Here is a 52,871-nt window from a genome sequence, read left to right as displayed (position 1 = left end):
AATCTCTCCTGGGACGCTAAAAAAACCTTGTTATCTTTTGATAACAAGGTTTTTTGTTTGTTTAAAAATTGATGTATGTGCAAGAGGTGTAAAAAATATAAAGTAACATATGATAATTATTATATAAAATAGATTAAAGTGCATTAAGAAAAGAGCGCTATTTATGCGCCCTATTTCTCTTGTTTAATTTAAAGAATCAATAGGCTTATGATGAAACTTAAATCCATATCTATATTATCCCAATTGTTCACTTAGAATGTTATAAAACTTTTTACCATTCTAGTACGATTAAGTAGCCGTTATCGGAACTTATCCCCGACAGTGTGTTACAATTAATAGAAGCGGAAAACGAGAATCTCCAATTGACTGGACGTGTGATTGGTTGGACAGTTTAAGAAGGTTGTATAAAAAAGGGAGATGGCGCAAAGATGGCTAGATCAAATGAGAATGATTTAACAGAGAAATTGGCAGAAGGTCACCGGAAATATGGTGATGGCAACTTTACAGTACAGAACATCGGTGATGAAACTAACCCAGATTGGACTGTCGTAAAAAATGTGAGGAAGGGATCGGCAGGCATTCGTGAAGGAGAAGATATATTAAGACTGCGATCAAAATATATAAAATAGTACGGGAATGGGCGGAGTGGGAGTTCAAATCTCTCCTGGGACGCTAAGAAACCCTTGTTATCTTTTGATAACAAGGGTTTCTTGTTTAGTTATTAATAAACTTCTCAAATACAAAACCATAATCTTTCACGTTATATTGTTTCTTCGTATCAACGAGCCAGTTAAAGGCGATCTCGTTCATTTCTTTAAATTGTTCTGCTAAATTTACTTGTGCGTTTGAAATACGGCTGAAAGCGTTAGATGCCATATCTAGACTTTTATGTGCATACTGTAATGTAATATCGTTGTCGTATGAAATTTCTTCTATTTTAAGTAAAGCCTTATATAAATCTTTTAATTCTTCAATATGTTTTTTATGAACATCAATTGAATAATGCTCATCCCCCATCTGGAACTTAATTTCTACGTCTAAATCAATCGTTCCTGCAGTTTCAAGTGCTACGTTTTTAATTTGATACTTACTATAACTAAAGCGGCGTAGTGTACGTTTTTTACTTGTTGCACTTGTACCATCTAGGTGGATTAATCCTTTGTTTGTGAAACAATATTCATCTGATTTTGATTTGATTAAAAAATAAATTTTCTCCCCATCTTCATGCATCACGTAATCATCAGCATCAACTTTATCGTAATCTTTCGGTGTAATGACAGAACCTACATCGCTTAGCCCTAATACATCTGCAGCCATTTTTTTAAACATACATAATCCCCCTTTTAAATTAAATTCTTAATTGTATAAAAATATATTAACACGATTTCAATAAAGTGTTTTCTTATAATTAAAAACATTTGAAGGTAAGTTAAGAAAAGTAACAAATAATTATTTCAACCCTAAGTTATTTAGTAAATCTATCAGTTTAAGAGTGGATTCTCCGAAAAATAACCAGGAGAAAAAGTTAATTTTGCAAGTAATTATAGAGAAATTCCGTGAAAACCTCTCAAGTAATATGAGGTTTTTTTCTATCCATTTTGAAATCTTACAATTCTGTAAGGTAACTGTAAGGAAGTTCGATGGTAACAAATTGCTAATCCTCTATAATAAAGGTAACAACGATAAAACGAGGAGGAAGAAATGATGAAAGGATTAATTGTAACGGGTTTAACAGTTGCTTTTGGATTTGTAGCGTATGAGAAATTAACGTATGTAGTTGATGTTGTAAAACATTTAATCGCTTAGTAAAAAAACTGCCATGAGAGGGAAAGGGAATGAGTGAATGAATGGAATGGTTATTTGGAATTATAGGTACTTGTAGTGTAGTGTTATTGTTCTTTGTCCCGAGTGGTATACTTAGTTCGACAACGAGTTTGTTCTTCTTAAGTTTGTTTGCTTGTACGATGCTTATTATTATGTTTTTAATGAAGCGAAGTAAACCAATCTTCTATTTTAGCATGATTGTTATGGCAATTATTGTTCTCCAAATTATTACCCTTGTTATATACCCCACTATTATAAAAGCTTTCCATTAATGATGAATCCTCTGCTTTAATTGCTGAGGATTTTTATTTGTACATTTTTAATTTTTAGTAAGGATTTGTTTATATCGAAATGTAAAAATTAAATATTTCCATATTTCAAACAAAGGGTTTTGGGATGTTGTGTTCTTATTACTCATTTGATATATTTACTTTAAAGATAATTAAAATCTAGAAAAAGAGGCGGACGTATGGATAAAAAAGAAAATACGGTCGTATTGTTTCCACAACTATCAGAGCGATATATTGATGAAGGTTTTTTAGCACTGAAAGAGCGGAAATTCGAAGATGCATTGCGCTGCTTTGAAATATTACGTCAGTATAATGCAGAAACGGAACAAACGGAACTCGCTTCTGTTATTTGTTTGTTAGAATTAAAACATATGGAAGAAGCGAAAGACAAATGTGAACAGTTACTTGAAACAGGAGCTGTATTATTTGGTGATATTCTTGAAACATATGTGACGATTTTAGTTCAAACAAATGATTATGAAGGTGTCATTGAAATCGTTGAAAAGGTTTTGCAAACGAAAGATGTAATGCCTGAGCAAAAGGAAAAATTAGCACAGCTCGCTTTATTTGCAGAAGGTATGTTAAGTGAAGTAGATACGTCACTAGTCGATTCGAATTTTGAATTGGATGAGTTTACTAATGAAATGTTTGGAGAAAACTTTGGACAAAAGCTAAGAGCGATTCAGCAACTTTCGTTAAAAGACTTGGATCTTGCATTACCTATTTTAAAGAAATTTTTAATAGACGAAAAACAGCACCCTTATTTGAAAACTTCTATTTTATATAAAATGATAGAAAATCAAATAGAAGAAGAGATAGAGGTAGAAAAGTTTGGGAATACGATTAAGGTGATTCCAGCATTTACAGGTCATAATGAGGAGCAATCCGATAACATTATACATACATTATCAAGCCGATTAGAGCAAAATTATCCCGATATATTTGATGCGATGGTTACATATTGGAAAGAATTGCGAATTAGCGTTTTCCCATTCGCTCTATTAATGGATAAAGTGGAGATTTGGGCTGCTGTTTTAGAGAGAATTGGAAGAAAGCGTTTCGGATTGACTATTGATGAAGAAGAGCTTATGACAGCGTATAATATTGAATTAGAAGAGTTTCATATTGCCTATCAATGGTTATTACGTGTTGAAAGAGAAGGATATTTGCCCGTATAATTATGAAAAAGAATCGTTCGGTTCTTGAAACGAGCATATTCTATGTTATAATGTAAGGGTTGCAAAAGGCAGAAATCTGCCTGTTTGTAAGAGAAGAGAAGTGTAAATCTCTTACTTAATATGTTTCATATTATTCTCGAACAAAATATACCGTAGTTGTCTTTTAGACAATTAGTAGATTGGAACATTATATCTGAAAGCTTTTGCTAGAGGATTATTTGTACTTTTGTTATTTCAAAAAAGAGATAATGAAGATTTTAATCTATAGAGGTATGTGCATACATTATTATAGTTGGAGGGAAAGAATAAATGGCTGCAAAATGGGAAAAATTAGAAGGTAACGTAGGCGTTTTAACAATCGAAGTTGATGCTAAAGAAGTAAACAACTCTATCGACGCTGCGTTCAAAAAAGTAGTACAAACAATTAACGTACCAGGTTTCCGTAAAGGGAAAATGCCTCGTCCGTTATTCGAACAACGCTTTGGTATCGAATCTTTATACCAAGATGCTTTAGATATCATCTTACCAAAAGCATACGGTGAAGCGATCGATGAAGCTGGTATCTTCCCAGTTGATCATCCTGAAATCAACATCGAGAAGTTCGAAAAAAATGCTAACCTTATCTTCACTGCAAAAGTTACAGTGAAGCCTGAAGTTAAATTAGGCGAGTACAAAGGTTTAGCAGTAGAAAAAGTTGAAACAACTGTAACTGACGAAGATGTAGAGAACGAATTAAAATCTTTACAAGAGCGTCAAGCTGAACTAGTTGTTAAAGAAGAAGGAACTGTTGAAAACGGTGATACAGCTGTAATCGACTTCGAAGGTTTCGTTGATGGCGAAGCATTTGAAGGCGGAAAAGGCGAAAACTATTCTCTTGCAATCGGTTCTGGTACTTTCATCCCTGGTTTCGAAGAGCAAGTAATTGGTCTTAAATCTGGTGATTCTAAAGAAGTTGAAGTATCATTCCCAGAAGAGTACCACGCTGCTGAATTAGCTGGTAAACCAGCTACATTCAAAGTAACAATTCACGAAATCAAAACAAAAGAACTTCCTGAGTTAAACGACGAGTTCGCTAAAGAAGCTGACGAAGAAGTTGCAACTCTTGATGAATTAAAAACAAAACTTCGTACAAACTTAGAAGAAGGCAAAAAGCACGAAGCTGAGCACAAAGTACGTGACGAAGTAGTAGAATTAGCTGCTGCTAACGCTGAAATCGAGATTCCAGAAGCTATGATCGACACTGAGTTAGATCGTATGGTTCGTGAATTCGAGCAACGTTTAAGCCAACAAGGTATGAACCTTGAGCTTTACTACCAATTCACAGGTACTGACGCTGACAAGTTAAAAGAGCAAATGAAAGAAGACGCTCAAAAACGCGTAAGAATCAATCTTGTTCTTGAAGCTATCATTGAAGCTGAAAACATCGAAGTTACTGAAGAAGAAGTAACTGCAGAAGTTGAAAAAATGGCTGAAATGTACGGTATGCCAGTAGACGCTATCAAGCAAGCTCTTGGAAGCGTAGACGCTTTATCTGAAGACCTTAAAGTGCGTAAAGCTGTAGACTTCTTAGTAGACAACGCTGCATAATAAAATAACAAGGCGCGATTTTAATCGTGCCTTGTTTTATAAATATAGAAATATATTTATAAAACTTTTCGATGAAGAAGGAAAACTTCCTTTACAAGTCGAATATACATATTTCAAAAGTTTTAAAATTTTTTTATTTGTACATAACTAGTCATATTATTTGTATTTCTCGCCACGTAGTGACATAATATGTATTTACATACGATACATTTATCGTGTACATACGAAGGCAAGAGGTTAGCACTTTGTAAGGGGTGTGAAAATATGTTTAAATTTAATGATGAAAAAGGTCAATTAAAATGTTCTTTCTGTGGTAAAACACAAACGCAGGTTCGAAAGTTAGTTGCAGGTCCAGGTGTTTACATTTGTGACGAGTGTATCGAACTTTGTACTGAAATTGTACAAGAGGAGCTTGCGAAGGACGAAGAAGTAGAATTCAAAGATGTACCGAAACCGGTAGAAATTCGTGAAATCTTAGATGAGTATGTCATCGGACAAGATAACGCGAAAAAAGCACTAGCGGTAGCGGTATATAACCATTACAAACGCATTAATTCTAACAGTAAAATTGATGATGTAGAATTAGCGAAGAGTAATATTTCACTTATTGGGCCAACTGGTAGTGGTAAAACATTATTGGCACAAACATTAGCGCGTATTTTAAATGTTCCATTTGCAATCGCGGACGCAACATCTTTAACAGAAGCTGGATATGTAGGGGAAGATGTAGAAAACATCTTACTAAAATTAATCCAAGCAGCTGATTATGATGTAGAGAAAGCGGAAAAAGGAATCATTTATATTGATGAGATTGATAAAGTGGCACGTAAGTCCGAAAATCCATCAATTACACGTGATGTATCTGGTGAAGGTGTACAGCAGGCACTTCTGAAAATTTTAGAAGGTACTGTAGCGAGCGTTCCACCTCAAGGTGGTCGTAAGCATCCGCATCAAGAGTTCATTCAAATTGATACAACGAACATCCTATTCATTTGTGGTGGAGCGTTTGATGGCATTGAGCCAATTATAAAACGTCGCCTTGGTGAGAAAGTAATTGGATTTGGTGCTGAGAAGAAAAATGCTGATGTAAATGAGAAGCATGTTTTATCTCACGTTTTACCAGAGGATCTTTTAAGATTCGGTTTAATTCCGGAGTTTATCGGTCGTCTTCCAGTTATTGCGAACCTAGAGCCGCTTGATGAAGATGCTCTTGTAGATATTTTAACGAAACCGAAAAATGCACTTGTTAAGCAATTCCAAAAATTATTGGAGCTTGACGATGTTGAGTTAGAGTTTGAAGAAGGTGCACTAGTTGAGATTGCGAAAAAAGCAATTGAACGTAAAACAGGTGCTCGTGGACTTCGTTCTATTATTGAAGGCTTAATGCTTGATGTAATGTTCGAACTTCCATCTCGCAAAGATATCGAGAAGTGTATTCTGACGAAAGAAACAGTAGCTGATAATGAACCGCCGAAATTGGTGTTACAAGACGGTACTGTACTTGATACAAAAACATCTGCATAGTGCGAAGAAGAAACAGCAATTTTTATAATTGCTGTTTTTCTTTATGTTTAGCTATGTTCCTCCGCGGAAATACTAAATGATAAAACATTGCGGGAGGAAATAAATTATGAGCTGGACAAATATATTTTTACTTGTTCAACTTGTTTTTGGTGTAATTGTCGGATTGTATTTTTGGCATTTACTTCGAAATCAGCGAACACAAAAAGTTTCAATTGATCGAGAATCGAAAAAAGAATTAGAACAGCTTCGTAAAATGCGTGAGATTTCTTTAACAGAGCCGCTTGCGGAGAAGGTACGTCCTACATCCTTTTTAGATATTGTAGGGCAAGAGGACGGGATTAAGTCGTTGAAAGCGGCTCTTTGTGGTCCGAATCCGCAACATGTAATTATATATGGTCCGCCAGGTGTCGGGAAGACAGCGGCAGCACGCCTTGTATTGGAAGAAGCGAAACGCAATCCGAAATCTCCATTTCGTACGAATGCAACATTTATCGAACTTGATGCGACGACAGCAAGATTTGATGAACGTGGTATTGCAGACCCATTAATTGGTTCAGTCCATGATCCGATTTATCAAGGGGCAGGTGCAATGGGGCAAGCGGGTATCCCACAGCCGAAAAAAGGGGCTGTAACAGATGCGCATGGTGGTATTTTGTTCATTGATGAGATTGGTGAATTACATCCAATTCAAATGAACAAAATGTTAAAGGTGTTAGAAGATCGGAAAGTATTTTTGGAAAGTGCGTACTATAGTGAAGAAAATTCGATGATTCCAACGTATATACATGATATTTTTCAAAAAGGTTTGCCAGCCGATTTTCGCTTAGTTGGGGCGACGACACGTTCGCCAGAGGAGATTCCTCCTGCTATTCGGTCACGCTGTTTAGAAGTGTTTTTCCGTGAGTTAGATACAGAAGAGATTCAAAAAGTAGCGAAGAATGCAGCTGATAAAGTGGAAATGCAAATAGGTAAAAATGGTGTTGAAATGATCGGGATGTATGCAAGAAATGGACGAGAAGCAATTAACCTTGTACAAATTTCTGCTGGTATGGCAATAAATGAAGAACGTTCTTTCATTAAAGATGAAGATATAGAGTGGGTTGTTCACTCTAGCCAACTTACACCGAAATATGAAAAACGTATTTATCCTATTCCGAGAATCGGTCTTGTAAATGGACTTGCTGTATACGGACCAAATACAGGCGCGTTATTAGAAATTGAAGTAACGGCAATCAAGGCGAAAGATAAAGGGTCGGTAAATGTTACCGGGATTGTGGAAGAGGAAAGTATTGGTAGTCAAACGAAATCCATCCGCCGTAAAAGTATGGCGAAAGGTTCTGTAGATAATGTATTAACAGTACTTCGTTCTCTAGATGTGTTGCCAGAAGGGTACGATATACATATTAATTTTCCAGGTGGTATCCCAATTGATGGGCCTTCGGCAGGTATTGCTATGGCAACAGGTGTATATTCAGCAGTGCATCGTACGTATGTGAGTAATGAAGTAGCGATGACCGGTGAGATAAGTATACACGGGGAAGTGAAACCTATTGGTGGTGTGTACGCAAAAATAAAAGCTGCGAAAAAAGCAGGTGCTAAGAAAGTCATCATTCCTGCTGAAAACATGCAACCGTTTTTGTATACAATAAAAGGAATTGAAATCATTCCTGTTCGTAAGTTAAAAGAAGTATTTGAGCTAACATTTATGCAGGAAAATATGCATCGAGACCTTGATATACATACTACTGTAGACGAAACAGATGCACAATCAATGTGAGAATGAACGATAATAAAATTTGCCAGACTTCGTTTAAGTTTGTATGCTTAAGCGGAGTCTTTTTTCCTTTTTAAAAGGGAGAAAAAACGAGGGATTTACAATTGCGGAAAATCTCTGCAATTGCATCTAGATGTATTGTAATATAAAATAGTTGAACAGGAGTTTAATTTATTATGGAGGTGCTATGTCTAGTATGAATACGAATGAAAGAATCGTACCCCTCCTACCATTAAGAGGCGTTCTCGTATATCCAACGATGGTTCTGCATCTTGATGTAGGACGTGATAAATCGATACAAGCACTAGAGCAGGCGGCAATGGATGAAAATATCATCTTTTTAGCGATGCAAAAAGAAATGAATATCGATGATCCGAAAGAAGATGACATATATAGTGTAGGTACAGTGGCGAAAGTGAAGCAAATGTTAAAATTGCCGAACGGTACGCTTCGTGTCCTTGTAGAGGGTTTACATAGAGCTGAAGTAGTAGAGTTTATCGAAGAAGAGAATGTAGTGCAGGTTTCTATCAAAACGGTAACTGAAGAAGTGGAAGATGATCTAGAAGAGAAAGCTCTTATGCGTACATTACTGGAGCATTTCGAACAATATATTAAAGTTTCGAAAAAAGTTTCAAATGAAACATTTGCAACGGTAGCTGATGTGGAAGAGCCAGGAAGATTAGCTGATTTAATTGCTTCTCACTTGCCGATTAAAACGAAGCAGAAACAAGAAATCTTAGAGATTGTATCTGTGAAGGAACGATTACATACACTTATTTCAATTATTCAAGATGAACAAGAGTTACTTAGTTTAGAAAAGAAAATTGGACAAAAAGTGAAACGTTCAATGGAGCGCACGCAAAAAGAATATTTCTTACGTGAGCAAATGAAGGCGATTCAAACTGAACTTGGTGATAAAGAAGGTAAGGGCGGGGAAGTTGAAGAACTTCGTGAGAAAATTGAACAATCAGGAATGCCTGAAGAAACAATGAAGGCTGCACTGAAAGAATTAGACCGTTATGAAAAGTTACCAGCAAGTTCTGCGGAGAGCGGTGTTATTCGTAATTATATGGATTGGTTATTAGCACTTCCGTGGACAGAAGCGACAGAAGATATGATTGATCTTGCTCATTCTGAAGAGATTTTGAACAAAGATCATTACGGGCTTGAGAAGGTAAAAGAGCGCGTACTTGAATATTTAGCTGTGCAGAAGTTAACGAATTCATTAAAAGGACCTATCCTTTGCTTAGTAGGACCTCCTGGGGTCGGGAAAACATCGTTAGCGCGTTCGATTGCAACATCATTAAATCGTAATTTTGTCCGTGTATCCCTTGGTGGTGTACGTGATGAATCTGAAATCCGTGGTCACCGTCGTACGTATGTTGGAGCGATGCCAGGACGCATTATTCAAGGTATGAAAAAGGCGAAAACAGTTAATCCAGTCTTTTTATTAGATGAGATTGATAAAATGTCTAACGACTTCCGTGGAGATCCATCAGCGGCATTACTTGAAGTGTTAGACCCAGAACAAAACCATAACTTCAGTGATCATTACATTGAAGAACCGTATGATCTATCGAAAGTTATGTTTGTAGCAACTGCGAATACACTTTCAAGTGTTCCAGGTCCGCTGCTTGACCGTATGGAAATTATTTCGATTGCTGGCTATACAGAACTTGAAAAAGTTCACATTGCCCGTGAACATTTATTGCCGAAACAATTAAAAGAGCATGGCTTACGAAAGGGTAATTTACAAGTACGTGATGAAGCACTTCTTGAAATTATTCGTTATTATACACGTGAGGCCGGTGTTCGTACGCTAGAGCGTCAAATTGCAAAAGTTTGTCGTAAAGCAGCAAAAATTATCGTTACAGCAGAACGCAAGCGTATTGTAGTAACAGAGAAAAACATTGTTGATTTACTTGGTAAGCACATATTCCGTTATGGGCAAGCTGAAAAAACAGACCAAGTTGGTATGGCAACAGGGTTAGCGTATACAGCAGCAGGCGGTGATACACTTGCGATTGAAGTGTCTGTAGCGCCAGGTAAAGGGAAATTAATTTTAACAGGGAAACTTGGGGATGTTATGAAAGAATCCGCACAAGCAGCGTTTAGCTATATTCGTTCTCGTGCAGAAGAACTTCAGATTGATCCGAATTTCCATGAGAAAAATGATATTCATATTCATGTTCCAGAAGGAGCAGTTCCAAAAGATGGACCGTCAGCAGGTATTACGATGGCAACGGCACTTATTTCTGCACTAACAGGTATTCCTGTAAGTAAAGAAGTGGGGATGACAGGTGAAATTACACTTCGTGGTCGTGTATTACCAATTGGTGGTTTAAAAGAAAAAACATTAAGTGCTCACCGCGCAGGCTTAACAAAAATTATTTTGCCAGCAGAAAACGAGAAAGATTTAGATGATATTCCAGAAAGCGTAAAAGAAAACCTTACGTTTGTGCTTGCATCTCATTTAGATGAAGTATTGGAGCACGCATTAGTAGGAGTGAAACAATGAAAGTAACAAAAGCAGATATTGTAATTAGTGCTGTTAAACCAGAACAATATCCAGACAGTGATTTACCAGAAATTGCATTAGCAGGTCGTTCAAATGTCGGGAAGTCTTCCTTTATTAATAAAATTTTAAATCGTAAAAAGTTAGTACGTATTTCTTCTAAACCAGGGAAAACGCAAACGTTGAACTTTTTCTTGATCAATGAGATGATGCATTTTGTTGACGTTCCAGGTTATGGATATGCGAAAGTATCTAAAACAGAGCGCGCAGCATGGGGCAAGATGATTGAGACTTACTTTACAACACGTGAGCAATTAGACGCAGCTGTATTAGTAGTTGATTTACGTCACCAACCAACAAATGATGACGTGATGATGTATGATTTCTTAAAGCATTATGAAATCCCAACAATTATTATTGCGACGAAAGCTGATAAAATTCCGAAAGGGAAATGGCAAAAGCATTTAAAAGTTGTAAAAGAAACGCTTGCTGTTGAAATTGGCGATGAAATCGTTCTATTCTCTTCTGAAACAGGACTTGGAAAAGAAGAAGCGTGGAAGGCAATTCATAGAATGACAAAAACAAAAAACGCGTGACGAATGTCGCGCGTTTTTTTTATTTACTAAATTTTTTTATCGTACGTTTAATGTAACCTCAATATTACCTCTTGTTGCTTTCGAATAAGGACATACACCGTGAGCGGCTTCTACAAGTTCTTGTGCTTCGTCATGAGAGACGCCAGCAACATGTACATCAAGTACAGCAGATAGGCCGAAACCACCATCTGTATCTTTTCCGATAGAAACGTGAGCAGTTACTTCTGTACTTTCTACTTTCACACGTTTTGTACGAATGACAAGTTGTAATGCACTATCAAAACAAGCGGCATAACCAGCAGCAAATAGTTGTTCTGGATTCGTTGCCTCTCCGCCTGCACCACCTAGTGCTTTCGGCATTTTTACATCAAGATTTAATATGCCATCATCTGAAATTACTTTTCCGTTTCTTCCACCTGTAGCAGTTACTGAAGCAGTATATAATTTATCCATGTTTATTCCCCTTTTCTATCATTAATTGTTTTCATTGTTTCAATTAGTTTATTTAATTGAATTAATAAAGAACGATATTCTTGTTCTGTAATTCCTAAATTTGTTGCCATTGTTGTCGGCAATGAACAAGCCTTTTCTTTTAAATCTTTACCTTGTTCTGTTAATTTAATACAAACTTTGCGCTCATCTTCTTTGGAACGAACGCGTTTTACAAGTTTTAATGATTCCATTCGTTTTAACATAGGTGTTAACGTACCGGAATCTAAAAATAGACGTTCTCCAATTTCTTTTACTGTTAGTCCATCTTGCTCCCATAGTACGAGTAAAGTAATGTACTGGGGATACGTAATACCCATATCTTCTAAATATGGTCGATAAAAGCGGGTAACTTCTTTAGAACAGGCGTAAATAGAAAAACAAAGTTGGTTATCTAGATGTAAAGAATTCTCTGTCATACATAACTCCTTTCTAATTAAGTTGTGCACAATTTAATTTTATAAAATCAATATAACGAAAAAGAAATACAATGTCAAATACATTGTATTGAGAAAGTTTGTGCTACAATTTGGAACAATCATACATATTTTTCTTCATGATGAAAGAAGATAGGAAAGATGATGTTATAATTCATATGGAATAGTTTCCATCACTTGATTATGAGGGCTTTTTTTGGTAACGTACAAATAGAGTTATTAATTTATAATCATTATAAAGTAGAAAGTCTTTATTAGTTTTACTGAATCTCCTTTATTACATACGGAGAATAAATAAAAAATAATCGGTTGTTCACACGATTGTCAGATTCATAAGAGGAAAGTTGTATTATGATAGTAGATAAAGTGATAAAACGGGTGAAGGGGGACATGCTGCGTGCATATTCTTGTTGTTAGTGTAAATTATCGAACAGCCCCTGTAGAATTTCGTGAGAAACTCACATTTCAGGCAGCAGAGCTAGAGCAAGCAATGACTACATTACAAAATCAAAAGAGCGTGTTAGAGAATGTCATTGTATCAACTTGTAATCGCACTGAGATTTACGCTGTTGTCGATCAATTACACACGGGACGGTATTATATTAAGAAGTTTTTAGCTGATTGGTTTCAGCTTGAAATAGAAGAAGTCGCACCATATTTAACCATTTTTGAACAAGACGGTGCAATAGATCATTTATTCCGCGTGACGTGCGGTTTAGATTCTATGGTAGTTGGAGAAACACAGATTTTAGGCCAAATAAAAGATAGCTTTTTAGAAGCGCAACAAGTAAAAGCGACAGGCACAATTTTTAATGAGTTGTTTAAGCAGGTGGTTACGTTAGCGAAACGTGCGCACTCAGAAACGACGATTGGTGAAAGTGCGATGTCTGTTAGCTATGCTGCTGTTGAGCTCGGAAAGAAAATATTTGGTGAGTTAACAGATTGTCATGTGCTTATTCTTGGTGCTGGTAAGATGGGTGAGCTGGCACTGCAAAACTTATATGGAAGCGGTGCTCGAAAAGTAACCGTCATGAATAGGACGTTTACGAAAGCGGAAGTAATGGCTGAGAAATATATGGGACATGCAAAGCCTTTAAGTGAATTGCAATGTGCATTATTAGAAGCAGATATTTTAATTAGTTCAACTGGTGCATCTGAATATGTCATTACGAAAGAGATGATGACAAAGGTAGAGAAAATGCGCTCTGGTCGTCCGTTATTTATGGTGGATATTGCAGTGCCACGTGATATTGATCCAGCGATTGATGAACTAGAAGGTTCTTTCTTATATGACATTGATGATTTGCAAGGAGTAGTGGAAGCAAATCGTGCTGAGCGTTTGAAAGAAGCAGAGAAAATTCAATTTATGATTGAAGAGGAAATTGTTTTATTTAAAACGTGGTTAAGTACACTTGGTGTTGTTCCGTTAATAGCAGCTCTTCGTGATAAGGCACTTGCTATCCAAAGTGAAACGATGGAAAGCTTGGAACGAAAAATACCGAATCTTAGTGATCGTGAGAGAAAAGTAATTAGTAAGCATACGAAAAGTATTATTAATCAATTATTAAAAGACCCAATTTTAGTAGCGAAAGAAATTGCTGCTGAAGAGGGAGCAGACGAAAAATTAGCGTTATTTGCAAAGATTTTCGACTTAGAAATGGAAGATGTAGAGAGTTGTGCGGAAGAAGTAGAACATAAAAGAGCGTGGACACCATCCGTTCCATCTTTATAATTTGGAAGGATGATCGGATGAGTTTTTTAAATAACAGTATTATTTATCATATTGCAATTATTTTATATGCTTGTAGCATTAGTTTATATTTTATAGATTATTTCCAAAGTAACCGAAAGGCGAACCGATTAGCTTTTTGGTTACTTTCGATTGTATGGGTTCTGCAGTCTATCTTTATGTTACTTAGGGCTACAGATTCAGAAACGAACCCTATATTAACTTTATTATCAGGGATTTATTTTTATGTTTGGCTATTGATTACGATGTCGTTAGTCATTAATCGATTTATGAGAATTGACTTTCTAGTCTTTTTTACAAATGTTGTCGCATTTGGCGTAAGCGCTTTTTCTATTTTTACACCGCTCGGAAAGATGTCGCCGGTACTGGCAGAGCAATTAGTTTCAGAACTTGTATATGTACATGTCGGTATGGCTATTATTTCTTATGCAACTTTTACTGTATCGTTCATTTTTTCTATTATGTATTTATTGCAATATCGCCTATTAAAAAAGAAAAAATGGAATGCGAGATTAAGAAGGTTAGGGAATTTACCGAAGCTAGAATCGATGTCTTACGGATTAAATTTATTTTCTGTTCCATTTTTCTTATTAGCTATTTTATTAGGATGCATATGGGGATATACGAAATTGGACAATTTCCATTGGTATGATACGAAAGTGATTGGGTCTTTTGTCGTTCTATTTGTATATTGTGCTGGCCTATATTTACGAGTGGCAGATGTGTTGCAAGGGAAGAAAATCGTGCAGTGGAACATCGGAGCATTTCTCGTAATGCTAATCAATATTTTTCTATTAAGCAGTTTATCCAACTTCCACTTTTGGTATTTATAATGAGGAGAGAGAATTATGCGCAAAATTATTGTAGGGTCACGAAAGAGTAAATTAGCATTAACGCAAACAAACTGGTTTATTGATCAGTTAAAAGCACTAGGTTTACCATATGAATTTGAAGTGAAAGAAATCGTCACAAAAGGTGATGTTATTTTAGATGTTACTCTTTCAAAAGTAGGCGGAAAAGGCTTGTTTGTTAAAGAGATTGAACATGCGTTACTTACGAAAGAAATTGATATGGCTGTACATAGTATGAAAGATATGCCGGCCGTACTTCCAGAAGGATTAATGATTGGTTGTACACCGAAGCGTGTTGACCCTCGTGATGCTTTTATCTCAAAAAGCGGAGCAGCGTTTAAAGAGTTAGCAGAAGGCGCTATTTTAGGTACGAGTAGTTTAAGACGCAGTGCACAATTATTAGCTGCGAGACCAGATTTACAAGTGAAGTGGATTCGAGGAAATATCGATACACGTTTACGTAAATTACAAGAAGAGGATTACGATGCAATCATTTTAGCAACAGCTGGATTACAAAGAATGGGCTGGGATAATGAAGTTATTACAGAACATTTAGATGAGACGTTATGTGTACCTGCTGTAGGACAAGGTGCATTAGCGATTGAATGCCGTGAGGATGATAAGGATTTACTACAGTTGTTAGCGCATATGAATGATGCAGTAACAGAAAGAACAGTGGCGGCAGAACGAGTATTTCTTCATAAACTTGAAGGTGGCTGCCAAGTTCCGATCGCTGGATATGCAACTCTTACAGAAAATGATGCAATCGAATTAACAGCTCTTGTCGGTTCTATGGACGGTTCTATTTTATTGAAAGAGATAGTAGTAGGAACTAATCCAGAGGAAGTAGGATTAGAGGCTGCGGACCGTTTAATTAAACAAGGCGCCAAAGAACTCATTCTTGCTGCAAATAAGGGGCAACAATAAATATGAACGCTCTCGCTGGCAAAACGGTATTAATTACACGTGCCCAGCATCAAGCGAAACAAATGAGTGTAGCGGTGAAAGAAAAGAGCGGAATTCCATTGGAAATTCCGCTTTTGCGTATGGAAGGTATGTCTCATAGGCAAATTCAACATATAGCAGGGCACCTGCATTCGTATGACTGGGTTATTTTTACGAGTAAAAATGGAGTAGCTTTTTTTCTAGATAGTTTGAGAAAGAAGCTACCCGCAAAGACTAAAATTGCTGCAGTAGGCGTGAAAACAAGGTTAGAGTTAGAAAAGCGGGGCTATCAAGTGGACTTCGTTCCAACTGCATTTGTTGCAGAAGTATTTGCAGAAGAGTTTGTAAAAAGACTAAGTGGAAACGAGTGCATTTTATTTCCGAAAGGGAATTTAGCAAGAGATGTAATTCCAGTTGCACTTCGCGAAATTGGTGTTTCTCTAGATGAGCTAATCGTATATGGTACGAAAGAGAATGTAGGGAAAAGGCAAGAGCTTATAGTAGCGTTAGAAGTAGGGAAAGTAGACATTATTACATTTACAAGCCCTTCAACTGTTACTAGTTTTGTTCGTTTACTTGAGGGTACAAACTGGAGAGAATGGACAAAAAACTGTACAATTGCTTGTATAGGGCCTATTACGGAAAAAGAGGCGATCCTTTATTTTCCACATGTTATTATGCCGAAAGAGTACACTGTAGAAGCATTACTACAATGCATTTGTGAATCTATAAAATAAAAGAATGGGGATAGAAATCTATGAACTCTTTACAATTTAATCGTCATCGTCGCTTAAGACAAAGCGGTAATATGCGTGCGCTTGTGCGTGAAACGTTTTTACATACGGAAGATTTTATTTACCCTATTTTTGTATTAGAAGGAGAAAATGTTCGTAATGAAGTGCCTTCTATGCCAGGCGTATATCAAATATCTTTAGATTTATTGCAAGCTGAAATGCAAGAGGTTGTTGATTTAGGTATTCGTTCTGTTATTGTATTTGGTTTACCTGCTGAAAAAGATGAAGTTGGATCATCAGCATATTGTGATCATGGAATTGTGCAACGTGCAATTAAGCAAATTAAAGGTGAATTCCCTGAGCTAGTAGTAGTTGCAGATACATGTTTATGTCAATTCACAAGCCATGGTCATTGCGGTGTAATTGAAGATGGTATTATTTTAAATGACGAGTCTCTTGCAGTTCTTGCGAAAACAGCTGTAAGCCAAGCGAAAGCAGGAGCGGACATTATTGCGCCATCAAACATGATGGACGGATTCGTAACAGCAATTCGCCATGCATTAGATGAAAATGGTTTTGGACACGTACCAGTAATGTCGTACGCTGTGAAATATTCATCAGCATTTTACGGACCATTCCGTGATGCGGCGCACGGTGCTCCGCAATTTGGTGATCGTAAAACATATCAAATGGATCCAGCGAACCGTATGGAAGCATTCCGTGAAGCAGAATCAGATGTAATGGAAGGGGCAGATTTCTTAATTGTAAAGCCAGCTCTTTCTTACTTAGATATCGTTCGTGATGTGAAAAATAACTTTAATTTACCAGTCGTTGCTTATAACGTAAGTGGTGAATATTCGATGATTAAAGCAGCAGCGCAAAATGGTTGGATTAATGAAAAAGAAGTTGTACTTGAAAAATTAATTAGCATGAAACGTGCAGGAGCAGATTTAATTATTACGTATCATGCTAAAGATGCAGCAAGATGGTTACAAGAAGGAGGCGCTAAATAATGAAAAAGTTTGATAAGTCGATTGCGGCGTTTGAAGAGGCGCAAGATTTAATGCCTGGTGGCGTAAATAGCCCCGTTCGTGCTTTTAAGTCTGTTGGTATGAATCCGTTGTTTATGGAGAGCGGAAAAGGCTCTAAAGTATATGATATCGATGGAAATGAATACATCGATTACGTATTATCATGGGGTCCTTTAATTCATGGTCATGCGAATGATCGTGTTGTTGAAGCTTTAAAATCTGTTGCTGAAAGAGGAACAAGCTTCGGTGCCCCAACGGAAATTGAGAATAAATTAGCGAAACTTGTTATTGAGCGCGTACCATCAATTGAGATTGTACGTATGGTTAACTCTGGAACAGAAGCGACAATGAGTGCGCTACGTTTAGCTCGTGGTTATACAGGACGTAATAAAATTTTGAAATTCATCGGTTGTTACCACGGTCATGGTGATTCGTTATTAATTAAAGCGGGTTCTGGTGTGGCGACGCTAGGTTTACCAGATAGCCCAGGTGTACCAGAAGGTGTAGCGAAAAATACGATTACCGTAGCGTATAACGATTTAGAAAGTGTGAAATACGCTTTCGAACAATTTGGTGATGATATTGCTTGTATAATTGTAGAACCAGTAGCAGGAAATATGGGTGTTGTTCCTCCGCAACCAGGATTTTTAGAAGGTCTTCGTGAAGTAACAGAGCAAAATGGTGCATTGCTTATTTTTGATGAAGTCATGACAGGATTCCGAGTTGCTTATAATTGCGGACAAGGTTATTACGGTGTAACACCTGATTTAACTTGTTTAGGTAAAGTAATCGGTGGTGGCTTACCAGTAGGAGCATACGGTGGTAAAGCAGAAATTATGCGCCAAGTTGCACCGAGCGGACCGATTTACCAAGCAGGTACTTTATCAGGTAACCCACTTGCAATGGCAGCAGGTTATGAAACGTTAGTACAGTTAACGCCAGAATCATATGTAGAATTTGAGCGTAAAGCTGAAATGTTAGAAGCTGGCTTACGTAAAGCGGCTGAAAAACATGGCATTCCGCATCATATTAACCGTGCGGGTTCTATGATTGGTATCTTCTTTACAGATGAACAAGTTATTAATTACGATGCAGCAAAATCTTCAAACTTAGAATTCTTTGCGGCTTACTATCGTGAAATGGTAGAACAAGGTGTATTCTTGCCACCATCTCAATTCGAAGGTCTATTCTTATCGACAGCACATAGTGATGCAGATATTGAAGCGACGATTGCAGCAGCTGAAATTGCAATATCAAAATTAAAAGCTTAATTGTTGAAAGAAAATCGCTCTCCATAAGGGGAGCGATTTTTTTTATTCATAAAGTCAGCTTTCCATACATAAATCTGTAATGACATATAGTTTGGGAGGGGGAAAAGAAGTGGCAACAGATCATTCATTACGTTTTTCATTAAAAGAATCTGTTTGGTTCCAAAAAGGACAGGAAGTCGAAGAACTTTTGTCAATTTCGTTAGATCCAGACGTTGAGATAGAAGAGCTTGATCATGAAGTTATCGTGAGAGGGCAATTAGATTTAACGGGAGAGTATGTTGCGCGGCAAGATGATTCGGCTTATTCATTAAGAGATTTATCGCCAGCGAAGTCGATTGATTATGTAGAAACAAGGGAAGATGGGGTTAATGAACTTGTTCATTCCTTTCCGCTTGAAATATCAATTCCGAGAAACCGTGTGAAAGTAATTGAAGAACTATATGTATCTATTGAGGAATTTGATTATGAATTAAAGGAAAATGGTTGCTTACAATTATTAGCGGATATATCTATCACTGGTTTATGTGATGAAGAAAGGATCGAGGATGAAGAGGAAGAAACAGCGTATGCTGAGTTAGAGGCTGATTCCGCACAAGAAGATGAAAATAGACCCGCCATGCACGTAGAAGAACCAGTCTATAAGGAATCAGATGAGTGGGAAGATTACGCATTTGAACCGTTTCAACTAGAGGAAAGAAAAGAGCAGGAAGTAGAGGAAGAGGAAATAGAAGAACATGAATTTGTGGAGCGTGAAGAGGAGAAAGAATCAACGCCACAATTTGAATTGTTCGGAAGAAAAGATTTCAAGAAAGAAAAAGCGAAAAAACAAGAAGAGCAAGAAGAAGAAACGTATTCACAGCGAGATGAAAATGCACTTTATTTAACGAAAATATTTACGAAAGAACCGGAAGAAGAATTTACAAAGTTAAGAATGTATTTCGTGCAAGAAGGGGATACAATCGAATCTGTTGCAGACCGTTATGAAACGTCTGTACAAAACTTATATCGTGTCAATCAAACAGAAGATATATATTTAACTGCGGGACAAATTATTTATATTCCTGTTTCAAGGGCAAAAGCGAAATAAGTGAGTGTTTTCACTCACTTATTTTCCTAAAGGCAATGTTTTGAATAGAAAGGGTTATTCGTATGGATATTGAATTACGAAATCGCTATGAACCCATTGTAAGGCAATATAGATTGGATACACAGCATATGGAAGAGCACGGAAGTGTAACGAAAATTTACACGAATCAAGGTCCGTATGCGCTCAAGAAAATAGAAGACGGGAAGTTAGAGAGGAATAACTTTTTGCACCATATTCAATATTTGAAGGAGAACGGTTTTTCAAATTATGTACCTATATACCATGCGACGGATGGAAATTATATTTTAAGTGACGGGACGTATAATTATTATTTAATGCCTTGGTTAGAACGTGCGGAAGGCAACGGCGAGGATAATGATCAATACCATAAAATGTTTCAAACTCTCGGGACGTTACATCAAAAAACGGTGAAAGAAGAAACGTATACAGAAGAAGATTTAGAAAAACATTATACAAATATATCCGATCGCTGGGAGAATGATGGTGAGATGTTAGAAGAGTTTCTCGTAGAATCTGAAGCGAAGTGGTATATGTCTCCGTTTGAATTGCAATATTGTACGTACTATCATCATGTAATGAGGGCGCGTGAGTTTGCAATGAAGCAATTAACTGAGTGGAACGATGCGATGAAAGAAAAAGAAAAAACACGTATTACTTTTGTACATGGTAACGTATCGCTTAATCATTTCTTATTTGATTATGAACGGAATGGCTATTTTATTAGTTTAGAAAAATCTAAGTTTGCCACACCGGTGCAAGATATAGTAGGGTTTTATTCTCGGTCTTTAAATACGTATCCAATTGCGCGAAGTGATCGGTTTGAATGGTATCAAATGTACCAAAAAAATTTCCCTTTTACGAAAGAAGAGCAACTACTCATGTTTGCATATATGACGTATCCATCGCAATTTATTCGGCAAATCCAGTCTTATAAGAAAAGAAGAGAGAGTCGCAATGAGGAAAATGAACTGCTCGGAGTAAAGAGCTTACAACAATCGCATTGGCTCGTTAGCAATATAGAATATTTCCTTTCGCAATTACAAGCTGCTCAGCAAGGGAGCGGATAAAGTGATGGGGTCTTACTGCCCGCAAATAGCGGGAGAAAGAAGATAAGTAGAGGATGCTACTTATCTTCTTTTTTTGCCCAAAAAGCCGTAGTATTAAATTTATCTTGACGAATAGGGTTTCGTTTTTTACACTATTGTATATAATAATTAACAATCATATAAATGCCTTGAAGGGGAAGAGTATAACAAGAAACGTCTTCAGAGAGGAGAATCATTAGCTGGGAGATTCTCTAGATAGTTATGTTAGAAGGTAGCCCTGGAGCATCTTTTCTGAACGGAATAGTTCTCATTAGGAAAAGACGGATTTGTCCGTTATCAAATTAAGAGTATAAGCAAATTCCTGAATTTGTTTGTAAATAAAGGTGGTACCGCGATGTCCCTCGTCCTTTTTGGATGAGGGGCATTTTTTATTTTAAGGAGGGAAAATAATGTCAAACACGGAAAAGAATTTACCAACTAAATATGATCATATGTCCGTTGAAGAAGGCCTTTATCAATGGTGGCTTGAAGGCAAATATTTCGAAGCAACAGGAGATGAGAAGAAACAACCATACACAATTGTAATTCCACCTCCGAACGTAACTGGTAAGTTACACTTAGGTCATGCTTGGGATACAACTCTTCAAGATATTTTAACTCGTACGAAGCGTATGCAAGGTTACGATGTATTATGGCTTCCAGGAATGGACCATGCGGGTATCGCAACACAAGCAAAAGTAGAAGGGAAACTTCGTGAAGAAGGTATTTCACGTTACGATCTTGGCCGTGAGAAATTCCTTGAAAAAGCTTGGGAATGGAAAGAGGAATACGCGTCTCACATTCGTCAACAATGGGGGAAAGTTGGTTTAGGATTAGACTATTCTCGTGAACGTTTCACATTAGACGAAGGTTTATCTGATGCGGTTAATAAAGTATTCGTTCAATTATACGAAAAAGGCTTAATTTACCGCGGTGAATATATTATCAACTGGGACCCAGCAACACGCACAGCTCTTTCTGATATTGAAGTAATTCATAAAGAAGTTCAAGGTGCATTCTACCATATGAACTATCCGTTAACAGATGGTTCTGGTCATATTCGTCTTGCTACTACTCGTCCAGAAACGATGCTTGGTGATACAGCAGTAGCAGTTCATCCAGAAGACGATCGTTACAAACATTTAATCGGGAAAACAGTTACACTTCCAATCGTAGGCCGTGAGATTCCGATTATTGCTGATGAGTACGTAGAAAAAGATTTCGGAACAGGCGTTGTAAAAATTACACCAGCTCATGACCCGAATGACTTTGAAGTAGGTAACCGTCATGACTTACCACGTATCTTAGTAATGAACGAAGATGGATCAATGAACGAAAAAGCTGGTAAGTATAACGGTATGGATCGTTTCGAATGCCGTAAAGCGTTAGTGAAGGACTTACAAGAAGCGGGCGTATTAGTAGAAATCGAGCCTCATATGCATTCAGTAGGTCATAGTGAGCGTAGTGGTGCAGTTGTTGAGCCTTACTTATCAACACAATGGTTCGTAAAAATGGCTCCACTTGCTGAGAAGGCAGTAGAGCTTCAACAAAAAGAAGAAGAGAAAGTAACGTTCGTACCAGAACGTTTTGAAAACACATACTTACGCTGGATGGAAAACATTCACGACTGGTGTATTTCTCGTCAATTATGGTGGGGACACCGTATTCCAGCTTGGTATCATAAAGAAACTGGTGAAGTATACGTAGGTACAGATGCACCAGCAGATATTGAAAACTGGAATCAAGATAACGACGTACTTGATACATGGTTCAGTTCAGCGTTATGGCCGTTCTCAACACTTGGCTGGCCGGATGAAGATTCAGCAGACTTTAAACGTTATTATTCAACAGATGCATTAGTAACGGGGTATGACATCATCTTCTTCTGGGTATCTCGTATGATTTTCCAAGGTTTAGAGTTTACAGGCGAGCGTCCATTTAAAGATGTATTAATTCACGGTTTAGTTCGTGATGAGCAAGGACGTAAAATGAGTAAATCTCTTGGTAACGGTATTGATCCAATGGATGTTATCGAGAAGTACGGTGCAGATGCAATGCGCTATTTCTTATCAACAGGAAGCGCACCAGGTCAAGATTTACGTTTCAGTATGGAAAAAGTAGAGTCTACTTGGAACTTCATTAATAAAATTTGGAACGCATCACGTTTCGTATTAATGAACATGGATGATATGAAGTATGAAGAAATCGATTTAACTGGTGAAAAATCAGTTGCGGATAAGTGGATTTTAACTCGCTTAAACGAAACAATCGAAAGCGTAACGCGTAACATGGATAAATATGAGTTCGGTGAAGCTGGTCGTTCATTATACAACTTCATTTGGGACGATTTCTGTGACTGGTACATTGAAATGGCGAAACTTCCACTATACGGTGAAGATGAAGCAGCTAAGAAAACAACTCGTTCTATTTTAGCTTACGTATTAGACCAAACAATGCGTCTATTACACCCATTCATGCCATTCGTAACAGAGAAGATTTGGCAGCATTTACCGCATGAAGGCGAATCTATTACAGTAGCAGCATGGCCAACAGTTCGTGAAGATTTACAAGATACAGAAGCTGCGGCAGAAATGCACCTTCTAGTTGATATCATTCGCTCTGTTCGTAACATCCGTGCAGAAGTTAATACGCCAATGAGCAAAAAAGTTCAAATGCAAATTAAAGCAAAAGATGAGGCTGTACTTGCTCAACTTACGAAAAACAGCTCTTACATTGAGCGTTTCTGTAACCCAAGCGAATTAATAATTCAAACGGATTTACAAGCACCAGAAAAAGCAATGACTGCAATCGTATCAGGTGCAGAGTTATTCTTACCGTTAGCTGATCTTATCAATCTTGATGAAGAGAGAGCACGTCTTGAGAAAGAATTTGAGAAGTTCGACAAAGAAGTAGAACGTGTACAGAAGAAACTTTCAAACCAAGGTTTCGTAGCGAAAGCTCCTGCAGCAGTTATTGATGGAGAGCGTGCGAAAGAGCAAGACTACCTAGAAAAACGTGAAGCAGTTCGCCAACGTCTAGCAGATCTTGAAAAGTAAAATATTTTTTAGAGGCTCACTATATTGGTGAGTCTCTTTTCTTTGCGTATAATAGGGGTATGAAGGTTGTCTTTTGAAAGGGGAAAGCATACGTGATACATACATACGAAGAAGCGATAGGGTGGATTCATAGCCGATTGAAGTTTGGTATTAAACCGGGATTAGAAAGAATGAAATGGATGCTAGAAGAGCTCGGAAATCCAGAGCGTCACATAAAATGTGTTCATCTTGCTGGTACAAATGGAAAAGGTTCAACGTTAACATATATGCGCTACATGTTAGAAGATGCAAAATATAAGGTAGGAACATTTACCTCTCCATATATTGAAACATTTAACGAACGTATTAGTGTGAACGGGACACCAATTGCAGATGAAGAGATTACTGAACTTGTAAAGATGGTAAAGCCAGTCGTTGAAAAACTAGATGGGACGGATTTAGGGGAAGCGACTGAGTTTGAAATTATTACTGTTATGGCAATTTGTTATTTCGGTAAAGTTAATTTCTGTGATGTTGTTTTATTTGAAACAGGGCTTGGAGGGCGCTTTGATTCTACGAATGTTATTCATCCTGTTCTCACGATTATTACAAATATCGGCCACGATCATATGCATATTTTAGGGAATACACTAGGAGAAATTGCATATGAAAAGGCGGGGATTATTAAGTCTGGTGTTCCGGTTATTACTGGTGTACAAGATGAGGAAGCATTGCAAGTCATTCAAAAAGTTGCAAAGGAAAATCATGCAAACTTATACGAGATGGGCAAGCATTTTACAGCGTTACATAAACAGTCTGGCGAAGATGGAGAACGGTTCGATTTCACTTGTCCTTTCGCCACTTTTGAAGATGTGCGAATCTCAATGAAAGGTGTTCACCAAGTAGGAAACGCAGCACTTGCACTTATGGCAGTCATGTATGTCAAAACATACTTATCATTTTTAATTGAGGAAGTAGAAATAAGAACTGGATTACAGGAAGCGTATTGGATTGGTCGATTTGAAAAACTGCAAAGCAATCCAGATATTATTATAGATGGTGCCCATAACCCAGAAGGTATCGAAAGTCTTGTGAAAACAGTAGAATCACATTACAAAGATAAAAATGTAATAGTTTTATTTACTGCCCTAGGTGATAAACAATTGCATAATATGGTAGATCAATTAGAAACCATTGCCGATGAAATTATTTTTACAACATTCGCCTTTGATCGTGCTATTTCTGCTGACAAGCTTGCATCGTATTCAAAGAAAGAGTCAAAACTAGTTTTTGAAAATTGGAAAGAGGCAATTGATACGAAGGTTGAAATGATTGGAGAAAATGATGTTTTTATCATAACAGGTTCTCTTTATTTCATTTCGGAAGTTCGAAAATATATTCGCGAGAAAAACTAGATAGTCTTTGCTATCTAGTTTTTTTGTTCTACAAATGAAGTCAAATGCATACATATAAGATAAATATATAGGGTTATTTGGCGAATTCCTCTGACAAATATCTCGTTTTTTTGTGAAATGAATATGATATGATGCGGACAACGATAAGAGGTGAGGTGTGAGTGTATGGACAAGCAATCACGAACGATCTCAGTGAAAGTGAATGGAACAGAAGCGAAGTATGAGGAGAAGAAGAAAGATGAATTTGAATGGATGGTAGTAGAAAGTGAAAGACCGAAAAACGTTGTTCCGTTTCAAAAAGCGAAATTGGTGTCTAAGGAAAAAAAACGAAAGAAGTGGAGCAATACGTTAATTGCAATCGTTGCCACTGCGATTGTTATTGGTACGGCTTTTGGGATGGGAATGCTACAGTTACTTAAAGGACAAGGTGCGACAGGGGGAAGCGAAGTAACAGCTTCGAAGCAGATGCGAAATGAAGAATCAAAGGTGGGCGGAACGGCAGAACAAACACCGGCACCAAAAGAGGAAAAACAAAAAGCACAGACAGGAACGTCATTAGATCCAATGAAATTATTTTTTGTGCAAGGAGGGATTTATTCTTCCGAAGAAAAGGGACAGGCCGCTCTTGAAGAGTGGAAAGGTAATGGAGGCGTTGCAGCTTTAAAATCGAGCGGTGATAAGTATGCATTAGTTGTTGGTATTGCTAGCGATGAACAAGGCATAAATCAATTAATGACGCAGTATAAAAATGATAATGTCTCCGTATTGAAAAAGAACTGGGATATAACAGATAAAGCGTTACTTAAAGATGATAAAGAAGTTGGGGCATTTTTAACAAAAGTACAGCCATTATATACTCATTTAGCAAAATATGCTTCCAGCGTACAAGCTAGTGGAAAAAGTAATGCGAAAGATATAGGGGCGATTGAAAAAGAGTGGAAAGCGATTGAAAAAGAAGGGAAAAGTATGAAGCAAGAAGAAGCGAAGAAATTGTATATGTATACGTCAGTAGCTGTGCAAACAGTGAAGGACGGAAAAGATGATAAGGAATCTTTGGCGAAACTAAATCAAGTTATTATTGATGGTATGCTTTCGTATGAAAAAATTGTTTCACAAAAGGCGAAATAATAGGATAATGAAATGATGAGGGAAGAAGTGTAGGTACTTCTTTCTTTTCTTTTGAATTTATAGTAAAGTGCTTTCTCTATGGCAGAAATATAATTGTATGTTAGTAAAGAGGTATTATTTTATATAGAGAAGATAATATTTCTTTCATTTGTGGACAAACTATTCCTTTGATACGATTGTTGTAAATGAGTCTGCTTCATGTGAGAAAGGAAGGAGAAAATATGAAAAAAATTATTTTAGCTTCAGGGTCACCTCGCAGGAAGGAATTACTTGAGTTAGCTGGTGTGCCATTTGAAATTATTGTAAGTGAAGTAGAAGAAAAGATTGGTGCGTATTCCTCACCTTCTGATATTGTTATGTCACTTGCTTTGCAAAAAGCATCTGCGGTAGCAGAAACGAATAGTGATCACATTGTGTTAGGTGCAGACACAATTGTTACATATGAGTCGCGTATACTTGGAAAGCCTTCTAATGAGGCTGAGGCGAAAGAAATGTTGCAATTATTATCAGGGAAAACACATGAGGTGTATACGGGTGTTGCAATTATAGCGAAAGACAAAACAGTCACTTTTTACGAGCGTACAGAAGTTACGTTTTGGGAATTAACAGAAGAAGAAATTGACGCATATGTTGCATCGAAAGAGCCTCTTGATAAAGCAGGAAGTTATGGGATTCAAGGTAAAGGGTCTATTTTTGTTCAACATATTCAAGGGGACTACTATAGTGTAGTCGGGTTACCAATTTCCCGTCTTGTTCGGGAATTAAAACAATTCAATATTGATGTAACCCATGCGTAAAATTGCATGGGATTTTCTTTGAGAGAACAAATAAAAGGGGTGGAGAAATGAACGGTATTCGTGATGTTGTCAAAGAAGAACAGCCACGGGAGCGTTTATTGTTAGAAGGAGCTGGAAGTTTATCGAATCGGGAGCTTCTTGCAGTGTTACTCAGAACAGGTTCTAAAGAAGAAACAGTTTTAAAGTTATCAGATAAAATTTTACATCACTTTGACGGTTTACGTATGTTGAAAGATGCAACGTTAGAAGAGCTTGTCAGTATACATGGTGTTGGGGTTGCGAAGGCAACCCAGCTTATAGCTGCTTTTGAACTCGGTAGAAGAATGGTGCGTTTAGAATATCAAAATAGATATAGCATTCGAAGCCCAGAAGATTGCGCGAGATATATGATGGAAGAAATGCGTTTCCTGCAGCAGGAGCATTTTGTATGTTTATATTTAAATACAAAAAATCAAGTTATACATAGGCAAACAATTTTCATTGGAAGCTTAAACACATCAATTGTACATCCAAGGGAAGTATTTAAAGAAGCGTTCCGCCGTGCAGCAGCCTCTATCATATGTCTTCATAACCATCCCTCAGGAGACCCCACGCCGAGCCGAGAAGATATTGAAGTAACAAAACGCTTAGTAGAATGCGGCCGAATTATCGGAATTGAAGTGCTTGACCATATTATAATAGGCGACCATAAATTCGTGAGTTTAAAGGAAAAAGGTCATATTTAAGACTATGCTTTTTACTTATTTTGTTTTATAATGTGATTTATGAGTTTTTTGTAGAAATTTATCTACAAAAAGGATAAAGATATAAAAAACGTACTGTTTTTATAATATAAATTAAGAAAAAATGAGTCCGTGAAAACAAGAAAGGAAGATAAATAATATGTTTGGATTTGGTGGATTTACTCGCGATCTTGGAATAGATTTAGGAACTGCGAACACGCTTGTATATGTAAAAGGAAAAGGTGTAGTTTTACGTGAACCTTCAGTAGTAGCGTTACAAACTGATACGAAACAAATCGTTGCTGTAGGTAGCGATGCAAAACAAATGATTGGTCGTACACCAGGAAACGTTGTGGCACTTCGCCCGATGAAAGACGGTGTAATTGCTGATTACGAAACGACAGCAACAATGATGAAATATTACATTCAACAAGCTCAAAAATCAAATGGATTTTTCTCACGTAAACCATACGTAATGGTATGTGTACCATCTGGTATTACAGCTGTCGAAAGACGTGCAGTAATTGACGCGACTCGTCAAGCTGGTGCTCGTGACGCTTATCCAATTGAAGAACCATTTGCAGCAGCAATTGGTGCAAACTTACCTGTTTGGGAACCAACTGGTAGCATGGTTGTTGATATCGGTGGCGGTACAACAGAAGTTGCAATTATTTCTTTAGGTGGTATTGTAACAAGTCAATCAGTTCGTGTTGCTGGTGATGATATGGACGATTCAATCATTCAGTACATTAAGAAAAGCTACAACTTAATGATTGGTGAAAGAACAGCTGAAGCATTGAAATTAGAAATCGGTTCTGCAGGCGAGCCAGAAGGTATTGAGCCTATGGAAATTCGTGGTCGTGATTTAGTAAGTGGTTTACCAAAAACAGTACTAATTCAACCAGAAGAAATTGCAGATGCATTAAAAGATACAGTAGATGCAATTGTAGAATCTGTTAAAAATACGTTAGAGAAAACTCCACCTGAATTAGCGGCAGACATCATGGACCGTGGTATCGTATTAACAGGTGGCGGAGCATTACTACGTAACTTAGATAAAGTGATTAGTGAAGAAACAAATATGCCAGTCCTTGTTGCAGAAGATCCATTAGATTGCGTAGCAATTGGAACAGGTAAAGCATTAGACAATATCGATCTTTTCAAAACTGCTGCTCGATAATATTGCAAAATAAAAATCAATGAAATTAAGAGGGTGTGAACGTGCCACAGTTTTTCTTAAACAAAAGATTAATTGTTTTGTTAGTTAGTATTATTCTTCTCGTGGCATTGATTGGAATCTCATTGAAAGAACGGAACAGTTTAACATGGCCAGAGCAGTTTGTTAAAGACACTGTCGGTGTTGTAGAACGTGTATTCCAAAAGCCAGCGAAATACGTAGCTGGATTCTTCGAAAATGTAGAGGATGTAAAGCGCACGTATGAAGAGAATAAAGAATTAAAAGCAAAATTAGATAATTATGCAGGTCTATCAGGGAAAGTAAAACAATTAGAAGATGATAACAAGAAGTTACAAGAGTTAACGGGTAAAAAAGAGTTGAATAGCCAATATACTGAAATTCCATCTACTGTTGTTTCTCGTAATCCAGATAAATGGTACGATTTAATCGGAATTGATAAAGGAGCACAGCAAGGAATTAAAAAAGATATGGCTGTAGTAACTTCACAAGGTTTAGTTGGACGAGTGAAAAGTGTATCTCAGTTTACATCATCAGTAGAGTTGCTAAGTTCTATGAGCCGAACAAATCGTGTTTCTGCTATCGTACAAGGTGATGAGAAAATCTTCGGATTGATTGAAGGTTACGACAAAGAAAAGCACTTACTTCTTTTCACAAAGATCGGCTCTGATGCAGACGTGAAAAAAGATCAACTAGTAGTAACATCTGGACTTGGTGATATTTTCCCGAAAGGTCTTGTAATTGGAACAATCGTTGATGTTCAGCCAGATCCATACGGCTTAACAAAAACAGCTTATGTAAAACCGGCCGCTGACTTGAATGACGTAGAGCATATTATGGTTGCTAAACGTGCAACGCCTTCAGCGCCATTAGAATAGGAGGGGGAGAAGAGATGATGAAGATTCTAAAAAGAGCAGCTCTTCCTCTTTTGCTCCTTTTTGTTTTTCTATTTGAAAATATGTTTGCTACTATTGTTCCAACAGAGGTTTTTTGGAAAGACAGTATAGCAGCACCTCATTTCTTTATAATTGTGTTATGTTTTATTACTGTGTACTATAGTCCGGTCCAAGGGATTTATTACGGACTCTTATTTGGTTTCTTATTTGATACCGTATACACAGAACTTGTCGGTATATATATATTTGCGTATCCGATTTTAGCTTATTTAGTTTATAGTGTGATGAAGATACTACAATTGAATTTATTTATTGTTGCTTCTATTGTACTAGCTAGTATTGTAGCACTAGAGTATTATGTGTATGGATTTTTAACTTTGTTAGGACGTACTCATATGTCAGCGTATGTCTTTTTCACAGATCGTCTCCTGTCTACTTTATTGCTAAATGCAATTTTCTTATTGATAGTTTGTTTCCCACTGAGACGATATTTAGTGCGTCTTTCAAAAGCGATGGAAGAAAAAGAAAAAAGGATTTTCTAATTTTATGTCGAATTGAATCGGTGGGGTGAACTTTAGTGGAAGAAAAAAAGCAACAAAATGTAACAATAAAAGGGACAAAAGACGGAATAACGCTTCATTTAGATGATTGTTGTTCATTCTCTGAATTACTGGAGGAACTGGATGAAAAGCTTTCTACACATTACTATGATGGTGATGGGCGCTCTTTAATTGAAGTGCATGTGAAAGTGGGAAATCGTTATTTAACAGAAGTCCAACAAGAAGAGATTCGTACGTTAATTCGTAATAAAAAGAATCTTGTTGTGGATTCAATTGAAAGTGATGTTATAACGAAAGCAGAAGCAATAGCTTGGAAAGAAGAAACAGAAATTGTCCCTATTTCCAAAATTGTTCGCTCTGGACAAGTTTTACATGTAAAAGGAAATTTATTGTTAATTGGAGATGTTAATCCAGGCGGAACGGTTATCGCTGGGGGGAATATTTTTGTCGTAGGATCATTAAGAGGAATTGCGCATGCTGGGTATTATGGGGATTCGGATGCTGTAATCGCTGCATCTGATATGAACCCGATGCAACTTCGAATTAGTGATGTGGCAATGCGGGCTCCGGAAGAGAAAGAAGACGGAGCGGAGGCGGCAGAATGTGCGTATATTAATGAGAACAATCACATTGTTGTCGATCGACTGCAACTTCTCACTCATCTTAGACCTAATTTAACAAAGTTAGAAAGGGGAATTGTATAGCTGTGGGAGAGGCAATAGTAATTACATCTGGAAAAGGCGGAGTAGGTAAAACTACAACGTCTGCGAACATTGGTACAGCCCTGGCGTTATCTGGAAAGAAAGTGTGCTTAATTGACACAGATATCGGTCTTCGAAACTTAGACGTAGTAATGGGGCTGGAAAATCGTATTGTATTTGATCTTGTTGATGTCGTTGAAGGGCGTTGCCGTTTACCTCAGGCTCTTATTAAAGATAAACGTTTTGATGATCTTTATTTATTACCTGCAGCACAAACGAGTGATAAATCAGCGGTAACACCTGAACAAATGGATGAATTAATACAAGTATTACGTCAAGATTATGATTACATATTAATTGATTGTCCTGCGGGGATTGAGCAGGGATTTAAAAACGCGGTAGCTGGTGCGGATAAAGCAATCGTTGTTACGACGCCAGAAGTATCCTCAATGCGCGATGCGGATCGTATTATCGGGCTTTTAGAAAAAGAGGATATTGAACCACCGAAACTTGTTATTAACCGTGTGCGTAGTCATATGCTTCATGAACAGGATATGTTAGATGTTGATGAAATCGTACGTACATTGTCAATCGAGCTTCTTGGTGTTGTCGAAGATGATGATGAAGTTATTCGTGCTACAAATACAGGTGAACCTGTAGCGTTGCAACCGAGCGGAAAAGCAGCGTTAGCTTATCGTAATATTGCAAGACGCTTGTTGGGTGAGAATGTACCATTGCAAGCATTTGGACAAGAAAAGGTATCGGTATTTACAAAGATGAAAAACTTCTTTGGAATCCGTTAAAGGCACTTCGCGCATATGCGAAGTGCTTTCTTTTTTCTTCACACGAATATCTTCCTTTCCTAGCTCATACATATGTACAAACTGTATACAACTGTTTCTATGTAAATTAGCTTAACGAAAGAAAGGAGACAGTATGAAGAATAGACGTGTAGAAGAAATTAAAAAACGGATTGCGAAAAGGAAGGCAGAGCAAGAAAGGATGGAGGAAGAGCAGTATTTTGCTGGAGGGAATTTTGATAGTGAAACAGTATTTATTGAAGATGGAGAAAAGGAAATTCATCCTTTATTTCGAAAAGAAGTATTTTTCTTCAAAGTTTTGTTATCAGCAATATTAGTTCTTTCTGTCGCTATTTTATATAAGAATGCACCCTCTTCTTTTGACGGTGCGAAAGCTGTTACAGAAAAAGTGATGAAAGAAGAATTTCAGTTTGCTACTGTAGCGAAATGGTACGAAAAGCAGTTTGGAAAACCACTCGTATTTTATTCACCTACTGAGAAAAAAGAAGGAACGATTCAGCAAAAAGATTATGCCATCCCTGCTTCTGGAAAGGTAATGCAAGGGTTTCAAAAAAATGGCCAAGGTGTATTTGTTCAAACAGCTACAAATGCAACTGTTGAGTCAGTGAATGAAGGGCTAGTTGTTTTTGCAGGTAAGAAAGAGGAACTTGGTAATACGGTTCAAATTCAGCATGCAGATGGAACAGAATCGTGGTATGCGAATTTAAATGACATGACAGTGAAATTATATGATTACGTTTCAAAGAAACAAAAAATTGGAACGGTGAATAATGATGCAAATAATAAAAATGGTAAGTTTTATTTCGCGATAAAAAAGAATGAAAAATTTATTGACCCGATTCAGGTGATTTCATTTGATTAAATATAGAGAAGTTTTAACGAAGATTTCAGTGCATCCGTTGTTTTGGGTTATTATTGTCATTGGTATTTTTACGGCACGTTTTAAAGAGTTACTACTGTTATTTTGTATCGTTCTTATCCATGAACTTGGGCATGCCTTTGCGGCGGCACACTACAATTGGCGTATTAAAAAGATTCAACTTTTACCGTTTGGTGGTGTGGCTGAGCTTGAGGAACACGGGAATAAGTCATTGAAAGAGGAACTTGTTGTTGTAATTGCAGGGCCTATACAACATATTTGGATGATGGTGGTAGGTTATATAGTGTTTGAAGCTGGTTGGCTGGGTGCGGATTTATATTATTTCTTTATATGGAATAATATAATTATTTTAGCATTTAATTTACTACCTATTTGGCCGCTTGACGGTGGAAAAGTATTGTTTAACGTATTATCATATCGTTTTCCTTATTTACAAGCACATGAAAAGATGATGAAATTATCATGTGTTTTTTTTAGTGTAATACTAGTGTGGCAGTTACTTTGGAATAGTAACAATATTATGATGTGGGTACTACTCATATTTTTAGCGGTGTCGTTATATCAAGAGTGGAAACAAAGACAGTATGCCTTTATGCGTTTTTTATTGGAACGTTATTATGGGAACAAAAGAGGAATTGAAAAGATTGCACCTATTGAAGTGCAATCAGAAGATCATTTATATAAGATATTCACAAAATTTCGTAGAGGGTATAAGCACTCTATTATCGTCCATGGAAAATATAAAGAACATTACACATTGGATGAAAATGAATTACTCTATGCGTATTTTACTGAAAAACGAACAACTTCATCTGTTGAAGAATTAATCGGTTAGTGTTGACGATAGCACTAACCTTTTATTATTGTAAAAGCAAAGAAGATTATAAAGTGAGGAAAGAATTTTGAAAACGTTATATATGAACTATGCAGGATCGGAAAAACGCGTTGCAATTGAAGAGAAGAAAAAAATTGTTGAGTTTTTATGGAAACGAAATGAAGAACAAGAGATTGTTGGGCATATTTATGTTGGACGTATCGTAAGAACGATTGCTGGAATGAACGCAGCTTTTGTAAACATCGGTTTAGAAAAACATGCGTACCTTTCATACGATGATGTACCATCTTCTTATCGTATACATGAAGGGCAAGCGGTACTCGTGCAAGTTGTGAAAGAGGCAATTGATACGAAAGGGCCGAAATTGACGGCAAACATAGAATTTACCGGGAAATATGTCGTTTATATGCCATATGATGAAATGCGTGCGGTTTCTCGAAAAATAAAAAATAATAAAAGAAGGCAACAGCTACTCCAAATTGAGGTAGAAGGGACAGGAGGTTATATTTTCCGCTCTGCTTCTGAAAAAGGAGAAATTGAAGAAATACAAGCTGAAATGCAAAGGTTACAGCAGTTATATGAAGAGCTAAAAAGAAAAGAGGGGCAAGGAAAGGCACCGTTACTACTTCATCGACCGGCGACCTTTTTAGATCGTGTATTCCAAGAGAATCCGATTGAAACGATTGAAAAAGTAGTTGTAGATACAAGAGGTATAGTAAAAGAATTAGAAGAAAAGGTCGGAAAAGAAAAAGTATCTTTTTATAATGAAAAATCTTCAATGTTTAACCATTTTGGAATAGAGCGTGAGATCGAGAAAGCACTTCAAAAAATTGTGTGGCTCCCGAATGGTGCTTATTTAATTGTGGAACAAATGGAGACGATGACTGTAATTGATGTGAATACGGGCAAGTTTACTGGAAAACAGAATTTACAAGATACAGTCTTTCGTACAAATGAAGTGGCAGCTGAAGAGATTGCACGTCAATTAAGACTGCGTGATATCGGTGGTATGATATTAATTGATTTTATTAATATGAAAAGAAGAGAAGATAAAGAAAAGGTAAGAGAATGTCTGATGGCTGCTATGCAAAATGATCGCACATATACAAGAGTGCTCGGTTTTACAGAGTTAGGGATTTTGGAGATGACACGTAAACGTAAGAAACATTCTTTACGCGACGTATTACTAGAAGAGTGTGTACCTTGCAAAGCGACGGGGTATGTAATGTCATATGAAACAATTGCGTATGAGTTAGAGAGAGAGCTAATCACATATGGAAATATAGAGGATGAGGCAGTATTAATCGCTGCGCCTAAAAATTTGCAAAAACAATTTTTGCAAAAAGAATTACAAAAAAATATTCCATTTGAAATTTATTTCAAAGATGATATGATCGAAAAGTACGCAATTATTCGTTTTGGAAGTAAAACAGAAATTGTAGAACGGAAAAAATAGTTAGCAGAACATTTATTGACAACCGTCTATGATTCATGATAACATCTTTATGTTATAGTTTATAGCACCTAAACGGCTATATGCTACAACCGCACAAGACAGGTTCCCTAAAGACATTTATGTCTACCTCGTTTTTGGCGAGTCTTAGTAATTAAGAGGAGGTGCAAGTATGTACGCAATTATCGAAACAGGTGGAAAACAAATTAAAGTTGAAGCTGGTCAAGCAATCTACATTGAAAAATTAGATGTTGAAGCTGGTGAAACTGTTACTTTTGACAAAGTTCTTTTCGTTGGTGGCGAAAACGTTAAAGTTGGTAGCCCAGTTGTAGAAGGTGCAACAGTTACTGCGAAAGTTGAAAAACAAGGTCGCGCTAAGAAAATCATCGTTTTCAAATACAAAGCGAAAAAGAACAATCGTAAGAAACAAGGTCATCGTCAACCTTACACTAAGCTAGTTGTTGAAGCTATCAACGCTTAATCCAGGTTAACATGATTAAAATTACGATAAGTCGCACGAAATTAGGAAGTATCCAATCATTTAAAATGACTGGACATGCCGATTATGCGCCACATGGACAAGATCTTGTCTGTGCTGGAACTACAGCGGTTGTGTTTGGTTCTATAAATGCAGTGGAAGAACTTTGTAATGTGCAGGCAACTATTGAACTCGGAAGTGATGGCGGATTCTTAACGTATGAATTGCCTAATGATTTAGACGTTCATGCAGCAGAAAAAGCACAAACGCTTTTAGAAGGATTGGTTGTTTCGCTTAAGACGATCGAACTTGATTACGGAAAGTATATCCGTTTAATAGAAAAAGTGCAGGAGGTGTAACGTATGTTAAGATTAGATCTTCAGTTTTTCGCATCTAAGAAAGGTGTAGGTAGTACAAAGAACGGTCGTGACTCTCAGTCAAAACGTCTTGGTGCTAAACGCGCAGATGGTCAAACGGTTTCAGGTGGTTCAATTCTTTACCGTCAACGCGGTACAAAAATTTATCCAGGTGTTAACGTTGGTCGTGGTGGCGATGACACTTTATACGCGAAAGTTGACGGCGTAGTACGCTTTGAGCGTCTTGGCCGTGACCGCAAACAAGTGAGCGTATATCCTGTTGCTCAAGAAGCATAAGAACTCACGGAAAACTCTAACCTGAGTGCAGGTTAGAGTTTTTCTATATTAAGGGGTATCTAAATGAATGAAAAATGGACAATTATAGATGCATTGCGTCATTCAAGACATGATTGGCTCAATCGTATGCAGATGGTGAAAGGAAACCTTTCCCTTGGAAAAGTGGAAGAGATTCATAGGCTCATCGATCGTTTTGTCCAAGAAGCGAGACAAGAATCCAATCTGATAGGGCTATCAATGCCTTTATTTTCAGAGTGGATTTTAACATATAATTGGAAACAGCAGCCGTGCTTATTGGAGTACGAAGTATTAGGGAAATTACATAACTTATCTCACTTAGATGAGACTGTATGTATATGGACGAATCAATTTTTCTTAATACTTCAGCATAGTTTAGACGTATATGTTGAAAATTATGTTTGTATCACAATTGAATGTGACGCGGAGAATGCTCGTTTCTTTTTTGATTTTCGTGGTAAGCTAACGAGTGTAGAAGAACTACAGAATTGGCTTGCGAACCAAAACAATAAATGGTATTCCATTTCTTATACAGTACGAGACGAAGAAGTCTCAGTTATATTACAACCAATCGAAAAAAGTGTGGTGAAATAATGTTTGTAGATCAGGTCAAGATATATGTAAAAGGCGGCGACGGTGGTAACGGAATGGTTGCGTATCGTCGTGAGAAGTATGTACCTAAAGGTGGCCCAGCAGGTGGCGACGGTGGTAAAGGTGCAGATGTTGTTTTTGTTGTTGAGGAAGGCTTACGTACATTAATGGACTTCCGCTACCAACGTCATTTCAAAGCTGATCGTGGTCAGCATGGAATGAGTAAAGGTCAGCATGGTCGTAAATCTGAAGATTTAATCGTAAAGGTTCCACCGGGAACAATAGTAAAAGATGAAAAAACAGGTGAAATTCTTGCCGATTTAGTAACGCATGGACAAACAGCTGTAATCGCAAAGGGTGGCCGCGGTGGTCGTGGTAACTCACGTTTCGCAACACCGACGAACCCAGCGCCAGAAATCGCTGAGAACGGTGAACCAGGTCAAGAACGTGATGTCACGCTAGAACTTAAAGTGCTAGCAGATGTTGGACTTGTTGGATTCCCAAGTGTAGGTAAATCTACATTATTATCTGTTGTATCATCAGCGCGTCCGAAAATTGCAGAGTATCACTTTACAACAATCGTTCCGAATCTTGGTGTTGTTGAAACTGGTGATAACCGCAGCTTCGTTATGGCTGACCTTCCTGGACTAATTGAAGGTGCACATGCCGGCGTCGGACTTGGACACCAATTCTTACGTCATATTGAGCGTACACGTGTAATCGTGCACGTTATCGATATGTCTGGTTTAGAAGGCCGTGAGCCATATGAAGATTATGTAACAATCAATAGTGAACTAAAAGAATACAATATGCGTTTAACTGAGCGTCCACAAGTTGTTGTTGCAAACAAAATGGATATGCCAGGTGCAGAAGAAAACTTACAAGCATTTAAAGAAAAATTGGGAGACGAAGTGAAAATTTTCCCAATCTCAGCTGTAACGAAACAAGGTGTACGTGACTTACTATTTGAAGTAGCGAACTTATTAGAAACAACACCAGAATTCCCAATGTACGATGATGTAGAAGAATCTGAAGCAAGTGTAATGTACAAATTTGAATCTGAATCTAATTTTGAAATTACACGCGAAAGTGATGGCACATTTGTTATTTCTGGTTATGATATTGAGAAAACATTCAAAATGACAGACTTCTCACGTGATGAATCTGTACGCCGATTTGCTCGTCAAATGCGTGGAATGGGTATTGATGAAGCCCTTCGTGCACGTGGTGCAGTAGACGGAGATATTGTAAAAATTCTTGAATATCAATTTGAATTTATCGATTAAGACTGCCGAAATATGGCAGTTTTTTTTTTATTGTAAATGTCTGATTCATATAGGAAAAAATACCCACTAATTAAATTTTCAATTTATAATAGAACAAGGAGTGGCTTGGGAAGAATTTTTTATGGGGAGAAAACGAACATGTATAAAATATTAATTGTAGAAGACGATGAAAAAATAGCGGGAATATTAGAGGAGCATTTAGAAAGGTATGGCTATCAATCATTTAGAGCAAGTGATTTACGTCATATAAAAGATGAGTTCGTGAAAATAAATCCTCATCTAGTATTACTGGATATTAATTTACCATATTTTGATGGTTTTTATTGGTGTCGTCAAATTCGTACTGTATCGAATGCGCCGATTATTTTTGTTTCTGCAAGAACAGGGGAAATGGATCAAGTAATGGCGATCGAGAATGGCGGAGATGATTACATTACGAAGCCATTCCATTTAGATATTGTAATGGCTAAGGTGAAAAGTGCACTTCGCCGTGGCTATGGTGAGTATGCCTCTGTTGCTGAGAGTGATTGTTTAGGTGTAAATGGACTGTTGTTATTTCCGTCCCAGCACATTGTTGAGTGGCAGGGGCAACAAACGGAGCTGACAAAAAATGAATTTTACTTATTAGAATGTTTAATGAAACAAGCAAATCAATATGTAACGCGTGAAGAACTGTTAGAAGCCCTGTGGGACGAGGTAGCTTTTGTTGATGATAATACATTAACCGTAAATGTAAAACGCGTAAGGAAGAAACTAGAGGAGCTAGGCATTCAAAATGCGATTGTAACGAAACGCGGATATGGTTATGCGCTTCTTACAGAGTGGGGCGAAGGGCATGAAGGTTAAAAATTACCTCATGGACCGTTTTTCTTTACTTCTTTCTTATATTATTAGCCTTTGTTTATTTGGGCTCGTTTTGCAGTTGCAAAGTCTTTTAGAAAAAAGATCCATTGATTGGAGTACGTGGTTATATGGGCTTTTATTAGGGACAGTTGTATTTACTGTATACCTCATTTACGATTATCGAAAACGAAGTGTATTTTTAAAAAGAATCGAAAAATATGTTGCTAGCGGAAATACATTACACGACTCTTTACTTATTGATACTTCTTATACGTCAGAGCAAGAGATGGTTGTTGAATCGTTTACGCTATTAAGACAGCAATATATGAATGAAGTTCATAAACAACATGCGAAAGAACAACAGCAAATGATATTTATGAACCAATGGATTCATCAAATGAAAACACCAGTATCGGTTATAGAATTGCTATTGCAAAAGTTTGGTAAAGAGCATCGTGAAGCAAGAGCAACAGTTGAAAGTATTCGTGAAGAAAATAATCGTATACTAAATGGTTTAGATTTAGCGTTACATATGGCAAGGTTAGAGCAATTTGCGAAAGATTATAAAGTAGAAGTAGTAAATGTGATAGATATCATCAGGGGTATTATTAATGAAAATCGAAAATCTTTCATTCAATCGTCGGTATTTCCGAAAGTAATGTTTGATGAAGATACTTGTATGGTTGCATCTGATAGAAAATGGCTAAGTATTGCTATAGGGCAAATTGTTGTAAATGCAATTAAGTATACGAAAATTTCAGAAGCAGAGAAAAAGGAAATTCAATTTCAAATTGAAGAGAAAGATCAAAAGGTGTTACTACATATTAAGGACAATGGAATTGGTATTCCAGAGCAAGATGTAAAACGTATATTTGATCCATTCTTTACGGGAATAAATGGCCGTAAAACGAGAGAAGCGACTGGAATGGGTTTATATATTACGAAGGAAATTTGCGATAATTTACATCATGGAATGTATGTGCAATCGGCTGAAGGGGAAGGGACAACATTCACGTTCCAATTTGCAAAAGATGAAGAATATCATACATTAATGAGAAAAATGACAAAACTGTAAGATAACAAAACGTTTTGTAAGGGAAATCACTCGTTTCTTTTTCTTATTTTTCTTATAGTAAGTGTAAGAAGAAAACACATAGGGGGACTAGAAATGAGTGTTCTTGAAGTAAAAGGATTAACAAAAGTGTACCAATCAAAAGGTTCAGTAGCGACGACTGCTTTAAACGATATAAATTTTAAAATAGAAGAAGGCGAATTTGTAGGAATTATGGGGCCTTCAGGGAGCGGGAAAACAACGCTTTTAAACTTATTAGCAACAATTGATAAGCAAACTTCAGGTCATGTGCTTGTAAATGGTGAAGAAATTAATCAAATGCGTGCTGCAAAATTAGCGGAGTTTCGTCGTACACATTTAGGATTCATCTTCCAGGATTTTAACTTACTTGATACGTTATCGATTAAAGAAAATATCATTTTACCACTTGTAATGGCGAAGAAATCTGTAAATGAAATCGATGCGAAAGTGCTTGAGATTGCAAAGTTTTTAAGCATCGAAGAAATTTTAAATAAAAAAGTATATGAAGTGTCAGGCGGACAACAACAACGTGCAGCAGCAGCGAGAGCGATCATTCATGAACCTACGCTAATTTTAGCGGATGAGCCAACTGGAAACTTAGATTCGAAGTCAGCAAAATCATTAATGAGTGCATTGCAAGATTTACATGAACAAAAGAAAGTGACAATTGCAATGGTAACGCATGATCCAGTAGCAGCGAGTTATTGCGAACGTATTCTTTTCATTCGCGACGGAGAAATTTTCTCAGAAATACATAAAGGAAGAACGAAACAAGCCTTTTTCCAAGAAATTCTGGACGTACTTGCGATGCTAGGAGGAGAATATCATGAACTTTCGCCAGCTCGCGCTTAATAACGTAAAAGGAAATTGGCGTAATTATAAAGCTTTCCTTATTAGTAGCTGTTTATCGATTGTCGTATTTTTCATGTATGCTTCCTTTATTTATCATCCAGATGTCGTAAGTGGTAATATTAGTATGAGAGAGATGATTTCAAAAGGGCTAGAATCGATGAATTATATTGTAGTCATCTTCTCAGCACTCTTTATTTTATATGCAAATTCAACATTTTTACGAGCAAGAAAAAAAGAGTTTGGTCTATTAACATTAATAGGTGGAACAAAATCTCAACTTGGCCGAATGATTATATTAGAACAGCTTATGTTAGGTAGTATTGCAATTGTAGTAGGTATTGGGCTTGGCATGCTTTGTTCAAAGTTATTTTTCCAAGCACTGAGTGTATTACTAAAAATTGATAAAACACTTCCACTCGTATGGAATAGTAAAGCAATTCTTATTACAGCAGGTGTATACTTTATTCTATTTTTAATCCTATCATTGTTTAGTGTTTGGACAGTAGGGCGCTTGCAAATTATTGATTTATTAAGAGAAGCAAGAAAACAAAAAGTAGAACCTTTTGCATTTACATCGTTATGTGTAGTTGGTATAGGATGTATTATTGTTGCATATGTACTTAGCTTCCAAGTAACATTTATGAATTTTATCATTCTGTTTTTACCGATTGTAGGGCTGACGATAGGCGGAACTTATTTACTGTTTACACAAGGTAGTACAGTCGTATTAAAAGCATTGCAAAAAAGAAAAAAATCTTTTTATACATACCCAAATATGTTCGTACTTAGCAATCTTATTTATAAAATGAAAGATAATGCTCGTTTTCTATTTGTAATTTCTATCATTACGGCGGTTGTATCTTCGGCAGTTGGTACACTGTACGTATTTTTTGAGGATATGAGTTATAAGGCAGCAACTAGTACCCCGCATGCTATTTCGTACGAGGAAAAGGGAATAAATACGCATAATGTCATAAAAGAAGGAAAAGCAAAAGAATTAATAAAAAAACACGGATTTGAAGATGCGCGAGAAGTAACGTACGTAAAACTTCCTGGAAGTCAAAAAATCACGATGTTTAACGGTGAACATGAAGTGCCAATGGCGATTGTTTCAGAAAAAGAATATAACGCTGAAGTACGTAAACAAAAGAGAGAGCAAGTTAGAGAAGTTCATAATGCACCAGGTAGTGCAACGATGGTCATAATGGATATAGCGAACGACATGATGAAGATAGATCGTTCAAAACCGTATGAATTTAAAATGAACGGCCAAACGCAGTCTGTTCAATTAAATGAGCCAACTCCATTTTCTGTTTTTAATGATAGTGAATATCTCATTGTGAATGATCAAGATTTTGAGAAATACGCAAAGCTTGTACCAAATGAAGAAAAGACGAAATATTACGGTTATTATATAGAAGACTGGAAAAGTACGGAAGACCTTGTGTTAGATTTGAAAAATGAAATTGCGCCAGATAAGCAAATGGAACTAAACAACTCAGTGCTTGCTTATAAAGATATAAGGGAATCAGGAGCAATTACGATGTTTATCGGTTTCTTCGTAGCTGTGCTGTTCTTTTTCTTCGCTTGTAGTATGACATACTTTAAATGGTTTAACGATAAAGAACAAGATCGTATTCAATTTAAATCGTTAAAGAGAATCGGTATGACAGATAAAGAAATTCGCAAAATTGCAATTCGACAAATGGGCGTTATCTTCTTTATCCCAATTTTAATCGGTGCAATTCATAGTGGATTTGCTCTTCATACGTTAGGGAAAATGCTTTATATCGATTTGTGGAAATCAGGAGCGATTGTAATTGGGACGTACGTTGTAGCTTCTGCGATTTACTTTATGATTGCACAAAGAGGATATTTGAAACACGTGCAAAGCTAGAGAAACCTCTAGCTTTTTGCCTATGTAGTAAGTTATAGGGGGACGATAGATGAACATTCGGCAACTAGCGCTACAAAATATAAAAGGAAATTGGCGTAATTATAAAGTGTTTTTCTTAAGTAGTTGCTTTGCAATATTCGCGTCTTTTGCATACATGTCTGTCATTGTACATCCGTATATGCAAGAGACGATGTGGTATCAAAACGTACGCTGGGGACTTATCATATGTAATGTTATAATTATTTCTTTTTTTGTCATATTTATTTTGTACTCTACTTCTATTTTCATAGAGGCACGTAAGAAAGAATTAGGATTATACATGTTAATGGGAGCAACGAAATCTAACGTAATAGGAGTAATTATGACCGAGCAAATATTGATCGGGGTATTTGCTAATATTTTCGGTATTGGGCTTGGTATGATCTTTTTAAAGCTCTTCTTCATGGTGTTTAGTATGTTACTGGGGCTTCCGAAAGAACTCCCTGTCATATTTGACGTGAGAGCAATCGGGGGAACGTTTATTGTATATATGGTCGTATTTGTTGTCTTATCTTTTATAAGTGCTTTGCGTATATGGAATATAAAAATCATTCGGTTATTAAAAGAATTTCGCAAGGATAGAAAAGAGAAGAAAACATCAATGCGGCTTTGTATATTCGGATTTATTTGCTTAGGTATAGGATATGCGTTAGCGTTACAAGCGACTATACCAACGATAGCATTCTATTTTTTTCCTGTGTCTATACTTGTCTTTTTCGGAACGTATTTTTCTTTTACACACGGCACTGCTCAAATATTAGAAATAATAAAACGAAATAAAAAGATTATGTATACATATCCGTATTTATTTATAGTGAATCAATTGTCACATCGAATGAAGGAAAATGGTCGTTTTTTCTTTCTAATGTCAATGGCAACGACGTTTGTAGTTACGGCAACAGGTACGGTGTTCTTATATTTTTCTGGTATGCAAGATATGTGGAGGGACGGGGGCGTGCACTCATTTTCTTACATAGAAAAAGGTACTTCTTCTCACGAAGTCTTTGCGGAAGGAACGGTTGAACAATTATTGCACCAATATGGGTATGATAACTTTCAATCTATGAGTTTTGTTGGAGTGTATGCATCTTTTCAGTCCAATAAGGAAGAAACAGAAGTAGCGCCGCTCATTAAAGAAAGTGAATACAATCAAGAGGCAAGAAAACAAAAACAGAAAACGTATCATCCTAAAAAAGGAACAGTTACACTCGTTTATTATAATAAATACAATAATTCGAATGTATATAATCAAAAAGAGATTCAATTGCAAGTAACGAATCAACCATATCAATTCGTATTTAACGGTCAGAAAGAAGGGGTTCAATTTAACCATCATCCTTCGCACATTAATGGTCTGTTCTTCGTCATGCATGATGAAGACTTTGACAGTATAGCAAATAAGGTTCCTGATTCTGAAAAAATGATATATAGAGGCTATACATTACCAAATATCGAAAATACGAAAGAATTAAATGAAGATTTACGGAAACATATGAAACAAGATAAAGATAATGCATTTCGAAGTAATATGGAGTTATATGTGAATATGAAATCGTTCGGTGATATTACTCTATTTATAGGATCATTCATTAGTATATTATTCTTTCTTACTTCATGTAGTATCGTATATTTTAAATGGTTTCATAATATTGCATCTGATCGAAAGCAGTACGGGGCACTTGCTAAGCTTGGAATGACGAAGGAAGAAGTGTGGAAAATTTCTCGTTGGCAATTATGTATGTTATTTTTTGCGCCAATTCTAGTTGGGAGTATGCATAGTGCAGTTGCGTTATATACGTTTCATAATACGCTTTTTATGGATGGTTCATTAAGAAAAGTAGGTTTGTTTATTCTGTATTATATCGCTGCATGCATCATGTATTTCTTTTTCGCTCAAAGAGAATATAGGAAACATTTAGACTAGCGAATGCTAGTCTTTTTTTAATATTCGAAATTTACATAGAAGAATATAAAAAAGTATGGTATAACAGTAAGAAAACGAAAAAGAGGGGAAAAGACGATGATTCGAGTAGGATATTTAGGACCAGAAGCAACATTTACAAATATGGCGGTGAGTCGTTTTTTTCCGGAAGCAGAGCATGTACCGTATCGAACGATTCCAGATTGTATGGATGCAGCTGCAAATGGAAATGTAGATTATGCAGTGGTACCACTAGAAAATGCGATAGAAGGTTCAGTGAATATAACAGTTGATTACCTCGTACATGAACAACCACTTTCTATTGTAGGAGAAATTACAGTACCAATTCAGCAACATTTACTTGTACATCCGCAGTATGCAGAAGTTTGGGAAGAAGTATATGCAGTGCACTCTCATCCACACGCTATTGCACAATGTCATAAGTTTTTAAATGAAGAATTAAAAGGGGTAACCGTCCGAGATATGACATCAACAAGTGCAGCTGCGCAATATGTGAAAGAACATCCTGAAGAAAAAATCGCTGCCATTGCAAATGAAGCGGCCGCAGAAAAATACAGTTTAACAATTGTAAGGCGTGATATTCATACGCACAAAAACAATCATACACGCTTCCTAGTGCTCCATAAGAAAAAGAAAGCCATACTCCCAAATAACGGAGAAAACCGCGGAGAGAAAACGACGCTTATGATAACGTTACCTGCTGATTATGCAGGGGCACTATATCAAGTGTTATCAGCTTTCGCATGGAGAAAATTAAATCTATCAAAAATCGAATCGCGTCCGATGAAAACAGGACTAGGAAATTACTTTTTCTTAATTGATGTCGATAAAGCATATGATGATGTATTATTGCCAGGCGTAACGATGGAACTTGAAGCGCTCGGTTTTTCTGTTACTGTGCTGGGGAGTTATTGTTCTTATTGGTTGTAAGAGAGGTGGATGAACTGTCGACATTTCCCTTCTAATTGCTGGTATAATTTCATCGGATAATACATTTTGTGATAGATAAATAGAATCCCACCTATAAATGGTGGGATTCTATTTATTTTAACTTCGCAAGACGATCCTCTAACTGCCCACGCCAAATATCGGCTAGTTCTGGAACAGCAAGAATCTTTTCGATGCCATCTTTATCTTTTCTATTATGAAAATAAATTTCGTTAGAGAACAAAACAGAAACATTGCGCGGTTGACGTTCTAGTAATGTAATTTTAGAATCTTTACGTACAGTACCTTCTTGAAGAACGCGACATAGATAACCAGTAAATCCAGTTGCTACAATGCGCGGCAGTATGCCAGGAATACCAAGGCGTTTTGAAATTGTGCTACAAGGTACTCTCGCTTGTGTCACTTGAATGATTGCTTCACCTAGTTGATATGTATCTCCGATGCAAACATCACGCTCTAACATATTTGTTACGGTAATGTTTTCGCCAAATGTGGAAGCTGGAAGCGTAGTTTGAAATTCTTCTTCCCATAGTGCGTAATGTTCGTGTGGGTACACACAAACTGCGCGGTCAGGTCCCCCGTGGTGTTTTAAATCCGCTACATCATCACCACGAAATCCATCTTTTGAGAGAAAAGCTTCTTCTGCAAGTTCTTTACATATACCAGTAATCATTTCTTTATCTTCGCTATATTTCATTTGTTTTGGTTTGCCAATGCTAAAGTGAACGAGTTCAATTCCCATGTTTGATCCCCTTTACAATTGATTACAATATTATATCACTAAAAAAGCACAGAGAATGATAAAAACTCTGTGCTTTACATGAATTAATAAACGAGAAATCCTGCTTTATCTAGTGCCTCGCAAGCAGCGTCTAATTTCTCTTTTGAATCTGCCTCAATTGTATGTAAGTGAATACCATCTGTTAGTTGCGAAAGATAGGAAGCATTCGTGTTTTCAATTTTTTGTAAATATTGCTCTACATCAAAGCGATTACTTACCATGATGGACGCTGTTAAGTCACCGTATACAGGATGCTCAACTTTTACATCTTTAATCGTAACGCCGTGGTCAACAAGCATTGTAAGTTCTTGACGTACTTCCGCTGGTTTATGTTGGCATACAATTACGCGTTCGAAAGCTTGTTGTTTCTCTTGTGGTTTTAAATATAAATACCCTTGAGCAGTCGCAATAATTGGTTCGTTTCGTGCTTTAAGCAAGGAAATATCTTGCACGATAACTTGTCTACTTACATTTGTCTTTTTCGATAGTTCATTCCCAGATAACGGTTCATTTGCAGCGAGAAGCCACTGAAGGATAAGTTGTCGTCTTTCTTCACCTAAAATCTTTTTTTGTTCATTTTGTTTCATTATGATTTAACACCTCTATAAAATTGATTTCCAATTGTGTGTAGTGCATGAATAGTAGTATCAATTTGATCTTTCGTTGTTTGTTGTCCGAAAGAGAAGCGAACATATTGTTTTGCCTCTTCATACGTTTTTCCAATTGCAAGCATTGTTTTCGAAGGTTCTTGTTTACCGACTTGGCAAGCACTTCCAGTGGAAATGGCAATACCATGGCGATTACATTCTAGCATTGTATATTGACCTTCTATTCCTTTTATTGTAACCCCAACAATATGTGGTAAACAAGAAGTAGAATGACCTTCTACTTGAATTTCTAGAGGAAGCGCTTGTAAATGTCTTAAAAAGTAGGATCGTAACTCTTTAAAACGTAAGCTCTCTTCTTGTTGATTTTTTAATATATTCTCAGCAGCTGTTAAAAAAGATGCGATGCCAGGAACGTTTACTGTACCTGGGCGAAATCCTTTTTCATGAGAAGTTCCCGGAAATATTTGTGCCCAGCGAACTTGAGGATTTATATAGCAAGCGCCAACACCCTTTGGTCCGTATATTTTATGTGCTGAAACAGAGAGACTATCAATTCCCATCTCAAAAACATTGATAGGAAGTTTACCAAATGTTTGTACACAATCTGAATGAAATAAAACGTTATATTTTTTTAAAAGTGCCCCGATCTCTGTGATGTTTTGAACGGTTCCAATTTCAGAGTTTCCATGTTGTATGCTTGCTAGAACAGTATTTTCTGTAATGGCTGTTTCTAAATCATCTAAATGAATTAGCCCACCTTCATCAACAGGAATTTCAGTAATTGTATACCCTTCTGATTGTAAGGATTGAAAATAACTTCGAATGGATGCATGTTCCATAGGTGTCGTAATAATGTGCTTTTTATTTCGAGCATTGAGAAGGGATTGAATCGCAAGGTAGTTGGATTCCGAGCCGCCGCTTGTGAAGAATACCCCTTGTTCCTTTCCGCCAATCATTTCAGCAAATGTTTTTCGGCAAACTTGTAATAAAGAAGAGGCTGTTCCTCCAATATCATGTAAACTTTGTTCATTTCCGAAGTATTGCGATGCTGCTTTCATATATGTGTGTAATGCTTCTTCACTCATAGGTGTAGTAGCTGCATAGTCAAGATATATCATCATGTAAGTTCCTCTCCCTAGTAAGAGTTACATTTCTTGTATTTTTTAAATGGTATTGAAAATAAGAATTATAAAAAAACTCTTGTCATTATTTTAAAACTATGTAAATATAGGTGTCAAGACAGTTGAAAAGTGTAAAGTAGGAGGCAACAATTATGCCAAGTGCAGATGTCTTAATTATTGGAAGTGGCGTTGCGGCACTTCGTGTTGCGAAAGAGATTTGTCACGAAAAGAATGTGATTATTATCACAAAGGAAACAAATCGTAATAATAATACATATTTGGCGCAAGGTGGAATTGCCGCAGCAGTTGCAACATATGACAATCCAAATGATCATTTTGAAGATACGTTAGTAGCAGGATGTCATTATAACAATGAAGATGTGGTCCGTTATTTAGTCGAGGAAGGACCGAAAGAAATGAATAATCTCATTGAAAATGGAATGAAATTTGATGGAGATGAAACGGGTCCTCATCTTGGAAAAGAAGGCGCACATCGAAAGCGTCGTATTTTACATGCAGGTGGCGATGCAACAGGAAAGAATTTATTAGAGCATTTCATTCAAGAAGTAGCTCCGCGCGTTACGGTAGTGGAACAGGAAATGGTGCTCGATTTTATTATAGAAAATGATAAATGTGTTGGAGTTTTAACAAGAACTAGTGAAGGGAAGTTGAAGCGTTACGTTGCAGATTATACGGTGTTAGCAACAGGTGGGATTGGCGGTTTATACGCCTTTACTTCTAACGATAAGACAATTACGGGTGATGGACTTGCGATGGTGTACCGCGCAGGCGGGGAGCTCGTAGATTTAGAGTTTGTACAGTTTCATCCAACAATGTTATACGCGAACGGGCGATGCTGCGGCCTCGTCTCTGAAGCTGTCCGTGGTGAAGGAGCTGTCCTTATGAATGGAAAAGGGCAGCGTTTTATGATGAATATACACCCTGATCACGATCTCGCACCACGTGATGTAGTAGCAAGAGCGATTCATGAGCAGCTTTTGGCGGGTGAACAAGTGTATTTGAATATCGAGTCTATTCAAAATTTCGAAGGACGTTTTCCGACTGTATCATCATTGTGTGAAAAGAATGGTGTCGATATAAATGAAAAACGCATTCCAGTCGTACCCGGTGCTCATTTTCATATGGGCGGCGTGAAAACGAACTGTGATGGGGAGACGTCCATTCCAAATTTATATGCGGTCGGTGAAGTAGCTTGTAATGGTGTTCATGGAGCAAATAGATTAGCAAGTAATTCATTATTAGAAGGTCTTGTGTTTGGAAAAAGAATAGGACAACATATTTTAACGAAAGCGACAAAAGAAAGCTGGAACAACGTGGCTGGGAAGGAAAAGAAGTTTATCGTTCTGAATCATTTGCCGGCGAAAGAAGAAATACAAGAATGCATGATGAAATATGTTGGGATTGTGCGAACAGAGAAAAGTTTATCTTATGCAAAGAGATGGCTTAGTAAGTACGGTGTTCGAAATATGATATTACAACATGATGCTCTTACAAATGAAGAGATAACGCTTATTAATATGTTAACAGCCTGTGAGCTTATAGTCGTGTCAGCTTTGCAAAGAGAAGAAAGTATTGGTGGCCATTATCGAAGTGACTATCCAGATAGAAATAGCGTAAAAAAAGAGATCGTTCGAGTGAAAAGAAAACTACAACTTGTGTGATGAAGGGAAGAGGGGCTCTATGAACACGATAAAAGTGAAAGAAGCATTAAATCGATTTTTTCTAGAAGATATAGGAGAAAGAGATGTAACATCTCAGCTTATTTTTCCAGACAATTTACTTTCAAAAGGAACGTTTCTTGCGAAGGATACAGGTGTCTTTGCGGGGCGTTTAGTAATTGAAGAAGGATTTAAATTAATTGATGAAAAAATTGAAGTGGAGCTTCATAAAAAAGATGGAGATCTTGTAGAAAAGGGCGAAATAATAGCAACTGCGCAAGGACCAATTGCTTCGTTATTGACGGCAGAGCGCGTTATATTAAACGTTATCCAGCGTATGAGCGGGATAGCTACGATGACACATAAAGCTGTTCTTGCTTTAGATAGCGGCCATACACGTATTTGCGATACGCGAAAAACGATGCCAGGGCTACGCATGTTTGATAAGTATGCAGTCGTGTGCGGAGGCGGATTTAATCACCGTTTCGGTTTATATGACGGTGTCATGATTAAAGACAATCATATTACTTTTGCTGGTTCTATTACGAAAGCTGTTACATCGGTGAAAGAAAAATTAGGACATATGGTGAAAGTAGAAGTGGAAACAGAAACGGAGGAGCAAGTGAGAGAGGCTGTAGCTGCTGGTGCAGATATTATTATGTTTGATAACCGTACGCCAGATGAGATCCGGGAGTTTTCAAAGATTGTACCAAGTGCCATCGTTACGGAAGCATCAGGAGGCATTACAATTGAAGATTTATCGAAATATGGAAAAACAGGGGTCGATTATATTTCACTTGGAGCGTTAACACATTCAGTGAAAGCACTTGATATTAGTTTCAATATTGAGGCGTAAGGAAAGTGGCTTAGAGGGGGAGAAAGGAATATGAGTATTTTAGAAAAAGTGCAACCGATTGAAACGATGTTACCAGAGCGTTATTACACGATGACAACAGAAGAAATGGAAAAGCGTGTTCGTGAAATTAAAGAAAAAATGGGGAAAACACTATTTATTCCAGGACATCATTACCAAAAAGATGAAGTGGTACAATTTTCTGATGCAGCAGGAGATTCACTTCAGCTTGCACAAGTTGCAGCGAGCAATAAAGAAGCGAAATATATTGTATTTTGCGGTGTACACTTTATGGCAGAAACAGCAGATATGTTAACGACAGATGATCAAATCGTTATTTTGCCAGATATGCGTGCAGGTTGTTCGATGGCAGATATGGCAGATATTGAACAAACAGAAAGGGCATGGAAAGAGCTTGCAAAATTATTTGGAGATACGATGATTCCGTTAACATATGTTAACTCTACAGCTGCAATTAAAGCGTTTTGTGGTCGTAATGGCGGAGCAACAGTAACTTCTTCTAATGCAAAACAAATGGTGTCTTGGGCGTTTACACAAAAAGAGCGTCTTGTCTTTTTACCGGATCAACATTTAGGAAGAAATACAGCTTACGATTTAGGTATCCCATTAGATAAAATGGCAGTATGGGACCCACATACAGATTCATTAGAGTACGATGGAGATATAGAAGAAATTCAAGTGATTTTATGGAAAGGGCATTGTTCGGTTCATCAAAACTTTACAGTGAAAAACATTGAGAACGTACGGAAAAATCATCCGGATATGAATATTATTGTACATCCAGAATGTTGCTATGAGGTCGTTGATGCTTCGGATTACGCAGGATCAACGAAATATATTATTGATATGATTGAAGCAGCGCCACCTGGAAGTAAATGGGCAATTGGTACAGAGATGAATTTAGTGAACCGAATTATTCAGCAACATCCAGATAAAGAGATTGTTTCACTTAATCCATTTATGTGTCCGTGTTTAACGATGAATCGAATTGATCTGCCGCACTTATTATGGGTGCTTGAAACGGTAGAAAGAGGAGAAGAAATTAACGTTATTAGCGTAGATAAACAAGTGACTGAAGAAGCGGTTCTTGCATTAAATCGTATGTTAGAGCGTGTGTAAAGCAACGGTATTTCTGTTGCTTTTTTTCATGCATATAATCATAACGAGAACGAAATGGGCATACATTGTTTTGAAGAAATCATTGTGATTTTCTTATGCTTATTCCACTTCTAATGATATTGAAAATCGAAGAAGTGATACAAGTGAAAAGAAGTTAGCGTTATTTAGAAAGGGTTACTTCATGAGATTTGTTACTTATAGATAAGTTATACAGGAGGGGGAAAATTTGAAAATTCATATCGTGCAAAAAGGGGATACCCTTTGGAAAATTGCGAAAAAGTACGGAGTAGATTTTGATACGTTGAAAAATACAAATACACAACTTAGTAATCCAGATTTAATCATGCCAGGTATGAAAATTAAAGTACCATCAAACAGCGTTCACGTGAAACAACATGCTGGAGCAGGTTCATCACCTCCAAAACAATACGTAAAAGAAGTACAACAAAAAGAATTTGCAGCAACGCCAACTCCGCTTGGAATAGAGGATGAGGAAGAAGTTACGTATCAATCAGCGCCGATTACACAGCAACCTGCTATGCAACAAACACAAAAAGAAGTGCAAGTAAAACCACAGAAGGAAGTGCAAGTAAAACCACAGAAGGAAATGCAAGTGAAACCA

50 protein-coding genes and 2 other annotated features are annotated in these 52,871 nt (G+C 37.0%); of the genes, 44 read left to right on the top strand and 6 right to left on the bottom strand.

Annotated elements, in window-relative coordinates; genetic code table 11:
* The first annotated feature begins 428 nt into the window (after positions 1 to 428).
* Positions 429 to 629 carry a hypothetical protein gene (locus GFJ36_RS23140; protein WP_000124458.1) on the top strand — a complete coding sequence of 67 codons (201 nt, stop codon included), beginning with the start codon at positions 429 to 431 and terminating at the stop codon, positions 627 to 629.
* An 85-nt stretch (positions 630 to 714) separates the two neighbouring features.
* Here GFJ36_RS23140 and GFJ36_RS23135 read toward each other — a convergent pair whose 3' ends face one another.
* Positions 715 to 1,329: a PH domain-containing protein gene (locus GFJ36_RS23135; RefSeq protein WP_000473869.1), complete on the bottom strand. Its 615-nt coding sequence runs from the start codon at positions 1,327 to 1,329 to the stop codon at positions 715 to 717.
* 518 nt (positions 1,330 to 1,847) lie between these two features.
* Between GFJ36_RS23135 and GFJ36_RS23130 the strand changes: the two genes are divergently transcribed.
* From GFJ36_RS23130 to ysxC, 7 genes are all read left to right on the top strand, one after another.
* Positions 1,848 to 2,096 (top strand): hypothetical protein, encoded by a 249-nt coding sequence (locus tag GFJ36_RS23130; protein WP_001983650.1) that lies wholly within the window; start codon positions 1,848 to 1,850, stop codon positions 2,094 to 2,096.
* A 197-nt stretch (positions 2,097 to 2,293) separates the two neighbouring features.
* Positions 2,294 to 3,292 carry a hypothetical protein gene (locus GFJ36_RS23125; protein ID WP_000358261.1) on the top strand — a complete coding sequence of 333 codons (999 nt, stop codon included), beginning with the start codon at positions 2,294 to 2,296 and terminating at the stop codon, positions 3,290 to 3,292.
* Positions 3,293 to 3,601: 309 nt separating this feature from the next.
* Entirely contained in the window at positions 3,602 to 4,879 is a 1,278-nt protein-coding gene (gene tig / locus GFJ36_RS23120) for a trigger factor (protein WP_000729261.1), read from the top strand.
* Between the two features lie 264 nt (positions 4,880 to 5,143).
* Positions 5,144 to 6,403 carry an ATP-dependent protease ATP-binding subunit ClpX gene (gene clpX, locus GFJ36_RS23115; protein ID WP_000472285.1) on the top strand — a complete coding sequence of 420 codons (1,260 nt, stop codon included), beginning with the start codon at positions 5,144 to 5,146 and terminating at the stop codon, positions 6,401 to 6,403.
* A gap of 106 nt (positions 6,404 to 6,509) precedes the next feature.
* Positions 6,510 to 8,180: an ATP-dependent protease LonB gene (gene lonB, locus GFJ36_RS23110; protein WP_000119166.1), complete on the top strand. Its 1,671-nt coding sequence runs from the start codon at positions 6,510 to 6,512 to the stop codon at positions 8,178 to 8,180.
* 184 nt (positions 8,181 to 8,364) lie between these two features.
* On the top strand, positions 8,365 to 10,695 hold the full coding sequence (gene lon, locus GFJ36_RS23105) for an endopeptidase La (protein WP_000097312.1): 2,331 nt from the start codon (positions 8,365 to 8,367) through the stop codon (positions 10,693 to 10,695).
* Positions 10,692 to 11,288 carry a ribosome biogenesis GTP-binding protein YsxC gene (gene ysxC / locus GFJ36_RS23100; RefSeq protein ID WP_000869124.1) on the top strand — a complete coding sequence of 199 codons (597 nt, stop codon included), beginning with the start codon at positions 10,692 to 10,694 and terminating at the stop codon, positions 11,286 to 11,288. The genes lon and ysxC overlap by 4 nt, the downstream gene beginning before the upstream one ends.
* A gap of 36 nt (positions 11,289 to 11,324) precedes the next feature.
* Here ysxC and GFJ36_RS23095 read toward each other — a convergent pair whose 3' ends face one another.
* Together GFJ36_RS23095 and GFJ36_RS23090 are read right to left on the bottom strand one after the other, a co-directional pair.
* On the bottom strand, positions 11,325 to 11,741 hold the full coding sequence (locus GFJ36_RS23095; RefSeq protein WP_048541345.1) for an organic hydroperoxide resistance protein: 417 nt from the start codon (positions 11,739 to 11,741) through the stop codon (positions 11,325 to 11,327).
* Positions 11,742 to 11,743: 2 nt separating this feature from the next.
* A complete protein-coding gene (locus GFJ36_RS23090) occupies positions 11,744 to 12,196 on the bottom strand; it encodes a MarR family winged helix-turn-helix transcriptional regulator (RefSeq protein WP_088064515.1) in 453 nt (150 codons plus the stop codon).
* A 415-nt stretch (positions 12,197 to 12,611) separates the two neighbouring features.
* Between GFJ36_RS23090 and hemA the strand changes: the two genes are divergently transcribed.
* The 32 genes from hemA to pheA all read left to right on the top strand — a co-directional run bounded on the left by hemA (position 12,612) and on the right by pheA (position 46,049).
* The gene (gene hemA / locus GFJ36_RS23085) at positions 12,612 to 13,946 is read left to right on the top strand and encodes a glutamyl-tRNA reductase (protein ID WP_000547847.1); all 1,335 of its coding nucleotides are present in this window, start codon (positions 12,612 to 12,614) and stop codon (positions 13,944 to 13,946) included.
* Positions 13,947 to 13,963: 17 nt separating this feature from the next.
* Positions 13,964 to 14,797: a cytochrome c biogenesis protein gene (locus tag GFJ36_RS23080; RefSeq protein ID WP_097889234.1), complete on the top strand. Its 834-nt coding sequence runs from the start codon at positions 13,964 to 13,966 to the stop codon at positions 14,795 to 14,797.
* Positions 14,798 to 14,812: 15 nt separating this feature from the next.
* Positions 14,813 to 15,742: a hydroxymethylbilane synthase gene (gene hemC / locus GFJ36_RS23075; RefSeq protein ID WP_088609691.1), complete on the top strand. Its 930-nt coding sequence runs from the start codon at positions 14,813 to 14,815 to the stop codon at positions 15,740 to 15,742.
* Positions 15,743 to 15,744: 2 nt separating this feature from the next.
* Complete coding sequence (gene hemD / locus GFJ36_RS23070; protein WP_088064513.1) at positions 15,745 to 16,497, top strand: uroporphyrinogen-III synthase; 753 nt, start codon at positions 15,745 to 15,747, stop codon at positions 16,495 to 16,497.
* A 20-nt stretch (positions 16,498 to 16,517) separates the two neighbouring features.
* Positions 16,518 to 17,507 carry a porphobilinogen synthase gene (hemB, locus tag GFJ36_RS23065; RefSeq protein ID WP_088064512.1) on the top strand — a complete coding sequence of 330 codons (990 nt, stop codon included), beginning with the start codon at positions 16,518 to 16,520 and terminating at the stop codon, positions 17,505 to 17,507.
* The gene (hemL, locus tag GFJ36_RS23060) at positions 17,507 to 18,796 is read left to right on the top strand and encodes a glutamate-1-semialdehyde 2,1-aminomutase (protein ID WP_097889235.1); all 1,290 of its coding nucleotides are present in this window, start codon (positions 17,507 to 17,509) and stop codon (positions 18,794 to 18,796) included. The genes hemB and hemL overlap by 1 nt, the downstream gene beginning before the upstream one ends.
* Positions 18,797 to 18,905: 109 nt before the next feature.
* Complete coding sequence (spoVID, locus tag GFJ36_RS23055; RefSeq protein ID WP_048541357.1) at positions 18,906 to 19,883, top strand: stage VI sporulation protein D; 978 nt, start codon at positions 18,906 to 18,908, stop codon at positions 19,881 to 19,883.
* Positions 19,884 to 19,945: 62 nt separating this feature from the next.
* Positions 19,946 to 20,971, top strand: coding sequence for a spore coat protein YsxE (gene ysxE, locus GFJ36_RS23050; RefSeq protein WP_088064510.1), 1,026 nt, complete (start codon positions 19,946 to 19,948; stop codon positions 20,969 to 20,971).
* A gap of 158 nt (positions 20,972 to 21,129) precedes the next feature.
* Positions 21,130 to 21,362 (top strand) — a binding site (T-box leader).
* Between the two features lie 37 nt (positions 21,363 to 21,399).
* On the top strand, positions 21,400 to 24,045 hold the full coding sequence (locus GFJ36_RS23045; protein ID WP_000072220.1) for a valine--tRNA ligase: 2,646 nt from the start codon (positions 21,400 to 21,402) through the stop codon (positions 24,043 to 24,045).
* Between the two features lie 92 nt (positions 24,046 to 24,137).
* On the top strand, positions 24,138 to 25,439 hold the full coding sequence (locus tag GFJ36_RS23040; protein ID WP_088609688.1) for a bifunctional folylpolyglutamate synthase/dihydrofolate synthase: 1,302 nt from the start codon (positions 24,138 to 24,140) through the stop codon (positions 25,437 to 25,439).
* A 165-nt stretch (positions 25,440 to 25,604) separates the two neighbouring features.
* Positions 25,605 to 26,567, top strand: coding sequence for a stage II sporulation protein B (locus GFJ36_RS23035; RefSeq protein ID WP_088064507.1), 963 nt, complete (start codon positions 25,605 to 25,607; stop codon positions 26,565 to 26,567).
* A gap of 221 nt (positions 26,568 to 26,788) precedes the next feature.
* Positions 26,789 to 27,364 carry a Maf family protein gene (locus tag GFJ36_RS23030; protein WP_097889236.1) on the top strand — a complete coding sequence of 192 codons (576 nt, stop codon included), beginning with the start codon at positions 26,789 to 26,791 and terminating at the stop codon, positions 27,362 to 27,364.
* Positions 27,365 to 27,411: 47 nt separating this feature from the next.
* Entirely contained in the window at positions 27,412 to 28,089 is a 678-nt protein-coding gene (gene radC, locus GFJ36_RS23025) for a DNA repair protein RadC (protein WP_087957065.1), read from the top strand.
* A gap of 157 nt (positions 28,090 to 28,246) precedes the next feature.
* Positions 28,247 to 29,266: a cell shape-determining protein MreB gene (gene mreB, locus GFJ36_RS23020; protein ID WP_000466737.1), complete on the top strand. Its 1,020-nt coding sequence runs from the start codon at positions 28,247 to 28,249 to the stop codon at positions 29,264 to 29,266.
* Between the two features lie 41 nt (positions 29,267 to 29,307).
* Positions 29,308 to 30,159: a rod shape-determining protein MreC gene (gene mreC / locus GFJ36_RS23015; RefSeq protein WP_088064479.1), complete on the top strand. Its 852-nt coding sequence runs from the start codon at positions 29,308 to 29,310 to the stop codon at positions 30,157 to 30,159.
* Between the two features lie 14 nt (positions 30,160 to 30,173).
* Positions 30,174 to 30,719, top strand: a complete 546-nt coding sequence (gene mreD, locus GFJ36_RS23010) for a rod shape-determining protein MreD (protein WP_000975757.1) — start codon at positions 30,174 to 30,176, stop codon at positions 30,717 to 30,719.
* Between the two features lie 35 nt (positions 30,720 to 30,754).
* On the top strand, positions 30,755 to 31,441 hold the full coding sequence (gene minC, locus GFJ36_RS23005; protein WP_000391511.1) for a septum site-determining protein MinC: 687 nt from the start codon (positions 30,755 to 30,757) through the stop codon (positions 31,439 to 31,441).
* Between the two features lie 2 nt (positions 31,442 to 31,443).
* Positions 31,444 to 32,241, top strand: coding sequence for a septum site-determining protein MinD (gene minD / locus GFJ36_RS23000; RefSeq protein WP_000503312.1), 798 nt, complete (start codon positions 31,444 to 31,446; stop codon positions 32,239 to 32,241).
* 133 nt (positions 32,242 to 32,374) lie between these two features.
* Positions 32,375 to 33,121, top strand: coding sequence for a stage IV sporulation protein SpoIVFA (gene spoIVFA / locus GFJ36_RS22995; protein WP_097889237.1), 747 nt, complete (start codon positions 32,375 to 32,377; stop codon positions 33,119 to 33,121).
* Complete coding sequence (gene spoIVFB, locus GFJ36_RS22990; RefSeq protein WP_000599080.1) at positions 33,114 to 33,974, top strand: stage IV sporulation intramembrane metalloprotease SpoIVFB; 861 nt, start codon at positions 33,114 to 33,116, stop codon at positions 33,972 to 33,974. The genes spoIVFA and spoIVFB overlap by 8 nt, the downstream gene beginning before the upstream one ends.
* 67 nt (positions 33,975 to 34,041) lie before the next feature.
* On the top strand, positions 34,042 to 35,430 hold the full coding sequence (locus tag GFJ36_RS22985) for an Rne/Rng family ribonuclease (RefSeq protein ID WP_097889238.1): 1,389 nt from the start codon (positions 34,042 to 34,044) through the stop codon (positions 35,428 to 35,430).
* A 77-nt stretch (positions 35,431 to 35,507) separates the two neighbouring features.
* Positions 35,508 to 35,585, top strand: a sequence feature (ribosomal protein L21 leader region).
* A 14-nt stretch (positions 35,586 to 35,599) separates the two neighbouring features.
* On the top strand, positions 35,600 to 35,908 hold the full coding sequence (gene rplU / locus GFJ36_RS22980; RefSeq protein WP_000270907.1) for a 50S ribosomal protein L21: 309 nt from the start codon (positions 35,600 to 35,602) through the stop codon (positions 35,906 to 35,908).
* Between the two features lie 11 nt (positions 35,909 to 35,919).
* Positions 35,920 to 36,264 (top strand): ribosomal-processing cysteine protease Prp, encoded by a 345-nt coding sequence (locus tag GFJ36_RS22975; protein ID WP_001973720.1) that lies wholly within the window; start codon positions 35,920 to 35,922, stop codon positions 36,262 to 36,264.
* A gap of 3 nt (positions 36,265 to 36,267) precedes the next feature.
* Entirely contained in the window at positions 36,268 to 36,558 is a 291-nt protein-coding gene (gene rpmA, locus GFJ36_RS22970; RefSeq protein ID WP_000944957.1) for a 50S ribosomal protein L27, read from the top strand.
* A 63-nt stretch (positions 36,559 to 36,621) separates the two neighbouring features.
* Positions 36,622 to 37,170 carry a sporulation initiation phosphotransferase B gene (locus GFJ36_RS22965; RefSeq protein WP_098082225.1) on the top strand — a complete coding sequence of 183 codons (549 nt, stop codon included), beginning with the start codon at positions 36,622 to 36,624 and terminating at the stop codon, positions 37,168 to 37,170.
* Positions 37,170 to 38,453 carry a GTPase ObgE gene (gene obgE, locus GFJ36_RS22960; RefSeq protein ID WP_000497119.1) on the top strand — a complete coding sequence of 428 codons (1,284 nt, stop codon included), beginning with the start codon at positions 37,170 to 37,172 and terminating at the stop codon, positions 38,451 to 38,453. Before GFJ36_RS22965 ends, obgE begins: the two co-directional genes overlap by 1 nt.
* Before the next feature lie 138 nt (positions 38,454 to 38,591).
* The gene (locus GFJ36_RS22955; protein WP_000276710.1) at positions 38,592 to 39,299 is read left to right on the top strand and encodes a response regulator transcription factor; all 708 of its coding nucleotides are present in this window, start codon (positions 38,592 to 38,594) and stop codon (positions 39,297 to 39,299) included.
* Positions 39,289 to 40,371: a HAMP domain-containing histidine kinase gene (locus tag GFJ36_RS22950; protein WP_046956287.1), complete on the top strand. Its 1,083-nt coding sequence runs from the start codon at positions 39,289 to 39,291 to the stop codon at positions 40,369 to 40,371. Before GFJ36_RS22955 ends, GFJ36_RS22950 begins: the two co-directional genes overlap by 11 nt.
* Before the next feature lie 93 nt (positions 40,372 to 40,464).
* Positions 40,465 to 41,241, top strand: a complete 777-nt coding sequence (locus GFJ36_RS22945) for an ABC transporter ATP-binding protein (protein ID WP_097889240.1) — start codon at positions 40,465 to 40,467, stop codon at positions 41,239 to 41,241.
* Positions 41,216 to 43,138 (top strand): ABC transporter permease, encoded by a 1,923-nt coding sequence (locus tag GFJ36_RS22940; RefSeq protein WP_097889241.1) that lies wholly within the window; start codon positions 41,216 to 41,218, stop codon positions 43,136 to 43,138. The genes GFJ36_RS22945 and GFJ36_RS22940 overlap by 26 nt, the downstream gene beginning before the upstream one ends.
* Before the next feature lie 49 nt (positions 43,139 to 43,187).
* Complete coding sequence (locus GFJ36_RS22935) at positions 43,188 to 45,101, top strand: ABC transporter permease (protein WP_097889242.1); 1,914 nt, start codon at positions 43,188 to 43,190, stop codon at positions 45,099 to 45,101.
* 96 nt (positions 45,102 to 45,197) lie between these two features.
* Complete coding sequence (gene pheA, locus GFJ36_RS22930) at positions 45,198 to 46,049, top strand: prephenate dehydratase (RefSeq protein WP_088064472.1); 852 nt, start codon at positions 45,198 to 45,200, stop codon at positions 46,047 to 46,049.
* Positions 46,050 to 46,161: 112 nt separating this feature from the next.
* Here the strand turns inward: pheA and GFJ36_RS22925 are convergent, their stop codons facing one another.
* The 3 genes from GFJ36_RS22925 to GFJ36_RS22915 form a co-directional block, all read right to left on the bottom strand.
* Positions 46,162 to 46,809 (bottom strand): MOSC domain-containing protein, encoded by a 648-nt coding sequence (locus GFJ36_RS22925; RefSeq protein WP_048541383.1) that lies wholly within the window; start codon positions 46,807 to 46,809, stop codon positions 46,162 to 46,164.
* A gap of 83 nt (positions 46,810 to 46,892) precedes the next feature.
* Positions 46,893 to 47,435, bottom strand: coding sequence for a transcription repressor NadR (locus tag GFJ36_RS22920; protein WP_000812272.1), 543 nt, complete (start codon positions 47,433 to 47,435; stop codon positions 46,893 to 46,895).
* Positions 47,435 to 48,577: an IscS subfamily cysteine desulfurase gene (locus tag GFJ36_RS22915; RefSeq protein WP_088064471.1), complete on the bottom strand. Its 1,143-nt coding sequence runs from the start codon at positions 48,575 to 48,577 to the stop codon at positions 47,435 to 47,437. The genes GFJ36_RS22920 and GFJ36_RS22915 overlap by 1 nt, the downstream gene beginning before the upstream one ends.
* Positions 48,578 to 48,729: 152 nt before the next feature.
* Between GFJ36_RS22915 and nadB the strand changes: the two genes are divergently transcribed.
* The 4 genes from nadB to safA form a co-directional block, all read left to right on the top strand.
* Entirely contained in the window at positions 48,730 to 50,259 is a 1,530-nt protein-coding gene (gene nadB, locus GFJ36_RS22910; RefSeq protein ID WP_098082223.1) for an L-aspartate oxidase, read from the top strand.
* 19 nt (positions 50,260 to 50,278) lie between these two features.
* Positions 50,279 to 51,112, top strand: coding sequence for a carboxylating nicotinate-nucleotide diphosphorylase (nadC, locus tag GFJ36_RS22905; RefSeq protein WP_088064469.1), 834 nt, complete (start codon positions 50,279 to 50,281; stop codon positions 51,110 to 51,112).
* 30 nt (positions 51,113 to 51,142) lie between these two features.
* A complete protein-coding gene (gene nadA / locus GFJ36_RS22900) occupies positions 51,143 to 52,249 on the top strand; it encodes a quinolinate synthase NadA (RefSeq protein WP_088064468.1) in 1,107 nt (368 codons plus the stop codon).
* Positions 52,250 to 52,475: 226 nt separating this feature from the next.
* The coding region (safA, locus tag GFJ36_RS22895) for a SafA/ExsA family spore coat assembly protein (protein WP_157349742.1) at positions 52,476 to 52,871 on the top strand (396 nt) is incomplete at its 3' end.

Origin of the sequence: Bacillus sp. EE-W1, from assembly GCF_009760835.1 — a bacterium.
In the GTDB taxonomy this organism is placed as follows: domain Bacteria; phylum Bacillota; class Bacilli; order Bacillales; family Bacillaceae_G; genus Bacillus_A; species Bacillus_A wiedmannii.
This window is presented reverse-complemented; position numbering and strand designations above follow the sequence as displayed.

What these genes read in the sequence shown, in the direction of transcription:
- rpmA (WP_000944957.1), top strand. Translation starts at nt 36,268, where the DNA reads ATGTTAAGATTAGATCTTCAGTTTTTCGCATCTAAGAAAGGTGTAGGT.
- nadC (WP_088064469.1), top strand. Translation starts at nt 50,279, where the DNA reads ATGAACACGATAAAAGTGAAAGAAGCATTAAATCGATTTTTTCTAGAA.
- GFJ36_RS23095 (WP_048541345.1), bottom strand. Translation starts at nt 11,741, where the DNA reads ATGGATAAATTATATACTGCTTCAGTAACTGCTACAGGTGGAAGAAAC.
- rplU (WP_000270907.1), top strand. Translation starts at nt 35,600, where the DNA reads ATGTACGCAATTATCGAAACAGGTGGAAAACAAATTAAAGTTGAAGCT.
- GFJ36_RS22935 (WP_097889242.1), top strand. Translation starts at nt 43,188, where the DNA reads ATGAACATTCGGCAACTAGCGCTACAAAATATAAAAGGAAATTGGCGT.
- pheA (WP_088064472.1), top strand. Translation starts at nt 45,198, where the DNA reads ATGATTCGAGTAGGATATTTAGGACCAGAAGCAACATTTACAAATATG.
- GFJ36_RS22975 (WP_001973720.1), top strand. Translation starts at nt 35,920, where the DNA reads ATGATTAAAATTACGATAAGTCGCACGAAATTAGGAAGTATCCAATCA.
- GFJ36_RS23045 (WP_000072220.1), top strand. Translation starts at nt 21,400, where the DNA reads ATGTCAAACACGGAAAAGAATTTACCAACTAAATATGATCATATGTCC.
- lonB (WP_000119166.1), top strand. Translation starts at nt 6,510, where the DNA reads ATGAGCTGGACAAATATATTTTTACTTGTTCAACTTGTTTTTGGTGTA.
- hemL (WP_097889235.1), top strand. Translation starts at nt 17,507, where the DNA reads ATGAAAAAGTTTGATAAGTCGATTGCGGCGTTTGAAGAGGCGCAAGAT.
- spoIVFA (WP_097889237.1), top strand. Translation starts at nt 32,375, where the DNA reads ATGAAGAATAGACGTGTAGAAGAAATTAAAAAACGGATTGCGAAAAGG.
- hemD (WP_088064513.1), top strand. Translation starts at nt 15,745, where the DNA reads ATGAACGCTCTCGCTGGCAAAACGGTATTAATTACACGTGCCCAGCAT.
- GFJ36_RS22945 (WP_097889240.1), top strand. Translation starts at nt 40,465, where the DNA reads ATGAGTGTTCTTGAAGTAAAAGGATTAACAAAAGTGTACCAATCAAAA.
- GFJ36_RS22940 (WP_097889241.1), top strand. Translation starts at nt 41,216, where the DNA reads ATGAACTTTCGCCAGCTCGCGCTTAATAACGTAAAAGGAAATTGGCGT.
- GFJ36_RS23140 (WP_000124458.1), top strand. Translation starts at nt 429, where the DNA reads ATGGCTAGATCAAATGAGAATGATTTAACAGAGAAATTGGCAGAAGGT.
- lon (WP_000097312.1), top strand. Translation starts at nt 8,365, where the DNA reads ATGTCTAGTATGAATACGAATGAAAGAATCGTACCCCTCCTACCATTA.
- GFJ36_RS23125 (WP_000358261.1), top strand. Translation starts at nt 2,294, where the DNA reads ATGGATAAAAAAGAAAATACGGTCGTATTGTTTCCACAACTATCAGAG.
- GFJ36_RS23080 (WP_097889234.1), top strand. Translation starts at nt 13,964, where the DNA reads ATGAGTTTTTTAAATAACAGTATTATTTATCATATTGCAATTATTTTA.
- GFJ36_RS22950 (WP_046956287.1), top strand. Translation starts at nt 39,289, where the DNA reads ATGAAGGTTAAAAATTACCTCATGGACCGTTTTTCTTTACTTCTTTCT.
- GFJ36_RS23090 (WP_088064515.1), bottom strand. Translation starts at nt 12,196, where the DNA reads ATGACAGAGAATTCTTTACATCTAGATAACCAACTTTGTTTTTCTATT.
- mreD (WP_000975757.1), top strand. Translation starts at nt 30,174, where the DNA reads ATGATGAAGATTCTAAAAAGAGCAGCTCTTCCTCTTTTGCTCCTTTTT.
- hemC (WP_088609691.1), top strand. Translation starts at nt 14,813, where the DNA reads ATGCGCAAAATTATTGTAGGGTCACGAAAGAGTAAATTAGCATTAACG.
- ysxE (WP_088064510.1), top strand. Translation starts at nt 19,946, where the DNA reads ATGGATATTGAATTACGAAATCGCTATGAACCCATTGTAAGGCAATAT.
- clpX (WP_000472285.1), top strand. Translation starts at nt 5,144, where the DNA reads ATGTTTAAATTTAATGATGAAAAAGGTCAATTAAAATGTTCTTTCTGT.
- GFJ36_RS22915 (WP_088064471.1), bottom strand. Translation starts at nt 48,577, where the DNA reads ATGATGATATATCTTGACTATGCAGCTACTACACCTATGAGTGAAGAA.
- GFJ36_RS22965 (WP_098082225.1), top strand. Translation starts at nt 36,622, where the DNA reads ATGAATGAAAAATGGACAATTATAGATGCATTGCGTCATTCAAGACAT.
- GFJ36_RS22925 (WP_048541383.1), bottom strand. Translation starts at nt 46,809, where the DNA reads ATGGGAATTGAACTCGTTCACTTTAGCATTGGCAAACCAAAACAAATG.
- GFJ36_RS23135 (WP_000473869.1), bottom strand. Translation starts at nt 1,329, where the DNA reads ATGTTTAAAAAAATGGCTGCAGATGTATTAGGGCTAAGCGATGTAGGT.
- mreB (WP_000466737.1), top strand. Translation starts at nt 28,247, where the DNA reads ATGTTTGGATTTGGTGGATTTACTCGCGATCTTGGAATAGATTTAGGA.
- ysxC (WP_000869124.1), top strand. Translation starts at nt 10,692, where the DNA reads ATGAAAGTAACAAAAGCAGATATTGTAATTAGTGCTGTTAAACCAGAA.
- GFJ36_RS23130 (WP_001983650.1), top strand. Translation starts at nt 1,848, where the DNA reads ATGGAATGGTTATTTGGAATTATAGGTACTTGTAGTGTAGTGTTATTG.
- obgE (WP_000497119.1), top strand. Translation starts at nt 37,170, where the DNA reads ATGTTTGTAGATCAGGTCAAGATATATGTAAAAGGCGGCGACGGTGGT.
- hemB (WP_088064512.1), top strand. Translation starts at nt 16,518, where the DNA reads ATGAACTCTTTACAATTTAATCGTCATCGTCGCTTAAGACAAAGCGGT.
- nadA (WP_088064468.1), top strand. Translation starts at nt 51,143, where the DNA reads ATGAGTATTTTAGAAAAAGTGCAACCGATTGAAACGATGTTACCAGAG.
- GFJ36_RS22955 (WP_000276710.1), top strand. Translation starts at nt 38,592, where the DNA reads ATGTATAAAATATTAATTGTAGAAGACGATGAAAAAATAGCGGGAATA.
- radC (WP_087957065.1), top strand. Translation starts at nt 27,412, where the DNA reads ATGAACGGTATTCGTGATGTTGTCAAAGAAGAACAGCCACGGGAGCGT.
- GFJ36_RS22920 (WP_000812272.1), bottom strand. Translation starts at nt 47,435, where the DNA reads ATGAAACAAAATGAACAAAAAAAGATTTTAGGTGAAGAAAGACGACAA.
- nadB (WP_098082223.1), top strand. Translation starts at nt 48,730, where the DNA reads ATGCCAAGTGCAGATGTCTTAATTATTGGAAGTGGCGTTGCGGCACTT.
- GFJ36_RS23035 (WP_088064507.1), top strand. Translation starts at nt 25,605, where the DNA reads ATGGACAAGCAATCACGAACGATCTCAGTGAAAGTGAATGGAACAGAA.
- tig (WP_000729261.1), top strand. Translation starts at nt 3,602, where the DNA reads ATGGCTGCAAAATGGGAAAAATTAGAAGGTAACGTAGGCGTTTTAACA.
- GFJ36_RS23030 (WP_097889236.1), top strand. Translation starts at nt 26,789, where the DNA reads ATGAAAAAAATTATTTTAGCTTCAGGGTCACCTCGCAGGAAGGAATTA.